Annotated in this window: 46 protein-coding genes, 3 tRNA genes and 6 pseudogenes (1 of these 55 only partly in view); 24 read left to right on the top strand and 31 right to left on the bottom strand. The window is 74.0% G+C overall.

Annotated elements, in window-relative coordinates:
• Together BJF81_RS00785 and BJF81_RS17855 are read left to right on the top strand one after the other, a co-directional pair.
• A protein-coding gene (locus BJF81_RS00785; RefSeq protein ID WP_075956749.1) for a sterol carrier family protein crosses the window boundary here: on the top strand, nt 1-345 show its 3' portion. It extends 57 nt beyond the left edge of the window; 345 of the gene's 402 nt are visible here — the last part of the coding sequence; the start codon falls outside the window, past its left edge; it ends in the stop codon at nt 343-345.
• Between the two features lie 101 nt (nt 346-446).
• The gene (locus BJF81_RS17855; RefSeq protein WP_158068590.1) at nt 447-596 is read left to right on the top strand and encodes a hypothetical protein; all 150 of its coding nucleotides are present in this window, start codon (nt 447-449) and stop codon (nt 594-596) included.
• Nucleotides 597-607: 11 nt separating this feature from the next.
• Here BJF81_RS17855 and BJF81_RS00780 read toward each other — a convergent pair.
• Nucleotides 608-1,968: pseudogene (locus BJF81_RS00780) on the bottom strand (IS3 family transposase).
• A gap of 170 nt (nt 1,969-2,138) precedes the next feature.
• Here BJF81_RS00780 and BJF81_RS00770 point away from each other — a divergent pair.
• Nucleotides 2,139-2,396, top strand: a complete 258-nt coding sequence (locus BJF81_RS00770) for a hypothetical protein (RefSeq protein WP_143780606.1) — start codon at nt 2,139-2,141, stop codon at nt 2,394-2,396.
• On the opposite strand, the gene BJF81_RS17090 is transcribed toward BJF81_RS00770, so the two are convergent.
• Nucleotides 2,347-3,192: a response regulator transcription factor gene (locus tag BJF81_RS17090; protein ID WP_075956745.1), complete on the bottom strand. Its 846-nt coding sequence runs from the start codon at nt 3,190-3,192 to the stop codon at nt 2,347-2,349. The two genes, BJF81_RS00770 and BJF81_RS17090, sit on opposite strands and share 50 nt — an antisense overlap.
• Before the next feature lie 127 nt (nt 3,193-3,319).
• On the opposite strand from BJF81_RS17090, the gene BJF81_RS00760 reads away from it, so the two are divergent.
• Entirely contained in the window at nt 3,320-3,598 is a 279-nt protein-coding gene (locus BJF81_RS00760; RefSeq protein ID WP_075956744.1) for a hypothetical protein, read from the top strand.
• Nucleotides 3,599-3,620: 22 nt separating this feature from the next.
• Here BJF81_RS00760 and BJF81_RS00755 read toward each other — a convergent pair whose 3' ends face one another.
• Nucleotides 3,621-4,283 carry a DsbA family oxidoreductase gene (locus BJF81_RS00755; protein WP_075956743.1) on the bottom strand — a complete coding sequence of 221 codons (663 nt, stop codon included), beginning with the start codon at nt 4,281-4,283 and terminating at the stop codon, nt 3,621-3,623.
• Between the two features lie 62 nt (nt 4,284-4,345).
• Here BJF81_RS00755 and purF point away from each other — a divergent pair.
• Together purF and purM are read left to right on the top strand one after the other, a co-directional pair.
• Nucleotides 4,346-5,922: pseudogene (purF, locus tag BJF81_RS00750) on the top strand (amidophosphoribosyltransferase).
• A gap of 37 nt (nt 5,923-5,959) precedes the next feature.
• Complete coding sequence (purM, locus tag BJF81_RS00745) at nt 5,960-7,066, top strand: phosphoribosylformylglycinamidine cyclo-ligase (protein WP_075956742.1); 1,107 nt, start codon at nt 5,960-5,962, stop codon at nt 7,064-7,066.
• A 7-nt stretch (nt 7,067-7,073) separates the two neighbouring features.
• On the opposite strand, the gene BJF81_RS00740 is transcribed toward purM, so the two are convergent.
• The 4 genes from BJF81_RS00740 to BJF81_RS00725 form a co-directional block, all read right to left on the bottom strand.
• Nucleotides 7,074-7,589 (bottom strand): hypothetical protein, encoded by a 516-nt coding sequence (locus BJF81_RS00740; protein WP_075956741.1) that lies wholly within the window; start codon nt 7,587-7,589, stop codon nt 7,074-7,076.
• Nucleotides 7,590-7,644: 55 nt separating this feature from the next.
• A complete protein-coding gene (locus BJF81_RS00735; protein ID WP_075956740.1) occupies nt 7,645-9,417 on the bottom strand; it encodes an ABC transporter ATP-binding protein in 1,773 nt (590 codons plus the stop codon).
• A 30-nt stretch (nt 9,418-9,447) separates the two neighbouring features.
• Nucleotides 9,448-9,693 carry a DUF3073 domain-containing protein gene (locus BJF81_RS00730; RefSeq protein ID WP_075956739.1) on the bottom strand — a complete coding sequence of 82 codons (246 nt, stop codon included), beginning with the start codon at nt 9,691-9,693 and terminating at the stop codon, nt 9,448-9,450.
• Nucleotides 9,694-9,840: 147 nt separating this feature from the next.
• Entirely contained in the window at nt 9,841-10,410 is a 570-nt protein-coding gene (locus tag BJF81_RS00725; RefSeq protein ID WP_158068589.1) for a copper resistance CopC family protein, read from the bottom strand.
• A gap of 60 nt (nt 10,411-10,470) precedes the next feature.
• Here BJF81_RS00725 and BJF81_RS00720 point away from each other — a divergent pair, with 60 nt between their 5' ends.
• From BJF81_RS00720 to BJF81_RS00700, 5 genes are all read left to right on the top strand, one after another.
• Nucleotides 10,471-11,121, top strand: coding sequence for an IMPACT family protein (locus tag BJF81_RS00720; RefSeq protein WP_075956797.1), 651 nt, complete (start codon nt 10,471-10,473; stop codon nt 11,119-11,121).
• Nucleotides 11,122-11,162: 41 nt separating this feature from the next.
• On the top strand, nt 11,163-11,762 hold the full coding sequence (locus BJF81_RS00715; protein WP_143780603.1) for a hypothetical protein: 600 nt from the start codon (nt 11,163-11,165) through the stop codon (nt 11,760-11,762).
• Complete coding sequence (locus BJF81_RS00710) at nt 11,759-12,418, top strand: hypothetical protein (RefSeq protein WP_075956737.1); 660 nt, start codon at nt 11,759-11,761, stop codon at nt 12,416-12,418. Before BJF81_RS00715 ends, BJF81_RS00710 begins: the two co-directional genes overlap by 4 nt.
• Nucleotides 12,415-13,146 carry an aspartate/glutamate racemase family protein gene (locus BJF81_RS00705; protein ID WP_075956736.1) on the top strand — a complete coding sequence of 244 codons (732 nt, stop codon included), beginning with the start codon at nt 12,415-12,417 and terminating at the stop codon, nt 13,144-13,146. The genes BJF81_RS00710 and BJF81_RS00705 overlap by 4 nt, the downstream gene beginning before the upstream one ends.
• Before the next feature lie 87 nt (nt 13,147-13,233).
• Nucleotides 13,234-13,758, top strand: coding sequence for a gluconokinase (locus BJF81_RS00700; RefSeq protein ID WP_075956796.1), 525 nt, complete (start codon nt 13,234-13,236; stop codon nt 13,756-13,758).
• Between the two features lie 6 nt (nt 13,759-13,764).
• Here BJF81_RS00700 and BJF81_RS00695 read toward each other — a convergent pair whose 3' ends face one another.
• Nucleotides 13,765-14,973 (bottom strand): amidohydrolase family protein, encoded by a 1,209-nt coding sequence (locus tag BJF81_RS00695; RefSeq protein WP_075956735.1) that lies wholly within the window; start codon nt 14,971-14,973, stop codon nt 13,765-13,767.
• A 39-nt stretch (nt 14,974-15,012) separates the two neighbouring features.
• Here BJF81_RS00695 and BJF81_RS00690 point away from each other — a divergent pair, with 39 nt between their 5' ends.
• Both BJF81_RS00690 and BJF81_RS00685 read left to right on the top strand, forming a co-directional pair.
• Complete coding sequence (locus BJF81_RS00690) at nt 15,013-15,594, top strand: TIGR03086 family metal-binding protein (RefSeq protein ID WP_075956734.1); 582 nt, start codon at nt 15,013-15,015, stop codon at nt 15,592-15,594.
• Nucleotides 15,595-15,607: 13 nt separating this feature from the next.
• Complete coding sequence (locus tag BJF81_RS00685; RefSeq protein WP_446740530.1) at nt 15,608-17,344, top strand: alpha-glucosidase; 1,737 nt, start codon at nt 15,608-15,610, stop codon at nt 17,342-17,344.
• Nucleotides 17,345-17,369: 25 nt separating this feature from the next.
• Here the strand turns inward: BJF81_RS00685 and BJF81_RS00680 are convergent, their stop codons facing one another.
• The 8 genes and pseudogenes from BJF81_RS00680 to BJF81_RS00640 form a co-directional block, all read right to left on the bottom strand.
• Nucleotides 17,370-18,326 carry a TIGR03885 family FMN-dependent LLM class oxidoreductase gene (locus BJF81_RS00680; protein WP_075956733.1) on the bottom strand — a complete coding sequence of 319 codons (957 nt, stop codon included), beginning with the start codon at nt 18,324-18,326 and terminating at the stop codon, nt 17,370-17,372.
• Nucleotides 18,327-18,372: 46 nt separating this feature from the next.
• A complete protein-coding gene (locus BJF81_RS21285) occupies nt 18,373-21,495 on the bottom strand; it encodes an alpha-amylase family glycosyl hydrolase (protein WP_083663885.1) in 3,123 nt (1,040 codons plus the stop codon).
• Between the two features lie 42 nt (nt 21,496-21,537).
• Nucleotides 21,538-22,023: an NfeD family protein gene (locus tag BJF81_RS00665; RefSeq protein ID WP_075956732.1), complete on the bottom strand. Its 486-nt coding sequence runs from the start codon at nt 22,021-22,023 to the stop codon at nt 21,538-21,540.
• Nucleotides 22,024-22,053: 30 nt separating this feature from the next.
• Nucleotides 22,054-23,286, bottom strand: coding sequence for a YbfB/YjiJ family MFS transporter (locus BJF81_RS00660; RefSeq protein ID WP_075956731.1), 1,233 nt, complete (start codon nt 23,284-23,286; stop codon nt 22,054-22,056).
• 25 nt (nt 23,287-23,311) lie between these two features.
• Nucleotides 23,312-24,475, bottom strand: a complete 1,164-nt coding sequence (gene metX, locus BJF81_RS00655; RefSeq protein WP_075956730.1) for a homoserine O-acetyltransferase MetX — start codon at nt 24,473-24,475, stop codon at nt 23,312-23,314.
• A 3-nt stretch (nt 24,476-24,478) separates the two neighbouring features.
• Nucleotides 24,479-25,785 (bottom strand): annotated as a pseudogene (locus BJF81_RS00650) (bifunctional o-acetylhomoserine/o-acetylserine sulfhydrylase).
• 436 nt (nt 25,786-26,221) lie between these two features.
• Nucleotides 26,222-28,273, bottom strand: a complete 2,052-nt coding sequence (locus tag BJF81_RS00645) for a beta-propeller domain-containing protein (protein ID WP_143780601.1) — start codon at nt 28,271-28,273, stop codon at nt 26,222-26,224.
• 99 nt (nt 28,274-28,372) lie between these two features.
• Nucleotides 28,373-29,671: a vWA domain-containing protein gene (locus tag BJF81_RS00640; RefSeq protein WP_075956728.1), complete on the bottom strand. Its 1,299-nt coding sequence runs from the start codon at nt 29,669-29,671 to the stop codon at nt 28,373-28,375.
• Nucleotides 29,672-30,040: 369 nt separating this feature from the next.
• Here BJF81_RS00640 and BJF81_RS00635 point away from each other — a divergent pair, with 369 nt between their 5' ends.
• Entirely contained in the window at nt 30,041-31,246 is a 1,206-nt protein-coding gene (locus BJF81_RS00635; RefSeq protein ID WP_075956727.1) for a hypothetical protein, read from the top strand.
• Between the two features lie 21 nt (nt 31,247-31,267).
• Here the strand turns inward: BJF81_RS00635 and murJ are convergent, their stop codons facing one another.
• The 3 genes and pseudogenes from murJ to BJF81_RS00620 form a co-directional block, all read right to left on the bottom strand.
• Entirely contained in the window at nt 31,268-32,662 is a 1,395-nt protein-coding gene (gene murJ / locus BJF81_RS00630; RefSeq protein ID WP_237769940.1) for a murein biosynthesis integral membrane protein MurJ, read from the bottom strand.
• 160 nt (nt 32,663-32,822) lie between these two features.
• Nucleotides 32,823-34,215 (bottom strand): annotated as a pseudogene (lpdA, locus tag BJF81_RS00625) (dihydrolipoyl dehydrogenase).
• Between the two features lie 54 nt (nt 34,216-34,269).
• Nucleotides 34,270-35,085: a PadR family transcriptional regulator gene (locus tag BJF81_RS00620; RefSeq protein WP_075956726.1), complete on the bottom strand. Its 816-nt coding sequence runs from the start codon at nt 35,083-35,085 to the stop codon at nt 34,270-34,272.
• A gap of 324 nt (nt 35,086-35,409) precedes the next feature.
• On the opposite strand from BJF81_RS00620, the gene BJF81_RS00615 reads away from it, so the two are divergent.
• The 4 genes and pseudogenes from BJF81_RS00615 to ilvD all read left to right on the top strand — a co-directional run bounded on the left by BJF81_RS00615 (nt 35,410) and on the right by ilvD (nt 40,515).
• Nucleotides 35,410-37,233, top strand: a complete 1,824-nt coding sequence (locus BJF81_RS00615) for an acetolactate synthase large subunit (protein WP_083663882.1) — start codon at nt 35,410-35,412, stop codon at nt 37,231-37,233.
• The gene (ilvN, locus tag BJF81_RS00610; protein WP_075956725.1) at nt 37,233-37,685 is read left to right on the top strand and encodes an acetolactate synthase small subunit; all 453 of its coding nucleotides are present in this window, start codon (nt 37,233-37,235) and stop codon (nt 37,683-37,685) included. Before BJF81_RS00615 ends, ilvN begins: the two co-directional genes overlap by 1 nt.
• Nucleotides 37,686-37,764: 79 nt before the next feature.
• Nucleotides 37,765-38,796, top strand: coding sequence for a ketol-acid reductoisomerase (gene ilvC / locus BJF81_RS00605; RefSeq protein WP_075956724.1), 1,032 nt, complete (start codon nt 37,765-37,767; stop codon nt 38,794-38,796).
• Between the two features lie 91 nt (nt 38,797-38,887).
• Nucleotides 38,888-40,515, top strand: a pseudogene (gene ilvD, locus BJF81_RS00600) (dihydroxy-acid dehydratase).
• A 10-nt stretch (nt 40,516-40,525) separates the two neighbouring features.
• On the opposite strand, the gene BJF81_RS17850 reads toward ilvD, so the two are convergent.
• Together BJF81_RS17850 and BJF81_RS00595 are read right to left on the bottom strand one after the other, a co-directional pair.
• Nucleotides 40,526-40,690, bottom strand: a complete 165-nt coding sequence (locus tag BJF81_RS17850) for a hypothetical protein (protein WP_158068588.1) — start codon at nt 40,688-40,690, stop codon at nt 40,526-40,528.
• Nucleotides 40,666-41,631, bottom strand: a complete 966-nt coding sequence (locus tag BJF81_RS00595; protein WP_075956723.1) for a ScyD/ScyE family protein — start codon at nt 41,629-41,631, stop codon at nt 40,666-40,668. Before BJF81_RS00595 ends, BJF81_RS17850 begins: the two co-directional genes overlap by 25 nt.
• A gap of 184 nt (nt 41,632-41,815) precedes the next feature.
• Between BJF81_RS00595 and BJF81_RS00590 the strand changes: the two genes are divergently transcribed.
• The 3 genes and pseudogenes from BJF81_RS00590 to BJF81_RS20155 all read left to right on the top strand — a co-directional run bounded on the left by BJF81_RS00590 (nt 41,816) and on the right by BJF81_RS20155 (nt 44,818).
• Nucleotides 41,816-43,723 carry a chorismate-binding protein gene (locus BJF81_RS00590; RefSeq protein ID WP_075956792.1) on the top strand — a complete coding sequence of 636 codons (1,908 nt, stop codon included), beginning with the start codon at nt 41,816-41,818 and terminating at the stop codon, nt 43,721-43,723.
• Nucleotides 43,635-44,093 (top strand): annotated as a pseudogene (locus BJF81_RS20160) (carboxylate-amine ligase); the annotation flags it as partial. The gene BJF81_RS00590 and the pseudogene BJF81_RS20160, both read left to right, overlap by 89 nt.
• A 29-nt stretch (nt 44,094-44,122) precedes the next feature.
• Complete coding sequence (locus BJF81_RS20155) at nt 44,123-44,818, top strand: carboxylate-amine ligase (RefSeq protein WP_083663880.1); 696 nt, start codon at nt 44,123-44,125, stop codon at nt 44,816-44,818.
• On the opposite strand, the gene BJF81_RS00580 is transcribed toward BJF81_RS20155, so the two are convergent.
• From BJF81_RS00580 to BJF81_RS00540, 9 genes are all read right to left on the bottom strand, one after another.
• Nucleotides 44,815-45,357 carry a DUF4442 domain-containing protein gene (locus BJF81_RS00580; protein WP_237769939.1) on the bottom strand — a complete coding sequence of 181 codons (543 nt, stop codon included), beginning with the start codon at nt 45,355-45,357 and terminating at the stop codon, nt 44,815-44,817. The two genes, BJF81_RS20155 and BJF81_RS00580, sit on opposite strands and share 4 nt — an antisense overlap.
• Nucleotides 45,354-46,466, bottom strand: a complete 1,113-nt coding sequence (locus BJF81_RS00575) for an ABC transporter ATP-binding protein (RefSeq protein ID WP_202817389.1) — start codon at nt 46,464-46,466, stop codon at nt 45,354-45,356. The genes BJF81_RS00580 and BJF81_RS00575 overlap by 4 nt, the downstream gene beginning before the upstream one ends.
• A complete protein-coding gene (locus BJF81_RS00570) occupies nt 46,463-48,040 on the bottom strand; it encodes an ABC transporter permease (RefSeq protein WP_075956722.1) in 1,578 nt (525 codons plus the stop codon). Before BJF81_RS00570 ends, BJF81_RS00575 begins: the two co-directional genes overlap by 4 nt.
• Nucleotides 48,041-48,078: 38 nt before the next feature.
• Complete coding sequence (locus BJF81_RS00565) at nt 48,079-49,167, bottom strand: iron ABC transporter substrate-binding protein (RefSeq protein ID WP_075956721.1); 1,089 nt, start codon at nt 49,165-49,167, stop codon at nt 48,079-48,081.
• 204 nt (nt 49,168-49,371) lie between these two features.
• Nucleotides 49,372-49,445 (bottom strand) — tRNA-Phe (locus BJF81_RS00560).
• A gap of 59 nt (nt 49,446-49,504) precedes the next feature.
• A tRNA-Asp gene (locus BJF81_RS00555) sits at nt 49,505-49,578 on the bottom strand.
• Nucleotides 49,579-49,600: 22 nt separating this feature from the next.
• A tRNA-Glu gene (locus BJF81_RS00550) sits at nt 49,601-49,673 on the bottom strand.
• Nucleotides 49,674-49,784: 111 nt separating this feature from the next.
• Complete coding sequence (locus BJF81_RS00545; protein WP_075956720.1) at nt 49,785-50,480, bottom strand: NAD(P)H-binding protein; 696 nt, start codon at nt 50,478-50,480, stop codon at nt 49,785-49,787.
• Between the two features lie 37 nt (nt 50,481-50,517).
• The gene (locus tag BJF81_RS00540; RefSeq protein WP_143780595.1) at nt 50,518-51,573 is read right to left on the bottom strand and encodes a PHP domain-containing protein; all 1,056 of its coding nucleotides are present in this window, start codon (nt 51,571-51,573) and stop codon (nt 50,518-50,520) included.
• 53 nt (nt 51,574-51,626) lie between these two features.
• Here BJF81_RS00540 and BJF81_RS00535 point away from each other — a divergent pair, with 53 nt between their 5' ends.
• Entirely contained in the window at nt 51,627-52,082 is a 456-nt protein-coding gene (locus BJF81_RS00535; RefSeq protein WP_075956718.1) for a GNAT family N-acetyltransferase, read from the top strand.
• 1 nt (nt 52,083) lies between these two features.
• Here the strand turns inward: BJF81_RS00535 and BJF81_RS00530 are convergent, their stop codons facing one another.
• Nucleotides 52,084-53,529, bottom strand: a complete 1,446-nt coding sequence (locus BJF81_RS00530; protein WP_083663879.1) for an NAD(P)/FAD-dependent oxidoreductase — start codon at nt 53,527-53,529, stop codon at nt 52,084-52,086.
• A 103-nt stretch (nt 53,530-53,632) separates the two neighbouring features.
• Between BJF81_RS00530 and BJF81_RS00525 the strand changes: the two genes are divergently transcribed.
• Together BJF81_RS00525 and pabB are read left to right on the top strand one after the other, a co-directional pair.
• On the top strand, nt 53,633-54,607 hold the full coding sequence (locus tag BJF81_RS00525; protein WP_075956717.1) for a pirin family protein: 975 nt from the start codon (nt 53,633-53,635) through the stop codon (nt 54,605-54,607).
• A 9-nt stretch (nt 54,608-54,616) separates the two neighbouring features.
• Complete coding sequence (gene pabB / locus BJF81_RS00520) at nt 54,617-56,728, top strand: aminodeoxychorismate synthase component I (protein ID WP_202817388.1); 2,112 nt, start codon at nt 54,617-54,619, stop codon at nt 56,726-56,728.
• The last annotated feature ends 227 nt before the right edge of the window (nt 56,729-56,955 follow it).

Genomic DNA, 56,955 nt, shown 5'->3' with positions numbered 1-56,955 from the left:
CGCGCGGCCACCCAGGGGGAGGACGACCCGCAGGTATGGCGTGCCGCCACCGCCGCGCTCGGGCGCGCCGTGCTGGGTCCGGCCGTGCGCTGGACCACCGAGGAGCTGGCGCTGCGCGCCCCCGGCCGCTCGGTGGAGGTGCGGGTCCCGCCCTACGCCGCCGTCCAGTGCATCGAGGGCCCGCGGCACACCCGCGGGACCCCGACGAACGTCGTCGAGACCGACGCGGCCACCTGGCTGGCCCTCGCCACCGGCAGGCTGTCCTGGGCGCAGGCCGTCGAGGAGGGGACGGTCAGCGCGTCCGGGCAACGGGCGGACCTGTCGGGCCACCTGCCCCTCGTCTGAGCCGCCCGCGTACGCACCACTGCGTATGGTGCCCGCCGCACCGCTGCCGCCACGCTGGTCCGGGGCGCCCCGCCGGGGCGCACGACGACGAAGGAGCAGCCATGCGGATGGGACAACGGGCCGTCGGGGCCCTGGCGGCCGGGGCCGCCCTGTCGTTGGTCGGGGCCACCGCGGCCTCGGCGCACGAGTGCTACAAGCACGACTGGCAGGAGCAGGCCTACGAGCAGCTCGGAAAGTGTCAAGGCGGGTGAGACAGGTTCCGTCAGGCGGTCTGTATGAGAGCCTCCTGTGAGGGTTGGTTGATCCACGCCGCGGTGGGCAGGTTCGGCGCTTGGGGTCGGCGGTGGCCGAAGCGTTCGGGGCGGGCGGCGTAGGCAGCGTCCAGGGTGGCCTGGCGTTGGGCGCGGACCTGGGTGGCGGTGCCGTAGTGGACGCTGGCGGGGGTGTGCAGCCCGATCCCGGAGTGGCGGTGCTCGTGGTTGTAGTAGGCGAAGAAGGCTTCGGCGAACGCGCCGGCGTCGGCCAGCGACCCGAAGCGCTCGGGGAAGACCGGGGCGTACTTCAGCGTCTTGAACGCCGCCTCGCTGTAGGGGTTGTCGTTGGACACGTGCGGCCTCGAGTGGGAGCGGGCCACGCCCAGGTCCACCAGCAGCTGGGCCACCGGTTTGGAGGTCATCGAGGTGCCCCGGTCGGCGTGGATCGCCTCGGGGACCCCGTGGATGCCCATCGCGTGCTCGAGCAGGTTCTTGGCGATGTCGGCGTCCTCGCGGGCCGCGATGGTCCAGGCCACGACGAACCGGGAGAAGATGTCGAGCACGACGTACAGGTCGTAGTACACGCCCCGCTCCGGCCCTTTGAGCTTGGTGATGTCCCAGGACCACACCTGCCCCGGGGCGGTGGCCACCAGCTCCGGTCGCTGCCGGGGCGGATGGGTGGCCTGCCGGCGCCGTTCCCCGGCCATGTCGTGCTCGCGCAGGATGCGGTGCATCGTCGACCTCGAGCACAGGTAGGTGCCCTCGTCCAGCAGCGTGGCCCAGACCTGGGCGACCGACTTGTCCGCGAACCGTTCGCTGGTCAGCACCGACAGCACGTGGGCCCGCTCGGCCGGTGTCAGCTTGTTCGCCGGTGCCGGCCGGGGTGGCGACGGGCGTGGCGGTGGCGGGTTCTTGGCCCGGTAGTGGCCGGCGCGGGAGCGGCCCAGCAGCGCGCACGCCCTGGCGGTGCCGACGTGCTCGGCCACCTCGTCCACGGCTGGGTTGATCACCGCGGCGACCGCGGCGGCTTGTCCGCGCTCTCGGAGAGCGTCTCCAAGAGCGCGTGTGCTTTTCCCATCAGGTCCAGCGCCGCCTTGGTCCTGGCCAGCTCGGCCTCGGCCTTCTCCGCCCGGACCCGTAGCGCCTGCACCTCCCGCTCGCGCCGGTCCCGCGGCCTGCTGCCCAGCCCGGACAGCGAGCCGGCCTGCGCGGCCTTGCGCCACTCGGCGATGTGGGAGGTGTACAGACCCTCACGGCGCAGGATCGCGCCTCGCTCCTCCCTGCCCGCGGCGTCGTACTCGGCCAGGATCGCCGCCTTGAACTCGGCGGTGAACGAGCGCCGCTTGGGACGGTCAGCACGAGGAGCCATGGCCCCATCATCGGCGCGACGTCAGCAACCGTCATCGTCATCTCAAAGTGTCCATTTCTCGCCCCGTGCGAGGTCAGTAGCAGATCAGCGGTGGTGTCTCACCTCATCCTGACGCACAGGGGCTGGCCGCCAACGGCACCGCCTGGGTGCCGGTCAGCGGGATGGTGCGGATGTTCCTCCTCGCCCCGGACGAGCAGGAGACCTGCGGTCCGGTCGCGGACGCGGTGGTGGCCGACTGGGTGCAGCTGTGGGAGTTCCCGCAGGAGCCGCTCGTCCACAGCAGGGCCACCATCGGGGCCGGGGCCCACGCCAAGGGCAAGAACCCCCCGCCGATCGGCTACCTCACCGACGACCACTTCGGCAGCCTCTTCGGCATGCTCATGCCCGCCCTGGTCGAGGCAGGCTGCACGCTGCCGCCGATGGAGTGAGCGCCCGGTCGCGGACGGAGCCTTCCGGCACCGGGTCCAGGAGGGGCGGTGCCGGGAGCAGCCCCAGCCGCTGCCCGGCGAGGACGGCCGACAGCCGGTCGACCGCGCCGAGCTTGCGGTAGAGGTGCTCCTGGTGCTTGTGCACGGTCCGCGGGGAGATCGCCAGCCGGGAGGCGATCCCCGCGGCCGTGCGGCCCTGGGCCAGCATCAGCAGGACCATCCGCTCTCGGCCGGTGAGCGGAGGAGCCTCGGGCGGCGCGGGGGCGAGGCGGTCCAGCAGACCCAGGTGGGAGTCGGCCCCGACCACCGTCGGCAGCGCGGCGACCAGCCGGTCCACGGCCCGCGCGTCGAGCACGTCGTCGGACACCAGGACCCAGCCCAACCACCCGCCCCTGCGCAGCGGCTCGGGGCCGCGCAGGGTCGGGACCGTGAGCTGGTGGCCGGTGAGGCGCAGCCGCTCGAACTCCTCGTGGGCCCGGTCGTCGAGGTCCCAGCCCGCGGCCTGGGCCTCCCGGAGCAGGGTGGGACGCAGGCTGCCGGTCGCGCGGTGGAAGCGGTTGAGCGGGTGCTCCCGCAGCCGGTCCGGCCCCGGCCAGGCGTCGGGGGGCGGCAGCTCGGTGCGGGCCGAGGCCATGATCTGCCAGTCGCCATCGGCGGTGCCCATGCGCACGCGGACGGCCATCGAGGCTCCGGTCAGCCGCAGCAGCCAGTCGCCGAGAACCTCGGCGGCGGTGGGCACGTCCTGCGTGTCCAGGATCTGCACCGCCAGCTCGGCGGGGGTGGGACCGGCGACCACGCGGAGCTCCCTTGCCCGTGCGACCTGCGGCCACCGGCGGCGGCCGACCTTGGCAGCGATTGTGCCGTCTCCGGCGGCCGCGCGCTCGGCGGAGCGTCCTCCCAGGCACCGGGGTGATACTGGGAGGGTGGCACGCGAGCGAGACGACCTCGAGACCGTCGACCGGCCCGGGCCGGAGCACGTGCCGGTGCGTCGACGGCCGGACCTGGTCCGGTTCCTGACGACCGGGGCCGTGCTGGGCGCGGTCCTGGGCGGCCTGCTGGGCTGGCTGGGGCCCAACGCCGCCGGCCGCACGCAGGTGCAGGAGGTGGTCCTGCTCGCCGCGGTGGGCGCCATCGTCCTGGGCCTGCTCGCGGCGGTGGCCTACCTGGTGGCCGACCGCGCCAGCCTGCGCGGCCAGGACTGACCGGCCTCGCCGACCGCCCTCGTCAGGCCACGTCGGCCAGCCCCCGCCTGATCGCGTCGGCGAAGGCCTCGACCGGCTGGGCCCCCGCCACGCCGTACCGGTCGGCGACGACGACGAACGGGACCCCCGTGGCGCCGTAGGCGCGTGCCCGCGCGATGTCCGCGGCGACCGCGTCGGCATACTCCTCGCCGGCGAGCACCGCGCCCACCCGGTCGGCCGGCAGCCCGGCCCCGACCGCCACCTCCGTCAGCACGTCGTGGTCGCTGACGTCCCGCGCGTCCGCGTGGTAGGCCGCCATCAGCGCCTCGACGAGCCGGGCCTGCAGCGCGGAGCCGCCGATCTCCCGGGCCAGGTGCAGGAGGCGGTGCGCGTCGTGGCTGTTGACGTGGGGCGCCTCCTCCGGGCGGTGCGTCAGCCCCTCCTGGGCGGCCAGGTCGCGGACCTGCCCGACCATCGCCGCCACCTGGGCCGGCCCGGCCGCGTAGCGCCGCCCGAGCGCCTCCACCGTCGTCTCGGCCGGCGGGACCGGGGCGTCCGGGTCGAGCTGGAAGGACCGCCAGACGACCTCGACGCCGTCGGCACCGTCGCCGTCCTCGGCACGGACGACCTCGATGGCCTGCTCGAGCCGGCGTCGGCCGATGGAGCACCAGGGGCAGACGATGTCGGACCAGATGTCGATGCGCACCCGGCCCAGGGTAGGCGGTCGCACGGCATACCCCTCCTGGCCCCTGTGGGATGATCGGGGACGTGGCACGCGCTGACGGACGGCTCTCGCACGACCTGCTGCCCGGGGAGCGCCTGCCCCAGGACGCCTGCGGGGTGTTCGGGGTGTGGGCCCCCGGCGAGGAGGTCGCCAAGCTCGCCTACTTCGGCCTCTACGCCCTCCAGCACCGCGGCCAGGAGGCGGCCGGCATCGCCACCAGCGACGGGCAGCGGCTGGTCGTCTACAAGGACGTCGGGCTGGTCAGCCAGGTCTTCGACGAGTCGGCGCTCGCCTCCCTGCAGGGCCACCTGGCCGTCGGCCACTGCCGCTACTCCACCACCGGCCGCAACTCGTGGGAGAACGCCCAGCCCACCCTGGGCGGCACCGCCGACCACACGGTCGCCCTCACCCACAACGGCAACCTCATCAACACCGCGGCCCTGCGCGACCTGCTCGCCGAGTCGCACGGCGGCGACCTGCGCACCTCCCCCGGGGAGGTCGGGCGCGGCAACACCACGGACACGGCCATCGTCACCGGCCTGCTCACGGCCGACGCCGACCTGCCGCTGGAGGAGGCGGCGATGCGGGTCCTGCCCCAGCTGCGGGGCGCGTTCAGCCTGGTCTTCTGCGACGAGACCACCCTGTATGCCGCCCGCGACCCGCAGGGGGTCCGTCCCCTCGTCCTCGGTCGTCTCGAGCGGGGCTGGGTGGTGGCCTCCGAGACCGCGGCCCTGGACATCGTCGGCGCCTCGGTCGTCCGCGAGGTGGAGCCGGGCGAGCTCGTCGCGGTCGACGAGAACGGCCTGCGCTCGCAGCGCTTCGCCCCCGCCGCCCCCAAGCGGTGCGTCTTCGAGTGGGTCTACCTGGCCCGGCCGGACACCACGATCGCGGGGCGGGAGGTCTACGCGCCCGGGTGGAGATGGGCCGCCGGCTCGCGGGGGAGCACCCCGTCGAGGCCGACCTGGTCATGCCGACCCCGGAGTCGGGCACGCCGGCGGCGATCGGCTACGCCGAGGCCTCCGGTATCCCCTTCGGCCACGGGCTGGTCAAGAACGCCTACGTCGGCCGCACCTTCATCGCCCCCAGCCAGACGATCCGCCAGCTCGGCATCCGGCTCAAGCTCAACCCGCTGCGCGACGTCATCAAGGGCAAGCGGCTCATCGTCGTCGACGACTCGATCGTCCGCGGCAACACCCAGCGGGCCCTCGTGCGGATGCTCCGCGAGGCCGGCGCCGCCGAGGTGCACGTGCGCATCTCCTCCCCGCCGGTGCGCTGGCCGTGCTTCTACGGCATCGACTTCGCCACCCGCGCCGAGCTGATCGCCACCGGCCTGGACACCGACTCGATCCGGGCCTCCATCGGGGCCGACTCGCTGGGCTACATCAGCGAGGACAGCATGGTCGCGGCGACCGAGCAGGACCCGTCCGCCCTGTGCACCGCCTGCTTCAGCGGCAGCTACCCCATCGAGCTGCCCGCCGAGGACCAGCTGGGCAAGGACGTGCTCGAGCTGCAGTTCCCCGTCCGCGAGGGGGCCGACCCGACCGACGTGGGCACGCTCGACGTCGAGGGGGTCGCCCCGTCCGCGGCCCTGGGCGGCTCCGACGCCGTGCGTCGTCCCTGACCCGAGCCGCGCCGTACCGACCCGTCCGGAGGATCCGATGACCGACCAGCCGATCACCTATGCCAGCGCGGGCGTGGACGTCCACGCCGGGGACCGCGCGGTGGAGCTGATGAAGGACTCCGTGCGCCGGGCCCAGCGGCCCGAGGTGCTCGGCGGGCTCGGCGGCTTCGCCGGGATGTTCGACGCCTCGGCGCTCAAGGGGATGCGCCGCCCCGTGCTGGCCACCTCGACCGACGGGGTCGGCACCAAGGTCGCGGTCGCCCAGGCGATGGGCGTGCACGACACCATCGGCCAGGACCTCGTCGGCATGGTCGTCGACGACATCGTCGTCAGCGGGGCCGAGCCGCTGTTCATGACCGACTACGTCGCCTGCGGCAGGGTCGTCCCCGAGCGGATCGCCGCGATCGTCTCCGGCATCGCCCGCGGCTGCGAGCTGGCCGGCGTGGCCCTCGTCGGCGGCGAGACCGCCGAGCACCCCGGGCTGCTGGAGCCGGACGAGTACGACGTCGCCGGCGCCGCCACCGGGGTCGTCGAGCACGACCTCGTCCTGGGGCCGCACCGGGTGGAGCGCGGCGACGTCGTCCTGGCGCTGCCGTCCTCGGGGCTGCACTCCAACGGCTACTCCCTCGTCCGCCGGGTCGTCGCGGCCGCCGGGTGGGGCTGGGACCGGCACGTCGACGAGCTCGGCCGCACGATCGGCGAGGAGGCCCTGGAGCCCACGCGGATCTACACCCGGGCGCTGCTCGAGGTGGTCCGGGCCGACGTAGGGCTGCACGCGCTGTCGCACGTCACCGGCGGCGGGCTGGCCGCCAACCTGGCCCGGGTGCTGCCCAGGGACACCCTGGCCACCGTCGAGCGGGTCTGGTCGCCGCCCCCCGTCTTCCGCCTGGTGCAGGAGCTGGGCCGGGTGCCGCTGGCCGACCTGGAGCAGACGCTCAACATGGGCGTCGGCTTCGTCGCCGTCGTGGCGCCGGAGGGTGTCGCTCGCGCCCAGGAGATCCTGCGGGCGCACGGCACAGAGGCCTGGGTGGTGGGGGCGGTCGGCGATCCCAGCACCGTGTCGATGTACGGGGCGCCGGTCGTGCAGGGTGCCAAGGGCGTCGACGGGGGCGCCGTGATGATGGTGGGGGACTACCCCGCCTGAGCGGGCGTCACCAGCAGCCAGTAGCTGGTCGGTCCCCGGGTGCGACGGTCCCGGTCCACCGGGTGTCGGCGGCGTCGGGCGTCAGGGCGGTGCGCACGCCGCCCTCCTCGTGGTCGAAGAGCACCACGCTGCGGGCCGGGTCGGCCAGGTCCACCTGCACGGCGTTGGCCACCGTGTCGATCGGCACGTCCTCGAACAGCCACGTCGGACCCTCGGCGGAGACGGGGTCGCGCGGGCTGGACTGGTGCCACAGCCGCACCCGTTCGTCGGTGACGTCGGTCGGGACGCACCCGGCCGCCGTGACGTCGGCACCCGTGGCGTCCTCGCCCAACGGCTCCTGGCACACCCGCAGCTGCACCTGCAGGTCCTGGAAGTTCAGCAGCCGGGTGTAGGCCCACGTCGAGAGCACGCCGACGAGACCGAAGAGAAGCAGGACGACCCAGAGCCGGTTGCGCCGCACCTTCCCCTTGACGACGGCGTCGTCGGCCGTCCACCTGGCCTCGTGCCGTGCTCGCTGCGCCATGCCGTCCGGTCCTCCCCGTCGTCGCCGACCTCCCAGGGTATGCCGTGCGCGCGGCTCAGCCCACCCCGTCCGCGAGCACGCCGGTCTGCACCGCCCACAGGTCCGCGTAGGGCCCCGGGCGCGAGACCAGCTCGTCGTGGGTCCCGGCCTCCACGACCCGCCCCGCCTCCAGCACCCAGATCCGGTCGGCGTGCCGCACCGTCGAGAGCCGGTGGGCCACCATGATCGTCGTCCGCCCCTGGCTGACCTCCGCGAGCGAGCGCTGGATCGCCGCCTCGGTCTCGTTGTCCACGGCCGAGGTGGCCTCGTCGAGGACCAGGACGGCCGGGTCCCGCAGGATGGCCCGGGCCAGGGCCAGCCGTTGGCGCTGGCCGCCGGACAGGGTCACGCCCCGCTCACCCACGAGGGTGTCGTAGCCCAGGGGCGTGCCGGTGACGAACTCGTGGGCGGCGGCCTGCTCCGCGGCCCGCCGGACCTCCTCGCGGGAGGCCTCGGGTCGGCCGTAGGCGATGTTGTCGGCGATCGTGCCCTCGAAGAGGAACACGTCCTGGGCGACGTAGCCGATCCGGCCGCGCAGCGACTCCCAGGTCAGCTCGCGCAGGTCGGTGCCGTCGAGCAGCACCTGGCCCGACCGGGGGTCGGCGAAGCGCAGGAGCAGTCGCAGGAGGGTGGACTTGCCCGCGCCGGTCGCGCCGACCACCGCGTGCACCTGCCCGGCCGGCACCTCCATCGAGACCCCGTGCAGGACGTCCGGCCCGTCGGCGTAGCCGGCCCGGACGTCGACCAGCTCCAGCTGCCCGCGCACCCGCGGCAGCGTGCGGTCCCCCTCGACGGTCAGCGGCTCCTCGTCGAGCAGGGCCAGGATCCGGCGGACGGAGGCCATCGCCCGCTGGTAGAGGTCGAGCACCTCGCCGACCGAGGTCAGCGGCCACAGCAGCCGCTGGGTCATGAAGACGAGCACCGAGTAGAGGCCGACCTCCAGGGTGCCGTCGAGGGCCATCCAGCCGCCCATGAGCAGGGTGGTGGTGAACCCGACCAGGATGGCCATGCGGATGAGCGGCACGAACGCCGCCGAGGCCCGGATGGCGTCGGCGTTGGCCAGCCGGTAGGCCTCGGACACCTCGCGCACCCGCGACAGCTCGCGGTCCTCGGCGGTGAACGACTTGATCGTCGCCATCCCGCCGAGGTTGGCCGAGACCAGCCCGCTGATGCGGGAGACGGCGGCCCGGACCACGGCGTAGCGGGGGACCAGGTGCCGCTGGAACCACAGCGACCCGGCCACGATGACCGGGATGGGCAGGAACGCCAGCAGGGTCAGCGTCCAGCTGCTCGCCGCGAAGACGGCCCCGACCAGGACGATGTTGAGGGCCAGCGTCCACAGCTTGTCCACGCCGGCGTCGAGGAAGCGCTCGAGCTGGTTGACGTCGTCGTTGACCACCGCGAGCGTGCCGCCGGTGGGCCGGGACTCGTGCCAGGCCATGTCCAGGCCCTGCACGTGCCCGTACGCCTCCAGCCGCAGGTCGTGCTCCACCTGCTGGGCCAGGTTGCGCCACGTCAGCGCGGCCAGGTAGTCGAAGAGCGACTCCAGGACCCACACGACCGCGTTGACGACCGCGAGCCAGACGAGCTGCTCGCGCCGGTCGGCGACCCCGAGCAGGTCGGCGACGAAGGAGTCGCTGCCGCGCACGACGACGTCGATGGCCGCGCCGATGAGCAGCTCGGGCATGACGTCCATGACCTTGCGCACCGTGGACAGCAGGAACGCCAGCACCACGCGTGCGCGGTACTGGCGGTACCTGGTCCAGAGCTGGGCGAGCGGGTGGGTCACCTCACCACCCGGACGCCCGGACGGGGACGATCACCTCGGGTCGGGGTCTCCCGGGGCCCAGGCGTCGTCCTCGTCGTCGTCGGTGTCGTCGACGTAGGCCGCGTAGGGGTCCTCGTCGTCCTCCTCCTCGGCGTCCACGTGGTCGCTGTCGTCGGGAAACTCACCTCGCGCGCTGCGGAGCTCTCGCTCCAGGGCGGTGAGGTCGGTGCTGGGAGCCGAGTACTTCAGCTTCCGGGCGACCTTGATCTGCTTTGCCTTGGCTCGGCCGCGCCCCATGGCGTGACCCCCTCGTGTCGTGTCGTCCGGAGCGGCACCGCTGGCTGATCAACCTGGTCGCGCAGCCGGTCCGGGAGTGCGAATGTTCGTGGGGCCAAGGTTACATGAGACGGGGCTCACGACCCGCATCGCCCGGACCGGGGCTGCTCAGCCGCGCCGGTTGCGGGTCCAGGTGTGCACGAGGATGGCGCCCAGCCCGACCACCGCCAGGCCCAGGACGACCCAGACCCAGCCGGGCAGCCCGGTGTCCACACCCTGCGCCACGGGCGACCCGGCCTCCTCGTCCTGGGCGGCGTCGTCGGTCGCGTCCTGCTCCTGGGCCGTGCCCTGCTCCTGGGCCGCGCCCTGGTCGGCCCCCTCGCCGACGGTGAAGCCCAGCGTGCCGGAGATCGGGTGGCCGTCGGAGCTGGTGACCCGCCAGGCCACCTGGTAGGTCCCCTCCTCCATCCCGGCGACCTCCTGGACCACGTCCTGACCGTCCACGACCGGCTCGCCCACGAGGTAGTCGCCCCCCGGGCCGCCGGTCACCGCCACCTGCGCGCCGATGACCGCCACCTCGCCGGAGAAGGTGAAGGTCAGCGAGCCGGGGGCCTGCGCCAGCACCGCCCCGTCCTCGGGGTCGGTCCCGACCAGCTGGTCGTGCGCGGAGGCGGCGCCGGGGGCCAGGAGCAGCCCGGTGAGCAGGACGAGGAGGAGGGGACGCAGGAACCTGAGCACCCCTCCACTGTAGGCCGACTCCGACGCCCCGTCGGACGCCGGAGCGCATACCCTGCCCGGATGGGTCCCACCTCCTACCGCACCGTGGCCGCCGCGGCCGAGGCGACGGTCGAGGACCGCCGGTCGGTCTTCACCTGCTGGCTGCGCCGCGCCCAGGACGAGGACCAGGCCCGCGCGGTCGTCGAGGAGGCCCGCCGCACCTTCTGGGACGCCCGCCACCACTGCTCCGCGTTCGTCCTCGGTCCGGACGGGGCGACCGTGCGCAGCAACGACGACGGGGAGCCGGCCGGCACCGCCGGGGCGCCGATGCTCGAGGTGCTCACCGGGTCGGGGCTGACCGAGGTCGTGGCCGTCGTCACCCGGTGGTTCGGCGGGACGCTGCTGGGGGGCGGGGGACTGGTCCGGGCCTACTCGGGAGCGGTCCGCGAGGCCGTCGCGCAGGCGCGGGTGCTCACCCGGGTGCAGGTCGAGGAGGTCGACGTCGTGGTCGGGCACGACCTGGCCGGCCGCCTCGAGCACGACCTGCGCGCGCGGCGCGTGCCGGTCCCCTCGGTCGGGTATGCCGAGCAGGTGCGGCTGCGCGTGCAGGTGCCGGTCGACCGGGCCGACGAGCTGCCCGGCCTGCTCGCCGGGCTCACCGGCGGCGCCGCCGTCGTCGACGAGGACAGCCGGGTCCGCAGCTGGGCGGACGAGGGGCCCGCGACGCCATGACGACCAGCGGCCGGCACGGCCCCGGCTGGTACTTTTCCCGCATGCCCCCGCACCCCCCGATCGTCCCGTTCGTGCCCGTGGTCATCGGGGGCGAGCTGGCGACCTATACCCTCGCCCGGGCCTTCCACGGCGAGCTCGGGGTGCGCACGACGGTGATGACCCGGGGCGTGCCGGCCCCGGTGCGGGGCTCGGCGATCATCGACGACGAGGTCGTGCCCGGGCTCGACGACCTCGACGAGGTGGTGGCCGCGGTGCACCGGGTGGCCGACGCCCACCCCGACCGCCGGGTCATGCTCATGGGGACGATGGACTGGTGGGTCGAGCGGATCGTCTCGCTGCGGGACCGCTTCGACGAGCGGGTCGTGGTGCCCTACCCCGAGCTGCCGCTCATCGAAGCGCTCAGCGACAAGGAGCGCTTCGCCCAGGTGTGCGCCGAGGTCGGGGTCGCCCATCCGCGCACGGTCGTTCTCGACCCCGACGTGCCCGAGTCCGGGGTGCCCGCGCTGCTGGCCGACCTGCGCGCGCCGCTCGTCGTCAAGCCGGCCGACTCGCCCGCCTTCCACGGGCTGCTCTACGCGGGCAAGCAGAAGGTCGCTACGCCGACGGGGTCGCGGAGCTGCTCGCGCTGCGGCGCGTCATGACCGGCGCGGGGTACGCCGGCGCCCTCGTCGTCCAGGAGCGGGTCCCCGGCGGCGACGAGCAGATGCGCGTGCTGACCACCTACTCCGACCGGTCCGGCCGGGTCCGCTGGGGCCGGATGGGGCACGTGCTGCTGGAGGACCACGACCCGGGGATGATCGGCAACCCGCTGGCGGTCGTCCACGGGGCCAGCGCCACCGCGATGGCCGACGCCACCCGGCTGCTGGAGCACGTGGGGTGGACCGGCTGGGCCAACTTCGACATCAAGGTCGACCCGCGCGACGGCCGGGAGCACTTCTTCGAGCTCAACCCCCGCCTGGGCCGCTCGCACGGCTACCTCACCGCGGCCGGCCACCCGGTCGCCACGCCCTGGGTGCGCGAGCACGTCGAGGGGCTGGACCCCTACGACGGCCTGGAGACCGGCCCGGAGACCGACGACTGGCTCTACTCGATCGTGCCCGTCCCGCTGCTGCGCCGCTACGTCACCGACCCGGGGACCCGCGAGCGGCTCGCCCGCATCCGGCGCACCGGGCGGGTCGTGCGGCCGTTCGTCTACGGGCCCGACCGCGGGCGGGACCGGCGCCTGGCCCAGCTGAAGAACGACCTGCTCTACGCGCGCAGCTTCGCCCGGTACTACCGCAGGCCGGTGACCTCGTGACCGCCGACGACCGGCTGCTGCCGCCCACCTGGGACCGGCCGGTGCTCGGGGTCCTCGGCGGGATGGGGCCGGCGGCCACCGTCGCCTTCCTCGACGCGCTCGTGCGGGCCACGCCGGCCGGGCGCGACCAGGACCACATCGACACCGTCGTGCTCGGTCACGCCTCCACCCCCGACCGCACCGCCCGGCTGCTCGACCCCGACCTGCCCGACCCCACGCCATACCTCGTGGGGGACCTGGAGCTGCTGGCGCGGCTCGGCGCCACCTGCGCGGTGGTCGCGTGCAACACCTCGCACGCCTTCCTGCCCGCGGAGCTGCCGCTGCCGCTCCTCTCGCTCGTGCGCGTCGGCGCCGGGGCGGCCGTCGACCGGGCCGGCGCGCAGGGCGCGGCGCGACCTCGCGTGCTGGTGCTGGCCACCGACGGGACCGTGCTGAGCCGGGTCTACCAGGACGCGCTGGCCGGCCTGGGCGCCGAGCCGCTGCTGCCGGACGAGGAGGGCCAGCGGGCGGTCATGGCGATGATCTACCAGGGGGTCAAGGCCGGGGTCCACGTCCCGACCGGGCACTTCCTCGAGCTCGTCGGGCGGCTCCGCGGGGAGGCCGACACGGTCCTCCTGGGCTGCACCGAGCTCTCCGTCCTGGCGGAGCAGGCGGGGGACGCCCTGCCGGGGTATGCCGTCGACGCCCAGGCCGCGCTCGTGGCCCGGGTCGTCGACGAGCTCGGCTGAGCGGACCCGCGCCGGGGCCGGGCCCCGGGCGGACAACTGGCGGCAACCCGCTGCCGTCGGGCCAGACCCTTCGTTACGGTGACCGTCATGACCCCGCTCCTCGAGCCCGTGCCCGACGTCCCCGTCCACGTCGTCGTCATGGGCGTCTCCGGGTGCGGGAAGAGCACCATCGCCCGGGCGCTCCACGAGCGTCTCGGGTGGGAGTTCGCGGAGGGGGACGAGTACCACCCCCGCGCCAACGTGGAGAAGATGGCCAGCGGCCGGCCGCTGATGGACGAGGACCGGTGGCCCTGGCTGCGGACGCTGGCGGACTGGACCCGGGAGCGGGACGAGCGCGGAGAGTCGACGGTCCTGTCCTGCTCGTCGTTGAAGCGCAGCTACCGCGACCTGCTGCGCGACGGGGGAGCGGGGACCTACTTCGTCCACATGCACGGCGACAAGGGGATCCTGCTCGAGCGGATGGAGAGCCGTGAGCACTTCATGCCGCCCACCCTCCTGGAGTCCCAGCTGGACACCCTCGAGCTGCTCGAGCCGGATGAGCGCGGCGTCCTCGTCGACGTCGCCCTGCCGGTGGAGCGGGCCGTGCGGGTGGTCCTGGCCCACCTGCAGTAGGTCCGGTCAGACCAGCTCGAGCGCCTCGGCCACGACCCGGCCGCGGTGCAGGACGGTCCGGTCGGTGCCCCGGTCCATCACGGCGGAGGTCGGCGTCTCCCCGTCGAGGAGCACGAGGTCGGCCCGGTCGCCGACGGCCAGCCCGGGCCGGTCGGACACACCCGTGAGCCGCGGCAGGGCCCGGTCCACGATCGAGGCCCCGCCCCGGGTGGCCACGGCCAGGCAGTGCTCGACGAGCTCGTCCCGGCGGAAGCCGTGCGTGAAGGCCAGCTGCCAGGTGCGGTCGAGCATGTCGGCGTTGCCGTAGGGCGACCAGTAGTCGCGCTGCCCGTCCTCGCCCAGGCCGACCCGGACGCCGTGCTCGGCGAACTGCTCCAGGGGCAGGTTCGCCCGTCCGCCGGGCGCCACGGTCGCCGTCGCGACGTCGGCCTCGGCGAGCCGCTCGACCAGCGCGCGGGTCTGGCTCTCGGTGCCGTCCCACAGCCCGTAGCCGTGGGAGACCAGCACCTGGCCCTGCATCCCCAGCGCCACCGTCCGCTCCAGGATCAGGTCGGCCGAGAAGCGGCCCAGCTCGCCGGGCTCGTGCAGGTGGACGTCGACCGGCAGGCCGTGCCGCTCGGCGAGGCCGAAGACGAGGTCGAGGTGGCGCACCGGGTCCCGGTCGAGGCTGCACGGGTCGATGCCGCCGACGACGTCGGCCCCGGCCCGCAGCGCGTCCTCGAGCACCTGCACCGACCCCTCCTCGCGCAGCAGCCCCGCCTGCGGGAAGGCGACGACCTGCACCTCCACGCGGTCCCGGTGCGTCTCCCGGGCCGCGAGCACGGCCTCGAGCCGCTCGAGCCCGGCGTCGACGTCGACCTGGGCGAAGGACCGCACCCGGGTCGTCCCGCGGGCCACCATCAGCCCGAGCGTGTGCGCCACCCGCTCGACGATCCCGACCTCGGCGTCCCGCCAGTGGCGGCGGTCGTTGAGCATCATCGTCCACACCCCCGGGCCGCCGGTGTGCGGGCGGAACGGCAGCCCGAGGCGGGTGGAGTCCAGGTGTACGTGCACGTCGGCGAAGGCCGGCAGCAGCAGCCGTCCCCGGCCGTCGACCTCCTCCTCCCCGGCCGGTCCCTCCCCCGCGCCCCCGGGCACCACCTCGGCGACCAGCTCGCCCTCGACCCGGACGTCGGACACCTGGCCGCCCCACGGGCGGCAGCGACGGATCCACATGGCCGCCAGCGTAGGACGTGCCCGTGCGACGCTGGGGCCATGGACGGACCGACCAGCCCGCGCGTGCTCCAGGTGCTGCCCTCTGCGGCCGCCGCCGTCACCGACCTCGTCGAGGGGGTGCCCGCCGGGCGGTGGGACGCCCCGACGCCGTGCGAGGGCTGGGACGTGCGGACGCTCGTGAACCACCTCACGGCCGAGCACCTGTGGGCCCCGCGACTGCTCGCCGGGGAGAGCCCGGCCGACGTCGGTGACGCCTACGACGGCGACGTGCTGGGGGAGGACCCGGTCGGGGCGTGGCGCTCGGCGGTCACCTCCTCCCTGCTGGCCTGGGCCTACGTCGAGGACCCGGCGCGGACCGTGGAGGTGTCGGCCGGGGCCCTCCCGGTGACCGAGTACGCCGCCCAGATGCTCGTCGACCTCGTCGTGCACGGCTGGGACCTCGCGGTGGCGACCGGCCAGCCGTACACGCCGGCGGCCGAGGCGGTGGCGGAGGCCCGTGCCTACGAGGAGCCGCGGGTGGCCGCCGGCGGGCTGGAGGGACTCTTCGCGCCGCCGGTGCCGGCCGCCTCGGACGCCCCGCTCGACCGGCTGGTCGCGATGCTGGGGCGCGCACCCGGCTGAGCCACCCCATACCCTGGGGTGCGTGCTGACCCAGGACCTGCCCCGCGACTGGTGGAAGAGCGCCGTCGTCTACCAGATCTACCCCCGCAGCTTCGCCGACAGCGACGGCGACGGCGTGGGCGACCTCAGGGGGATCATCGGCCGGCTCGACCACCTGGCCGACCTGGGGGTGGACGTCGTCTGGCTCTCGCCCGTCTACCGCTCGCCGCAGGACGACAACGGCTACGACATCAGCGACTACCAGGACGTCGACCCGGTGTTCGGCACGCTCGCGGACCTCGACGAGCTGATCGCCGCCGCCCACCAGCGGGGGCTGCGGGTCGTCATGGACCTCGTCGTCAACCACACCAGCGACGAGCACGACTGGTTCCTGGAGAGCCGCTCGTCCACGGACTCGCCGCGACGCGACTGGTACCACTGGGCGCCGCCGCGGCCGGGCCACGTCGGCGGGCAGCCGGGGGCGGAGCCGAGCAACTGGGGGTCCTTCTTCTCCGGCTCCGCGTGGGAGTGGGACGAGGCCTCGGGGGAGTACTACCTGCACCTGTTCAGCCGCAAGCAGCCCGACCTCAACTGGGAGAACCCGCAGGTCCGGCAGGCGGTCCACGCGATGATGCGCTGGTGGCTGGACCGGGGCGTCGACGGCTTCCGGATGGACGTCATCAACCTGATCGACAAGCCCGAGGGCTACCCCGACGGACCGGTGCCGCAGGACGGCCTGTGGGGTGACGCGTTCTCCATGGTGGCCACCCGGCCGAAGGTCCACGAGCACCTGCAGGAGATGCACCGCGAGGTCTTCGCCGACCACCCGCACGCCTTCCTCACCGTCGGCGAGATGCCCGGCGTCACCGTCGACCAGGCGCGGCTGTTCACCGACCCGGCCCGGCGCGAGGTCGACATGGTCTTCCAGTTCGAGCACGTCGACCTCGACGCGGGGCCGGGGGGCAAGTTCGACGTGGCCCCGCTGTCCATGCCCCGGCTGCGGGAGAACCTCATGGCCTGGCAGACCGGGCTCGCCGACGTGGGCTGGAACAGCCTCTACTGGGACAACCACGACCAGCCGCGCGTGGTGTCCCGCTTCGGCGACGACGACGCGGTATGGCGTTCCCGCTCGGCGCGGACGCTGGCGACGGTGCTGCACCTCATGCGGGGGACGCCCTACGTCTACCAGGGCGAGGAGATCGGGATGACCAACGTGGGCTTCACCTCCCCGGAGCAGTTCCGCGACATCGAGTCGGTGAACTACCTGCGGGAGCAGACCGCCACCGGGCGGACGGTCGAGGAGGTGCTGCCGGGGCTGTCGGCCAAGAGCCGCGACAACGCCCGCACCCCGGTGCAGTGGACGGCCGGGACGCACGCGGGCTTCACCACCGGAGAGCCGTGGATCGCGGTGGCGGACAACCACACCGAGATCAACGTGGAGTCCCAGGCGGGCGTGGAGGGGTCGGTGCTGGAGCACTACCGGGACCTGATCCGGCTGCGGCACACCGAGACCGCCGTGGCCCACGGCGACGTGGAGCCGCTGGCGACGGACCACCCGGACCTGTGGGCCTACGCCCGCCGGCACGAGGGCACCGAGCTGCTCGTGCTCGCGGCCTTCACCCGGGAGGAGGTCGTCCTGCCCCCCGAGCTGGTGCAGGGCTGGGCCGACGCCGAGGTGCTGGTGCCGACCTCCCCGGAGGCGGCCCGGTCCGTGCTCGCCGACGGCACGCTGCCCGGGTGGGAGTCGGTCGTCCTGCGTCGGATGCGCTGAGGGCGGCCGGGCCGGCCCCCGGTCCTCAGCGCAGCGCCGGCAGGACCTCCTCGGCGAAGGCGTCGACGAAGGCTGTCTGCTCCTGCCCCACGTGGTGCAGGTAGAGGTCGTCGAACCCCAGCTCGGCGTACTCGGCCAGCCACTCCCGGTGCTGCCCCAGGTCGCTGGAGATGCGCACCCCGTCCCGGACCACGTCCACCCCGACGTGCTCGGAGGCGACGTCGAAGCCCTCGGTGGTGGCGGTGTCCCAGTTCACCGGCTCGGAGAAGACGTTGGAGCGCCACTGCTCGACGGCGATCCGTTCGGCGTCCTCCTGGGTGGGCGCCCAGGAGAGGTGGACCTGCAGGGACGTCCGCCCCCGCCCACCGGCGTCGCGGTAGGCGGCGAGCAGCTCGCGCAGCGTCGCGACCGGCTGGTTGATCGTCACCAGGCCGTCGGCCCACCCGGCGACGCGGGCGGCCGACTCCACCGAGACGGCCGGGCCGACGAGCAGAGGGGCGGGGTCGGCCCGCTCCCACACCCGGGCGCGGTCGACGGTGATCCTCCCCTCGTGCGAGACCTCCTCGCCGGCGAGCAGCCGCCGGATGACGTCCACGCTCTCCTCCAGCCGGAGGACGCGCTCCTCCTTGCGGGGCCACGCCTCGCCGGTGACGTGCTCGTTGACGTTCTCGCCGCTGCCGAGGGCCACCCAGAAGCGCCCGGGGAACATCTGGCCCAGGGTGGCGATCTTCTGGGCGTGCACGGCCGGGTGGTAGCGCTGGCCGGGGGCGGACACGCACCCCAGGGGAAGGTCCGTGGTGGCCAGGGCAGCGCCCAGCCAGGACCAGGCATACCCCGAGTGGCCCTGCCGGGCGCTCCAGGGAAAGAGGTGGTCCGAGCACATGGCCATCTGGAACCCGGCGCGTTCGGCGTGCTGGACGTCGGCCAGCAGCTGACGGGGGCTGATCTGCTCGTGCGAGGCGTGGAAGCCGATCCTGGTCATGCGCGTCCTTCCGGGGGCGGGGTGGGGGAGGGCCGGCGGGGGCCGGTCACGGGATGGACAGCTGGCCCTGCGGCCGCAGCCGCACCCAGCGCACGCCGTAGCCGTCGAGCTGGACCGTCAGCGTCCCGCCCTGCTCGACCTCCAGCGTCTCGTGGGAGAGCAGGTCGGTCAGGTGCGGGTCGGCGATCGGCCCGTCGACGTCCACCTCCACGGTGACCGGCTCGGCGCCCAGGTTGTGCACCGCCAGGACAGCGGAGGCGTCGATGTCGAGGCGGTGCGCCAGCACCTGGGGGCCGGCGTCGTGCTCCAGGACGGTCAGCTCGCCCCAGCCCACCTCGGGGCAGGCCTTGCGGATGTCGATGAGACCACGGATCCAGGACAGCAGCGAGTCCGGGTCGTGCTGCTGGGTGAGCACGTTGACGTGCTCGGGCCCGTAGGGGCCGGGGACCACCCGCTGGACGAGCCGGGAGGGCCTGGCCGTGGAGAACCCCCCGTTCTTCCCAGGGCTCCACTGCATCGGGCTGCGCACCGCCATCCGGCCCTCGGCCTCGAGGTCCTCGCCCATGCCGATCTCCTCCCCGAAGTAGAGGGAGGGGGAGCCGGGCAGGGAGAACATCAGGGAGTAGGCCATCCGGACCCGCCGCGGGTCGCCGCCCATCATCGGCGGCAGCCGACGCTTGAGCCCCCGGTCGTAGACCTGCATGCGCTCCTCGGGGCCGAACGCGGCGAAGACCTCCTGGCGCTCCTCCTCGGTGAGCTTGTCCAGCGTCAGCTCGTCGTGGTTGCGCAGGAAGGTGGCCCACTGGCAGGTGCGGTGGATCGGCGGACGTCCGTGCAGGGCCTCGACGAGCGGGCGGGCGTCCTGCCGGGCCAGTGCCAGGTAGGTGCGCTGCATGGTGATGAAGTCGAACTGCATGTGCATCTCGTCGGCGGCGTCCCCGCCGAAGAAGCGCAGCTGCTCCTCCCTGCTCAGGTTGACCTCGCCCAGCATCATGGCCGAGCCGTTGCGCCGGGAGAGGAAGTCGCGCAGCTGCTTCATGAACCGGTGGGGGTCGACCACGTACTCCGGGGAGCCGGTCGCCTCGGCGGACTGCTCGAAGAAGGGCACGCCGTCCACGCGGAAGCCGTCCAGCCCCAGCTGCAGCCAGAAGCCGACCGTGCGCATGATCTCGTCGACCACCGCCGGGTGGTCCAGGTTGAGGTCGGGCTGGTGCTTGTAGAAGTGGTGCAGGTAGTACTCGCCGGTCCGCTCGTCCAGCTCCCAGATCGAGTCCTCCTCGTCGGGGAAGACGACCTGGTCGGAGGTGTCGCCCGGGTCGTCCGGCCGCCAGACGTAGAAGTCGCGGTAGTAGTTCTTCTCCGGGTCCTTCTCCCTCCGGGAGGCCTTGAACCACGGGTGCTGGTCGCTGGTGTGGTTGATGACCAGGTCGGCGATGACCCGGATCCCGCGGTCGTGCGCGAGCCGGACCAGCTCGACGAACTGGCCGTGGTTGCCCAGCCGCTCGTCGACGCCGTAGTAGTCCATGACGTCGTAGCCGTCGTCCCGGTCCGGGCTGGGGTAGAACGGCATCAGCCACAGGCAGGTGATGCCCAGGTCGGCGAGGTAGTCGATCCGTCGGGCCAGCCCCTGGATGTCACCCACCCCGTCGCCGTCCGCGTCGTAGAACGTCTCCACGTCCATCGAGTAGACGATGGCGTTCTTCCACCACAGGTCGCTGGTGTCGGTGATCCGCATGTCCCCACCCTGGCCTGCCGCGGCCCCGGCCTCAACCGAGGACGGGGCCGCGACCTGCTCGGTCACAGCCCCGTCCGGGGTGGTGCAGCGGCACGGAGCCGCGGTCGGCTCAGTCCTGCTGGCTCTGGTCCCAGGGCTTGCGCTCGCCCTCGGGGCGCTCCCAGGAGTGCGCGCCGGGCTGGTCCCGGTGGGCGCCCTGCTCAGGCTGCTCCGCCCGTGCGGGGTCCGGCTGCCCCGGGACGTCGGGGACGACCTGCTCCTGCTGCGGCAGGGTGCCCAGCTCGGGGGAGTCCTGGTCGGCGCGTTGCTGCTGGGCGGCCCTGGCCTTGCGGGCGCCTCGGCCACGGCGGCCTCGGCCTCCTTGCCGGAACGCTGCTTGGTCGCCCCCTCGGCGTGCCGGGAGGCGTCCTCGGCCTCCGCCCGGGCCCGGCGCAGCGCCTCGCGCGGGTCCTCCAGGGTGGGGGTGTCCAGGTCGTCCAGCCCGGTGTCGCCGGCGTCCGGCCGCAGCTGGGAGGACGGGGCGTCCAGGTAGTTGGAGCCACGCGAGCGCTCGCCCCCGCCGAGCGCGTCGCCGATCCCGGCCAGCGCGGAGGTGAGCTCGCTCGGCACGACCCACATCTTGTTGGACTCGCCCTGGGCGATCTGCGGCAGCATCTGCAGGTACTGGTAGGCCAGCAGCTTGCTGTCGGGGTTGCCCTTGTGGATGGCGTCGAAGACCTGCAGGATCGCGCGGGCCTCACCCTGGGACTCCAGGATCGCCGACTGGGCCGTGCCCTCGGCGCGCAGGATCTGGGCCTGCTTCTCACCCTCGGCGGTGAGGATCTGGGACTGCTTGACGCCCTCGGCGTTGAGGATCGTGGCACGCCGGTCGCGCTCGGCGCGCATCTGCTTCTCCATCGAGTCCTGCACGGAGGCGGGCGGGTCGATGGCCTTGAGCTCGACGCGGTTGACGCGGATGCCCCAGCGGCCGGTGGCCTCGTCGAGGACGCCGCGCAGCTGGCCGTTGATCATGTCGCGGCTGGTCAGGGTCTGCTCCAGGTCGAGGGAGCCGATGACGTTGCGCAGCGTGGTGACGGTCAGCTGCTCGATGCCCTGGATGTAGTTGGCGATCTCGTAGGTCGCCGCCTTGGGGTCGGTGGGCTGGAAGTAGATGACGGTGTCGATCGAGACGACGAGGTTGTCGCTGGTGATGACCGGCTGCGGCGGGAAGCTGACGACCTGCTCGCGCAGGTCCACGACCGAGCGGGGCCGGTCGATGAAGGGGATGAGGAAGTGCAGGCCGGCGTCCAGGGTGCGGTCGTACTTGCCCAGCCGCTCCACGATGACGGCGGTGGCCTGGGGGACGATCCGGATCGCGCGGGCGATCGCCACGATCGTGAACAGCACGAGCAGGGCGACGACCGCCCACACGATGATGCTGACGGGGTCTGGCATGAATGCTCCTTCAAGAGGTCGGGGGAGGGGGTGCTGCTGGCCTCAGTCCTGCGGGGGAGGCTCCAGCGGCTTGTCCTCGGGGGTGGCCGCGGCGACGACCGCGGTGGCGCCGTCGATGCGGACCACGGTCACCACGTCGCCGGGGGCGAAGGTCTGCCCGGCCAGCTCGGCCCGCGCGGTCCAGGTCTCGCCGCGCAGCTTGACCAGGCCGGCCCGGTCGGTCACCGTCTGCTCGACGGTGGCCGGGTGGCCGACGTTGCCCTCGACGCCGATGACGGCGCCCTTGCCCTCCAGCCGCAGGTACTTCAGCGCCATGGGGCGCAGGGCGAGCACGAACAGGGCGGCCGCCCCGACGAAGACGAGCACCTGGACGAGGATGGGCAGCCCCGCGCCGGCGACGACGGCGGCCACGAGGGCACCCAGCGCCAGCATGAGGAAGAGCAGGTCGAGCGTGGTCATCTCCACGACGCCGAACGCCAGCGCCGCACCGAGCCACCACAGCCACTGCGTGTCCCGCAGCCAGTCCATGTGGTCTCCTTTCCCTCCCGGGGTGCCAGTCTAGGGGTCCGACGCGGGGCCGCCCCGGGCGGTTCCCGGCTCGCGCTGGGGAAGGACGAGCAGGGCCCCGGCCACGAGGAGCGCGGCGGACAGGACGAGCCCGGCGCCGAGGCTGTCGAGCCGGTCGGAGAACCAGCCGGTGAGCCAGGGGCCGACCGTCTGCCCGGCGCCGAACGCCGCGGTCGCGAAGGCCAGCCCCGAGGTCCACAGCCCGGCGGGCAGCACCCGGCGCACCCCGACCGTCATCGCCGTCACCACCGACAGGAAGGTGCCGCCCACGACGACGCCGGACACGAAGAACGCCCACGTCTGCGCGACGACGACCGGCAGGACGGTGCCCAGGGCGAGCACGGTCATCAGCACGGTCATCGCCCGGGACCCGCCCAGCCGCCCGATGAGGGGCCCCCAGACGAACCAGCCCGCCGACGCCGCCAGCCCGACGACGACCCAGAACGCGGCCACCGTCGCCAGCCCGACGCCCTGCTCCTGGAGGAACGCGACGACGAACGTCAGGTAGGCGATGTAGCCCAGCCCGAAGAAGGTGTAGCCGCCCGAGAGCCACCCGATCCGCCCCCGGTCCCACCGGCGGTGCTCGGCCGAGGGAGGGGCGGGGTCGGCCGTCGACCGCAGCGCACCGGCCGCGACGACCGTGGCGAGGGCCCCGAGGGCGGCCAGGGCCACCCACCCCAGCTGCCAGCCGACCAGCCCGCCCGCCCCGGGCACGTCCACGGCCGACCCGGGCGCACGGTCCAGGACCCACGGCACGAGCAGCCCGGCCAGGGTCATCCCACCGCCCGCGCCGCCGTAGTAGAGCCCCAGCATCAGCGCCGCCCGGCGTGGCGTGCCCTCGGCACCGGCGGCGGCGACGAGCGCCGCGCCGAGGACGAACGCCCAGGCCCCACCGACCCCGGCGGCCGCGCGGGCGAGCAGCAGCACGCCGTAGGTGCCGGTCAGCGCGGTCAGGAGCAGGGCCGCGGTGCAGACCGCGGACCCCAGCAGGAACGCCCGGCCGGTGCCCAGCGCCCGGGCGGTCGGCGCGGCGACGAGGGCGCCGGCGAGGTAGCCGGCGGCGTTGGCGGTGTTGAGCGCCCCCGCCTGCGACCAGGTCCAGCCCAGCTCGGCCGACATCTCCGGCAGGAGCAGGGCGTAGGCGAACCGGGCCAGGCCGAGGGAGACCAGGGGGCCGGACGACAGCGCCAGCGCCACGAGGAGGCGGTCGGCGCGGCTGGTCACCGCAGCAGTCTGCCAGCCGCGCCCTTCACCACAGGCTCGGTCCGGCCACCAGCGCCGGGGTGGCCGGTCCGGTCGCCGTCGCGGCGGGGCGGCGGGGGCGGTTCTCCTCCGGCACCGGGTCGCCGCGCAGCGCCCGGGAGACGATCGCGAAGACCTGGTCGGTCTCCACGAGGAAGGCGTCGTGCCCGTAGGGGGAGTCGATCGTGGCCAGCTCGCGGCAGGCGGGCGAGCGGGCGACCACGGCCCCGTCGGCGGGCGTGAACAACCGGTCGCTGGAGACGACGGCGACCGTCAGCTCGGCGGTGATCCGGCGCAGCGCGGCGTCCACCCCGCCCCGGTCCCGCCCCACGTCGTGGGAGTTCATCGCCTCGGTCAGCACGAGGTAGGCGTTCGCGTCGAACCGGCGCACGAGCTTGGCGCCGTGGTGCTCCAGGTAGGACTGCACGGCATACCTGCCCCCGCGCAGGGGGTCCTCCCCGGCCTGGCCGTCGCGCCCGAAGCGCAGCGCGAGCTCCTCGGCGGAGCGGTAGGTGGCGTGCGCGATCTGGCGGGCGATCGCCAGCCCCTGCCGCGGCCCGGGACCGGGGTAGTAGTCGCCCCCGTGGAAGGCCGGGTCGAGCCGGACGGCGTGCTGCTGGGGCACCGACCAGGCGATCTGGTCGGCGGTGGCCGCGGCACCGGCGGCGAGCACGACGCACCGTCTGACCCGGCCCGGGAGGGTGACCGCCCACTCGAGCGCGCGCATCCCGCCGACCGAGCCGCCGACGACGAGGGCGAAGCTGCGGATGCCGAGCGCGTCGGCCAGCAGCGCCTCCGCGCGGACCTGGTCGCGGACGGTGATCCGGGGGAAGCAGGACCCGTAGGGCCGGCCGTCGGGAGCCGCCGACGCGGGCCCCGTCGTGCCGCCGCAGCCGCCGAGGACGGCCGGGGCGACGACGAACCACTCGTCGGTGTCGACCGGGCAGCCCGGCCCGACCAGGCCGGGCCACCACCCCTCGGTCGGCTGGTCCGGCCCGCGCGGACCGACGACGTGGCTGTCGCCGGTCAGCGCGTGCAGGACCAGCACGGCGTTGTCCCCGGCCTCGTTGAGCCGGCCCCAGGTCTGGTAGGTCACCCGCACGCCCTCGAGGACCTGGCCGGACTCCAGCGTCAGGTCGCCGACGGGCTGCGTGCGGCGGCCGGGGGCCACGGCTCAGGCCGCCTCGGTGGCGGCGGTGCCGGCGACCCGGGCGGCCGCCTCGAACCCGGTGCCCAGGTCGGCCAGGATGTCCTCGACGCCCTCGATGCCGACCGCGAGCCGGACGAGGCCGGGGGTCACGCCGGCGGCCCGCTGCGCCTCCTCCGACAGCTGGCTGTGGGTGGTGGAGGCGGGGTGGATGACGAGGGAGCGCACGTCGCCGATGTTGGCCACGTGGCTGTGCAGCTGCAGCGCCGAGACGAACGCCCGCCCGGCCTCCGCGCCGCCGGTGATCTCGAAGGCGAGGACCGCCCCGGCGCCCTCGGGCAGGTAACGCTGGGCCAGCTCGTGCGAGGGGTGGTCCGGCAGGCCGGCGTAGTGCACCCGCTCGACCTGCTCGTGCGCGGCCAGCCAGGTGGCGACCTGCCGCGCGTTGGCCACGTGCCGCTCGAGCCGCAGCGACAGCGTCTCCACGCCCTGCCCGATGAGGAAGGCGTTGAAGGGGGCGACCGCCGGGCCCAGGTCGCGGAGCAGCTGGACCCGGGCCTTGAGGATGAACGAGAGGTTGACCCCGAAGATCCCGTCGGCGCCGAGCGTCTCGGCGTAGACGAGCCCGTTGTAGGACGGGTCGGGCTCGGTGAAGCCGGGGAAGCGGTCGCCCTTGCCGTAGTCGAACCGGCCGCGTCGACGATCACCCCGGCGATGGAGGTGCCGTGCCCGCCGAGGTACTTGGTGGCCGAGTGGACGACGACGTCGGCCCCGTGCTCGATCGGCCGGCACAGGTAGGGCGTGGCGATGGTGTTGTCCACGATCAGCGGGACCCCGACCTCGTGGGCGACGTCGGCCACCGCCCGGATGTCGAGCACCTCGCTGCTGGGGTTGGCGATCGTCTCGCCGAAGAACGCCTTGGTCTCCGGGCGCGCCGCGGCCCGCCAGCTCTCCGGGTCGGTCGGGTCGTCGACGAAGCTCACCTCGATGCCCAGCCGGGGCAGGGTGTGCGCGAACAGGTTCTGGGTCCCGCCGTAGAGCTGCGGGCTGGCCACGACGTGGTCGCCGGCGCGGGCCAGGTTGAGGATCGCCAGGGTGATCGCCGAGGAGCCGGAGGCCACGAGCAGCCCGCCCACGCCGCCCTCGAGGTCGGCGATGCGGTTCTCCACGACCTCCTGGGTCGGGTTGGTGATCCGGGTGTAGATGGGGCCGAGCTCGGCGAGGGCGAACCGGTTCGCCGCCTGGTCGGCGTCGTCGAAGACGTAGGAGGTGGTCTGGTAGATCGGCAGGGCCCGGGCGCGGTCGCGGCGTCGGGGGGTCTGGCCGGCGTGGATCTGGCGGGTCTCGAACGACTGGGCGCGGGGGGGTGCTGGTGCTCATGGGGGATCGGTGCCTTCCGGGCGGTGGGGGTGCAGGGTGAGGGAGGGAGTTCACTCTGCTGAGCCCGCCTCGGCAGCGGTGGAGGTATGCCGTGGGGCACCGGGGGCGCGACGGTCGCGCACGGGGGCGCAGGCTGCGAGGGGGAGGCTCAGCAGCTGCGCATTCGGCGACGGTCGGTGGTCATGGGGAGATGTCTAGCAGCGGCGCGTCACCGAAGTCAATTCGTTCCCGTCGTGTTCCGGACTCCCCTGGACGCAGGATCCTCGACGAGAAGTGCTTCTCAAGGGGTTTCGCTTCGGTCCACGCCACTCTGCGGGGCAGGACGGCCGGTGGCGGGGCCGCGGGACGCTGGTTCCTGCCGATCTTCCGGCCCTGCGCCGCAGGCCCCTCTCAGGGCAGGTCGACCGCCCAGCCGCCCTCGAGGGTCCGCAGGTCGAACCGCGACAACCCCTCGTGGTCGAGGGCCCACAGGTCGTCCCCGACGACGATCGTGCGGGAGGGGGCGTCGCCCCCGCGCTCCTCGCCCATGGTCCGGGCCCGTCCGGCCTCCGCCAGGGTCCCGGGGCCGACGTCGAGGGCCAGGACGCCGGCGAAGCTGGGTCCGTCCTGGACGACCTCGCCGTCCTCGGCGGAGACCGTGCCCCAGGTCATCGCCGGCAGGAAGGCCTGCCCGGTGGCGGGCCAGAGGGTGAAGGCCCGGTGGTCCCACTCGACGGGGGAGTAGCTCTCCGGCCAGGTCAGCACCTCGGTGCGCACGGGCGCGTTGACGTCGCGCACGTCGAAGAGCGAGGCCTGCAGGCCCTTCGTCTGCCCGGTCCGCTCGTCGGCGTCCTGCCCGACGCCGAGGAGCCAGCCCTCGCCCACCGGGTGCAGGTAGGCCGAGTAGCCCGGGATCTTCAGCTCGCCGGCCAGGGTCGGCGCGGCGGGGTCGGAGGTGTCCACGAGGTAGAGCGGGTCGGTCTGCCGGAAGGTGACGACCGCGGCCAGGTCGGCGTCCAGGTAGCGCACCGCGTAGATCTGCTCGGTCTCGCCCAGGCCGTCCAGCCGGCCGGTCTCCACCAGCTCCTCGCCCTCCTCGGCGAGGACGACGAGGGAGGAGCTGGAGACCTGGGAGCGGCCGGGCGGGTCGACGGTGGTGGCCACCCGCAGGACGCCGTCCTGCTCGTCGAGGGCCCACTGGTTGAGCAGGTGCCCGTCGACGCTGCCGGAGGCGACGTAGGCGGTGGCGTCCGGGTCGGAGATGTCGAAGGTGTGCAGGTCCGTGCGCGTCGGCCGGTCCTGCGGCCACGGCATGCTCGTGGCCGCCCACTGCCAGGCGTCCCAGGCGCTGGTGCCGACGACGAGCCGGTCGGGGGAGGCGTAGACGGTGCTGCCGCTGGCCACCAGCCCGGCGCCGGAGGTGGGGGTGACCTGCCCGGAGGCCGGGTCGAAGGTCAGCACCGACATCGTCGACAGTCCGGCCGGGTCGCGCGGCCGGGAGATCTGCGAGCACTCCAGGAGCGGTTCGGTGCCCACGACCCGCCCGTCGGCGTCCAGCTCCTGGCGGTGCGGCACCCAGTCCTCGATGGTCGTGGAGCGGATCAGCTCGCGGTTGCGCTCCTCGGCCTCGTCCTCGGCCCGGAGGCTGCCCGAGTCGGGCTGGGTCTGCCGCACCCCCGGAGGGTCGGTGACGAGGACGAGCCGCACGGTGCCGTCGACCATCCGGGCGGCGCGGTAGGACCCCTCGACCCGGACGGTGCCCACCACCTGGGGGTCGGCGGGGTCGGACAGGTCGACGGTCATGACGAGGGTGCGGCTGGGCGGGTAGGCCACGCGCAGCCCGTCGACGGGCTGCGGCGAGGCCCACTCCTCCCCGAGGACCACGAGGGTGGTGCCGTCCAGGAGGAGCTCGCGGGGGGAGGCCTGGTCGCGCCGGCCGGGAAGGGCGATCCGGGCCACGACCTCCTCGGCGGCGAGGTCGACCACCCGCACCTGCCCGCCGGTCGTCGTGACCAGGACGCGGCCGTCGGTCTTGACGACGTCGGCCTCGTCGACACCCTCCTCCTGCACGTTGGTGCTCGAGTGCGCCGGCGCCTGCGCCCCGCCGTCGCCGCCGGCGGCGGCACCGGCGTCGCCCGCGGCGGAGTCCTCCATCGCCACGGAGTCGTCCGCGCCGAAGTGCCACCCGCCGCCCCCCAGTCCGTAGGGGGTGACCAGCTCCAGGGCGTTGGCCTGGTAGTAGGTCAGCAGCTGGGAGCAGTCGTCGAACGGGGCCAGGTAGCCGGCCGGCAGGGCGGTGACCGCGGCCCGGGCGGCCCCCTCGTCCCACGGGGCGGGCGTGGAGGTGCCGGTGGACCCCGGGCGGACCGGGTCCGGCTCGGACGGGGCCGGTGCGCAGGCGGCGAGGGCGACGACGGCGGTGAGCGGCAGGCCCACCCGTCGGAGTGCGGTGGATGCGGGCACGGCAGCCTCCTGCGGTCCGTGGTCGACGGTGACAGGGGTATGACGCGGGGCCGGGGCGGGCGGTTCCGGCCCCGCGTCAAGGGGTGGCTCAGCCGTGCGTCACGGCGTCGGCGGGACCTCGCAGGTCGCCGTCGCGGTGTTGCCGGCGGCGTCCGTGGCCACGATGCGGGCGTCGCCCTTCAGCCGGATCTGCCGGTCGACCTCGCCGCGGAAGGCCCGGTCGGACGGCGTGGCCCCGGGGGCCTGGGTGAGCTTGATCGTCGTGCCGGAGGCGTACGGTCCGAAGGACGCGTCCGACCCGGTGTCCTCCACGGTGACCAGCGGGGCGTCGTCGACGTTGTCGCCGACGGTGAGCCGGTAGAAGCCGTCGGGGTTGTCCGAGGCCGGGATCCGGCCGGCGGGGTTCGGTCCCTGCTCGCAGGCGACGACCGGTGCCGTGACGTCGTTGACGTCGATCGTCACCGTCTGGGTCCAGCCCTCGCCGGCCGGCTGGCCGTCCAGGGTGAAGCGGACCTCGCAGGAGAGGGTGGCACCCTCCTCGGCGTCCGTGGCGACCCTGATCGTCTCGGTGAAGACGGCGTCCTCGCCGCTGGTGACGGTCCTCGTCGCGGGGTCGAGCGTGACCTCGAGCCCCGGGTCGCAGGTGGCGCTCGCCCCGACCTCGACCGGGAGGTTGGTCAGCCCCGCGAGGATGGTCGCGGACAGGTCGCCGGCGCCGACCCCGGAGTAGAGGGCGCCGCCCGTGGCCGTGGTGATGCGGGTGGCCTGGCCGGAGGCGTCGAGCTGGTTCGCGCCGACGCTGACGGCCAGCACCTTGGCGCCGACGTCCGTCAGCGACGTGGTGGCGGCCGTCTCGGTGACGCCCAGGCTGGGGTCGTGCCCCGGCGCGTCGCCGAACCAGACGACGATGCGCGAGGAGTCCTCGCGGAAGGTGACCGCCTCACCGCCGGCGCCGATCTGGTGGAGGGCGTTGAGCTGGTCCTCGGGTCCGTCGCCTCCGTTGCACAGCGTGATCCCGTCGACCGCGCTCGTGGCCGAGCCCGGGTCGTCGGTCAGGTCCGTGTGCAGCAGGAACGGGTTCGGCTCCCCGACGTCGCAGTAGCTGGCGACCGCCCACTGCGCCTCCGGGGCCTGTGCCTCGACGGCCGCGACGATCGCGTTCATGTTGGCCTTGACGTTGCCGATCGCCCCGCCCATGCTGCCGGTCCGGTCGACGAGCAGCACGATGTCGGGCATGGGGGCGATCTCCGGTGTCGTGACCGTCTTGGTCACGGTGACCGACGAGCCCGGGTCGAGGGCGTCGTCGTAGCTGACGGGGTCGACGCCCGCGTGGGCGACGGCCGGGACGAGGGCGACCGCGGCCGCGACGGCGACCGTGGTGCGCAGAGCATGAACCATGGGAGGAGCTCCCTTCGAGCAGGGGTCGCGCAGCAGCGTGATCGACCCCGGACGGTCCTGACCGCCTGGCCTGCGGCGCGTGTCGTCGGCACGGTCCGGTCAGGGAGATGGTGGTCGGCGCTGGAGCCCGCTCCGCGGGCGCCAGGTCGTCGGTCCCCGAGACCGCCCGGTCGCGCCGGACGGCGAACAGTCCGCCCGGTCTCCGCTCCGGCGATGGAGGGGACTGCGTCGTGCGCGCGGGCGGCAGCCCTGCCACCGTAGCGGGGGGAGGACCGCGGCCGCTACCCCTTCCTCAGGGCCGTCCGTGCCGCGGCGACACCGGGGCGGATGGGCAGGATCGTGGCCCGGCCGGTTGTTAGGTTGGGCGGCATGTCCCCCTCGCCAGGATCAGTGCTGGTCCTGGCGCACGTGCGGGACCGGGCGGCGGTCACGGTCGCCCGGGCGCTGCGTCGCCACGGCTGGCGCGTGGGGGCGGGCACCCCCCGGGCCTCGGGGGGATTTGTGGGGGCCTCCCGGGCGGTGTCGGCCACGCACGTCGTCCCCCGTGTCCGGGGGACGCTGGAGGAGTTCGTCCGGGTGGTGACCGCGGTGGTGGAGGCCGGGGGCTACGACCTCGTCGTCGGGGCCGGCGACGACTGGATGGCGGCCCTGTCCCACGTGGCCGACCGGCTGCCCGTCCCGGTCGCCGCACCTCCTCCCGAGGTGGTCGAGCGGGCGCTGGACAAGCGGGGGCTGACGGAGGACGCCCACGCCGTCGGGCTGGACGCGCCCCGCACCTGGCTGCCGGGGGAGGACGCCGACCTGGCCGGTGTCCCGCTGCCAGTGGTGGTCAAGTCACGCACCCACTGGCGTCCGGGGACGACCCGGCGCCACCGGGTCGAGGCCGAGGTGTGCGGCGACCTCGACGCCCTGGCCGGCCAGCTCGCCCGGATCCGCGCGCACGGGGACGACCCGGTCCTGCAGGTGCCGGTCCGGGGGCGGCTCGGCGCACTCGTCGGGGTGATGCACCAGGGGCGGCTCCTGGGGCGCGTGCAGCAGGTCGCACCCCGGCTGTGGCCGACGCCGCACGGTGCCTCGGCCCGCGCGGTCACGGTGCCGGTGGACCCCGAGCTCGCCCGGCTCAGCGAGGAGCTGCTGCGCCGGATCGGCTGGGTCGGGCTCGTGGAGCTGCAGTTCCTCACCGGGAAGGACGGGACGCCCCGGCTGATCGACCTCAACGGTCGCCCGTTCGGGTCGGTGGCGCTCGCGGAGGGGGCCCGCCCCGGGCTGCTGGACGCCTGGGTCCGAGGAGCGCTGGACCGGCCGGTGCCACCGCTGCCGGACGGCCGGGTGGGGGTCCGCTACCAGTGGCTGGTCGGCGACCTGCGGCGGGCCCGCACCGAGCGCCGCGGCGGGCTGGTCCGGGACGTGGGCGACAGCCTGCGCTGGTCCGTCGGGGCCCGGCACAGCCTGGTCCGGCTCGACGATCCCGGCCCGGTCGCCCACCTGCTGACCGCGCGGCTCCGGCCCGACGACCCGGACCCGGAGACGACGGCGCCCGCCGACGTGGTCGAGGTCGACGCGCTCGCGTCCTGAGGACCCAGGGGCCCCGTCCCGTCAACGGCGACGCATGAGCAGGGTCGCGACCTCGCCGGCCACCCGCCGCTCGGGGAAGCGGGCGAGGTGCAGGACGGCCTGCTGGCCGCCGAGGGCGGCGAGTCCGACGACCGGGACGACGAGCAGGTCCGGCGACCCCGTGAGCACCTCCGCCGCGGCCGCGGCGGCCAGCCCCGCGGCCAGGCCGGTGACGAGGGCCCGCACCACCTGGCCGCGGGCCCGGGCCACGTCGAGCAGCCGGTGGCGGTCGGCGACGTACCAGCTGGTGAGGACGGCCGCGAGCAGCATCGAGACCGAGGTGGCCAGGACGATGCCCCGCACGCCGAGGACGGGGGCCAGCGCGAGGTCGCCGACGACGTTGACCACCATGGCCACGACGCCGATCGCCACCGGCCCCCGGGTGTCGCCGACCGCGTAGGAGGCGCTGACCACGACGTGGCGCCAGCCGACGGCCAGCAGCGCGGGCAGGAACCACACCACCGCCGTGGCGGTCATGGCCACGGCCTCCTCGTCGAAGGAGCCCCGGCCGAAGGCCAGCGCGACGACCCGGTCCGGGACCACCGCGAGGGCGGCGACCACCGGAACGAGGATGGTCAGCGTCACGCCGGTGCCCCGGTGGAGGAGGGCGCGCAGCTCGCGGGGTCGGCCCGCGGCCGCGCCCATCGCCGGGTAGAGGGGGGCCATGAGGGCGGCGACGACGAGCGTCTCCGGCAGGTTCGTCAGCCGCCAGCCGAGGAAGATCGCCGAGACCGCGCCCTCCTGCACGGTCGAGGCCACGGCCCGGTCGACGATCGTGCTGACGTTGACCACGGCCTGGCCGAGCATCAGGGCGGGCACCATGGCGGCGATCTCGCGCCAGCCGGGGGACCGCAGGTCGATCCGCGTGGCCAGCCGCCACCGTTGCCGCCAGGCGGGCCACAGCTGCAGCAGCATGCGCAGCAGCGACCCGACGACGAACCCCCAGGCCAGCGCCGCGACGCCGTAGCGGGGGCCCAGCAGCCCGGCGGCGGCGATCATCACGAGGTTGAACGGGATGCCCTGCAGGGCCACCCAGCGGAAGACCCCGTGCCCGTGGGCCAGGCCCGCGAGCAGGTCGGTCGCGGCGATGAGCACGGTCGCGAGCAGCACGACCCGGACCAGCAGGACGAGCGTGCCGTCGTCGGTCCGGGCCAGTCCGGGGGCCAGGACCACCGAGATCGGGGCCGCCGCCAGACCGAGGACGACCCCGACGACGCCCAGCCCGACGGTGCCCACCACCGTGGCCGTCCACCAGCCGGGATGGCCCCGGCACTCGTCCCCCTCGGCGTCCACCTCCCGGGCCACGACGGGGGTGACCGCCCGGGTCAGGGAGGTGCCGAGGACACCGAGCAGGATGCTGGACAGGCCGAGGGCCACGAACCAGGCGTCCAGCTGCGGGCCCGCCCCGTAGACGGCGGCGAGGACGGCGTCCCGGACCAGACCCAGGACGTCGAGACGGCGGTCAGGACGGCGACGAGCAGGGCGGCACGCCCCACGCCGGAGCGTGCGGCCATCCCGACCGGCCCTCCCGCCCGCGTCAGAAGTTGATCATGTGGCCGGCGATGCCGTGCATGGCCTCCTTGACGGCCTCACCCAGGGTCGGGTGCGCGAAGACGACGCGGGAGACCTCGTCGGCGGTCAGGTCCCACGTCTGCGCGACGTTGACGGCCGGGAGCAGCTCGGTGACGTCCGGGCCGATCATGTGCGTGCCGAGGATCTCGTTGTGCTCGCGTCGGCGACGACCTTGACGAAGCCGACCGCGTCGCCCAGGCCCATCGCCTTGCCGTTGGCGGTGAACGGGAAGCTCGCGGTCCGCACCTCGTGCCCGGCGTCCTTGGCCTGCTGCTCGGTCAGGCCCATCGAGGCGACCTGCGGGTGGCAGTAGGTGGCGCGGGGGATCATCCGGTAGTCCAGCGGCATGGTCTCGGCACCGGCGATGACCTCGGCGGCGACGATGCCCATCGCCTCGGCCACGTGCGCCAGCATGAGCTTGGCGGTGACGTCGCCGATGGCGTAGACGCCGTCGACGTTGGTGCGCATGTAGTCGTCGATCGCGATGGCGCCGCGGTCGGTCAGCTCGACGCCGGTGGACTCCAGGCCGAAGCCCTCGGTGCGGGGAGCGAAGCCGATGGCCGACAGGAGCCGGTCCGCCTCGAGCGTCTCCTCCTTGCCGTCCTTGCTCACCTTCACCTTCACGCCGGAGCCGGTGTCCTCGACCGCCTCGACCTTGGTCCCGGTGAGGACCTTGACGCCCAGCTTCTTGTAGTGCTTGGCCAGCTCCTTGGAGATGTCGGCGTCCTCGGCCGGGACCATCCGGTCCAGGAACTCCACGATCGTGACGTCGACCCCGAAGTTCTTCATGACGTAGGCGAACTCCACGCCGATGGCGCCGGAGCCGGCGATGATGATCGAGCCGGGCAGCTCCTCGTCGAGGATCTGCTCCTCGTAGGTGACGACGTTCTTGCTCACCTCGACGCCCGGCAGCATCCGGGTGACCGAGCCGGTGGCGATGATGAGGTCGTCGAACTCCAGCTGCTGGGTCTGCCCGTCGTTGAGCGCGACGTCCATGCTCTTGGGGCCGGTGAGCGTGCCCCAGCCGTCGATCTCGGTGATCTTGTTCTTCTTCATGAGGAAGTGGACACCCTTGACGATGCCCGCCGAGACCTGCCGGCTGCGCTTGAAGGTCGGGCCGTAGGACATCGTGGCGTCGCCCTCGATGCCGTACTTCTTCTTGTCGTGCTGCAGCGTGTGGGCCAGCTCGGCGTTCTTCAGCAGCGCCTTGGACGGGATGCACCCGACGTTGAGGCAGACCCCGCCCCAGTACTTCTTCTCGACGACGGCCACCTTCTTGCCCAGCTGGCTCGCGCGGATCGCCGCGACATACCCACCGGGACCGCGCCCAGGACAACAACGTCAAAGTGATCGGCCATGGGGTCAGTATGCCGTTCCCGCCGGCCGGCCGCGCGAGGGGCGCCCCCGCAGGCTCAGTCCTCGATGATCTCGCCGTCCACGTGATCGGTCTCCTCGTCGACGCCGCCCGACCAGTCGTCGGCGTCGTCGTCGAGGTCGTCCTCACGGGCGACCTCGGCCTCGGCCAGCATCCGGTAGAGCTCGCGCCGGGTCCGGTCCAGCTGCCCGGCCGCTCGCTCGGTCAGCCCGTCGTCGCCCGACTGGCCCACGGCCTGCGCGGCCACGGCCAGCCCGCCGACGGCCTTCCACAGCCGGGTGCCGCTGCCCCGGCCCGCCTCCCGCCGACCGCCGCGACGACCCCCGGTCCGGGCGCCCTCCCCGTGACCGCTGCCCGCCCACGGGTCGGCCGGTTCGTGCCCGGCGGCGAAGCCGGGGTCGGGCCCGTCCTCGGCGGCCTGCCTCCCGGCGTCGGTGAGGGTGTAGGCCTTGCGGCCGTCGTGCTCGACCTGCTCGATGAGTCCCTCGTCCTCCAGCTGCGCCAGCGCCGGGTAGATCGCCCCCGAGCTGGGCTGCCACTCGCCGAACGTCCGCTCGGAGATCTCCTGCATGAGCTGGTAGCCGTTCATCGGGCCGCCGGCGAGCAGGTGCAGGACGGCGTTGCGCACGTCGCCCCGGCGGGCCCGACGCCCGCGGCCCTGCTGGCCGCCGCGGCGGTGCTGGTGCCGGTCGCCGAACCCGGTGCCGCCCAGGTCCACGCCGGGCCAGCCGCCCGTGCCGAACGGTCCCTGCGGACCGAAGATGCCCCCCGGGCCCATCGGTCCCCGCGGACCGAACGGGCCCTCGGGGCCGAAGAACTGCTCGGGGTCGAAGCCCCCACGTCGCGGTGTCATGCCTCCATCGTCGACCCGCGGTGTCGACATGTCAACGTCATATCGATAGCGACGGGAACCGGTCGCCCGCGCCGACGACAGCGCGACTGCATACCTGTGCGCTCGGTCACATATCCATCCAGAGGGTTGACGTCGGGGCAGCGATGGGTCAGAGTTGCGCCCATGCAGCACTTCGCTCTCGTACTTATTAGCCAGGGACGCGCCACGGCCTGAACCCAGACCGCGCCGCGTCCTCCCCTCGTCAGCCCTCCGGGCCGAGGGGTTTTTGTTGCCCGACCACCCTCCGACCCTCCCCAGCACCCCTCGTAGTCAGGACACAGGACGATGACCGCCACCCCCGTGAGCAGCGACAGCATCACCGACGGCGCGACCGTGACCGCCCCCGGCAGCACCGGCGGGCGGTCGGCGGACGGCACCCCCCGCACCGGCGCGGAGCAGCTCGTCGACACCCTCCGGCGGGTCGGGGTGGAGCACATCTTCGGACTTCCCGGCGGGGCGGTGCTGCCCCTCTACGACGCCCTCTACGAGGCCGAGGGCATCCGGCACATCCTCGTCCGCCACGAGCAGGGCGCCGGCCACGCCGCGCAAGGGTATGCAGCCGCGACCGGGAAGGTGGGCGTGTGCCTGGCCACGAGCGGGCCGGGGGCGACCAACCTGGTCACCCCGCTGGCCGACGCCAACATGGACTCGGTGCCGATCGTGGCCATCACCGGCAACGTCGCCAGCACCGCGATCGGCTCGGACGCCTTCCAGGAGGCCGACATCCGCTCGATCTCGATGCCGGTGACCAAGCACTCCTTCTTCGTCACCCGGCCCGACGAGATCGCCGCGACGATCGCCTCGGCCTTCCACCTGGCGGCCAGCGGCCGGCCCGGCCCGGTCCTGGTCGACATCACCAAGGACGCCCTGACCGCCCACGCCACCGACGAGCTGCGCCAGCTGCCGATGCCCGGCTACCGGCCCGCCTCGGTCCCGGCGCCGCAGGAGGTGCGCGACGCCGTCGAGCTGATGCTCACCGCGCGGCGCCCGGTCCTCTACGTCGGCGGCGGCTGCATCCGGGCGGAGGCGCACGAGCAGGTGCGCGCCCTGGCCGAGCTGACCGGGATGCCGGTGGTCACCACGCTCATGGCCCGCGGCGCCTTCCCCGACAGCCACCCCCAGCACATGGGGATGCCCGGGATGCACGGGACGGTCTCCGCCGTCGCCGCCCTGCAGAAGTCCGACCTCATCGTCAGCCTGGGCGCCCGGTTCGACGACCGGGTCACCGGAGCCAAGGACTCCTTCGCCCCCGGCGCGAAGATCGTGCACGCCGACATCGACCCGGCCGAGATCGGCAAGAACTTCCCCACCGAGGTCGGCCTGCTGGGTGACGCGCGCTCGACCATCCAGCTGCTCATCACCGAGTGGACCCGCCGCACCGCCGAGGGCGCCACCTACGACTACGCGGCGTGGAACGCCCGCTGCCGCGGGTGGAAGAGCCGCTACCCGCTGGGCTACGACGAGCCCAGCGACGGCGCCCTGGCGCCCCAGTACGTCATCGAGCGGCTCGGCGTCCTCGCCGGCCCGGACGCGATCTTCGCCTCCGGCGTCGGGCAGCACCAGATGTGGGCCAGCCAGTTCATCGGCTACGAGCAGCCGCGCCGCTGGCTCAACTCCGGCGGGCTGGGGACGATGGGGTATGCCGTGCCCGCCGCGATGGGCGCCAAGGTCGCCATGCCCGGCAGCACGGTGTGGGCGATCGACGGCGACGGCTGCTTCCAGATGACCAACCAGGAGCTGGCCACCTGCGCGGTCGAAGGCATCCCGATCAAGGTCGCCATCATCAACAACGCGGCCCTGGGGATGGTCAAGCAGTGGCAGGCGCTGTTCTACTCCGAGCGGTTCAGCGCCTCCCAGCTGCCGTCGGCGCAGATCCCGGACTTCACCACCCTGGCCCAGGCCTACGGCTGCGTGGGGCTGCGCTGCGACACCCGCGAGGACGTCGACCGCACGATCGAGCAGGCCATGGCCGTCGACGACCAGCCGGTCGTCGTCGACTTCCGGGTCAGCAAGGACTCGATGGTCTGGCCGATGGTCCCCGCCGGCACGAGCAACGACGCCATCCAGCACGCCCGCGACCTGACCCCCGACTTCGGCGAGGACGAGTGATGACCCTGCTCCACGACTACCCGCTCCCCGACCGCGACGTCCCCACGGCCCCCGAGGCCCACCGACCCCCCACCTCCACCCTCCCCCGCCGCTCCGGCACCACCACGAAAGGCACTCCCATGCGACCCGACCGCAACCGCCACGCCCTGTCCGTCCTGGTCGAGAACAACCCCGGCGTCCTCGCCCGGGTCTCGGTCCTGTTCGCCCGTCGCAACTTCAACATCGACCACCTGGTCGTCGGCCCGACCGAGGACAACAAGGTCTCCCGGATGACCATCGTGGTCAACGTCAACGCCGAGCAGCTGCACAAGGTCACCAGCCAGCTCGACAAGCTGGTCGAGGTCATCCACATCCAGGAGCTGGACGACGCCGACGCCATCCGCACCCAGCTGTGGGAGATCAACGACAACGGTCCGCGCCCGGTCGGCGCGATGGCGGCCGCCGCCTTCTGAGCCGACCCCGCCGCATACCCTCAGCCAGACCCCGCACCCCGCAGCACCACCCCCCACCACCACAGGAGAGAACACGCCGATGGCCACCATGTACTACGACGACGACGCCGACCTGTCCATCATCCAGGGCCGGAAGGTCGCCGTGCTCGGCTACGGCAGCCAGGGGCACGCGCACGCGCTGTCGCTGCGGGACTCCGGCGTCGACGTCCGGGTCGGGCTCGCCGAGGGCAGCTCGAGCCGGGCCAAGGCGCAGGCCGAGGGCCTGTCGGTGATGACGCCGGCGGAGGCCTGCGCCGAGGCCGACGTCATCATGGTGCTCGTCCCCGACCACGTGCAGCGCCACCTCTACGCCGAGGCGGTCGAGCCGCACCTGTCCGACGGCAAGGCGTTGTTCTTCAGCCACGGCTTCAACATCCGGTTCGGCTACATCAAGCCCCCGGCCGGCGTGGACGTGTGCATGGTGGCGCCGAAGGGCCCGGGGCACCTGGTCCGCCGGGAGTACGTCGACGGGCGCGGCGTGCCGGTGCTCGTGGCGGTGGAGCAGGACGCGACCGGCGGCGCCAAGGCGCTGGCGCTGTCCTACGCCTCGGCGATCGGCGGCCTGCGTGCCGGCGGCATCGAGACGACCTTCACCGAGGAGACCGAGACCGACCTCTTCGGCGAGCAGTCGGTGCTCTGCGGCGGGATGAGCCAGCTGGTGATGTACGGCTTCGAGACGCTCACCGAGGCCGGCTACCAGCCGGAGGTGGCCTACTTCGAGTGCCTGCACGAGCTCAAGCTCATCGTCGACCTCATGTACGAGGGCGGCATCGCCAAGCAGCGCTGGTCGATCTCGGACACCGCGGAGTACGGCGACTACGTCTCCGGGCCGCGCGTCATCGACAGCCGCGTGAAGGAGAACATGAAGGCCGTCCTCGAGGACATCCGCAACGGGTCGTTCGCGGACCGGTTCATCAAGGACCAGGACGCCGGCGCGCCGGAGTTCAAGGCGCTGCGCGAGAAGGGCGCCCAGCACCCGATCGAGGCCACCGGCAAGGAGCTGCGCGGGATGATGGCCTGGGTCAAGTCGCACGACAGCGACTACGTCGAGGGGTCGGCCGCGCGTGACTGAGCCGTCCAGCACGACCGGCACGCCGGGGGTCGACCCCAAGCCCCGCTCCCGGGACGTCACCGACGGCCTGGAGAAGACCGCCGCGCGCGGCATGCTCCGGGCCGTCGGCATGGGCGACGACGACTGGGTCAAGCCCCAGGTCGGCGTGGCCAGCAGCTGGAACGAGATCACGCCGTGCAACCTGTCCCTGGACCGGCTCGCCAAGGCGGTCAAGGACGGGGTGCACGCCGCCGGCGGCTACCCGCTGGAGTTCGGCACGATCTCGGTCTCCGACGGCATCTCGATGGGGCACGAGGGGATGCACTACTCCCTCGTGTCCCGGGAGATCATCGCCGACTCGGTCGAGACGGTGATGTCGGCCGAGCGGCTCGACGGGTCGGTCCTGCTCGCCGGCTGCGACAAGTCCCTGCCGGGGATGCTCATGGCCGCCGCGCGTCTCGACCTGGCCTCGGTGTTCGTCTACGCCGGGTCGATCCTGCCCGGGCGGGCCCGGCTCTCGGACGGCTCGGAGCGGGAGGTGACGATCATCGACGCCTTCGAGGCGGTCGGGGCGTGCGCCGCCGGGCTGATGTCGCGCGAGGACGTCGACGCCATCGAGCGGGCGATCTGCCCCGGGGAGGGCGCCTGCGGCGGCTTCTACACGGCCAACACGATGGCGGCGGCCGCGGAGGCCCTCGGCATGTCGCTGCCCGGGTCGGCGGCGCCGCCGGCCACGGACCGGCGCCGGGACGGGTTCGCCCGCCGGTCCGGGGAGGCCGTGGTGAACATGCTGCGCACCGGGCTGACGGCGCGGCAGATCCTCACCCGGGAGGCGTTCGAGAACGCGATCGCGGTGACGATGGCCTTCGGCGGCTCGACGAACGCGGTGCTGCACCTGCTGGCCATCGCCAGCGAGGCCGAGGTGCCGCTCACCCTGGACGACTTCCGCCGGATCGGGGCCAAGGTCCCGCACCTGGCGGACGTCAAGCCGTTCGGCCAGCACGTCATGGTCGACATCGACCGGATCGGCGGCATCCCGGTCGTCATGCAGGCCCTGCTCGACGCGGGCCTGCTGCACGGCGACGCGATGACGGTGACCGGGAGGACCGTGGCCGAGAACCTGCGCGAGCTCGGCGCCCCGCCGCTGGACGGGACGGTCCTGCGGACGATGGACAACCCGATCCACGCCACCGGCGGGCTGACGATCCTGCAGGGGTCGCTGGCCCCCGGAGGAGCGGTCGTGAAGTCGGCCGGCTTCGACTCCGACGTCTTCCGCGGCACCGCCCGCGTCTTCGACGGGGAACGGGCCGCGATGGACGCCCTCGAGGCCGGCACCATCTCGGCCGGCGACGTCGTGGTCATCCGCTACGAGGGGCCCAAGGGCGGTCCGGGGATGCGCGAGATGCTCGCGATCACCGGGGCCATCAAGGGCGCCGGGCTCGGCAAGGACGTCCTGCTCGTCACCGACGGCCGCTTCTCCGGCGGCACGACCGGCCTGTGCGTGGGCCACATCGCCCCGGAGGCCACCGACGGCGGCCCGGTCGCGCTGGTGCAGGACGGCGACCCGATCGTCCTCGACGTGGCGCAGGGCCGGCTCGACCTGGAGGTCGAGCGGCCGAGCTGGAGCGGCGCCGGGCGGCCTGGACCCCGCCGGAGCCGCCCGAGCGGGCCCGCCGCGGCGTGCTGGCCAAGTACGTCCAGCTCGTCGGGTCCGCCTCCCAGGGGGCGGTCACCCACTGACCGCACCGGCTCACGGCAGGCGCAGGCGCACCACCGACCCCGACTCGGCGAAGGTCCCGGTCGTCGCGTAGAGCATGGAGCCGTGCACCTCGACGTCCGCCGGGCTGTGCGCGGCGAAGAGCGCCTGCGCGCTCGCGCTGCCGCCGGGGATCATCGACACCTGTCCGCCGAACATCTCGGCGACCACGATGTCCTGGTCCCGCAGGGCCAGCCCGGTGGCGCCGTGCAGGCCACCGGCGACCCAGGAGGTCGCGCCCGAGGACGGTCGACCCGGTAGACCGAGCTGAGTGGCGTGCTCTCGCCCAGCCAGCCCTGCAACGTGGAGACGTAGAGCATGCCGTCCTCGCCGACCTCGACGTCGGTGGGGACGGGTTCAGGGGTGAAGCGCTGGTCGACCAGACAGTCCGGCAGGTCCATCTCAGCCATCCCCTCGATCATGGCGTGGATCCCGGCGTCGACGGTGACCGGCGTGGACGGGATCACCGCGACGGTGCTGATGGCACCCGTTCGGCCGTCCACCCGCAGGACGGCGTTCGCGGCAGCGTCCGCGACGTAGACGTCGCCCTGGCGGACCGAGGTCTGGTAGCCGTGCGACTCGATGATCCCGGAGTACCCGAACAGCATCGGCAGGCCTGGGTTCTCGGACTCTAAGGCCGCCAGCTCCTCGGCGCAGCCGGCGTCGAGGTCGGTGAAGCCGTAGGTCGCCCCACCGTCGGGGTTGTGCATCGCCTCGTGGGCGAAGAGGTCGTCGCTGACCCGGGTCACGTCACCGCGCGGACCGATGCGGTAGACGTGGCTCGACCAGCCGGCGTAGTCGGTCCCGACGTAGTAGACGCTCCCGCCCCCGAGGCTCACGCCCACGACCTCGCCGGCCGGGTTGTCGTCGGCGACCAGGTCGGTCCGTCCCTTCCGGTCGATCGACGTCAGCAGCCCGGCGAAGGTCTGCGTGACGTAGACCCCGGGCGAGTTGTCGTGGACGGCCAGCGTGAGCGGCCCCGCGAGGCCCTCGGCGACGGTCTCCGGCTCGGCCCCGGGGCCGGCGTGGGCGGGGGCGGCGACCAGGGCCGTCGCCAGCGTGCCGCAGCACACGAGGGTGGTGATGGACGGACGGGACATGGCGATCTCCCTGCAGACCTGGGTCCTCGGTGGTGCCGTGACCCCCCGCACCGCCACCGACCAGGACCGTGCGTGGACCCGTCCCGGAGCCCTCACCCTAGGCGCGGCCCGACCTCGTGTCGTCATCCTGGGGAGTGAGGGCGGGCACCCGGGGACGGCCCCGCCGGGTGCGAGACTGTGCCCCATGCCCGCACGTGTCCTCGACCAGATCCTCGCCGACCCCGCCGGCCAGTCCTGGGCGGTCCTGCGGCGCGAGGGCCAGCAGGGGGCCGAGGTGATCGTCGGCGACGTCGTCGACCTCTCCCGTCTGGCCGACCTGCCCCGGCCGCGTGAGGGCGAGCCCGTGCTTGCGCTCGTGCCCTACCGGCAGATCACCGAGCGCGGCTTCGCCGCCCACGACGACGGCACCCCGCTGCGCGTGCTGCGCCCGGCCGGCCCCACGGCATACCAGCACCTGCCCGTGGACGAGCTCGTCGCCGCGCTGCCCACGGTCCCCGTCGAGGTGACCGACGAGCGCTTCAGCGTCTCCGACGACGACTACGCCCGGATCGTCGAGCGGGTCATCACCGAGGAGATCGGCACCGGCGAGGGCGCCAACTTCGTCATCCGCCGGGACGTGCTGTGCCGCACCGGGACCGACCCCGCGCTGGCGGCGCTGACCTGGCTGCGGACGCTGCTGACCGACGAGCGGGGCGCCTACTGGACGTTCGCGGTGCACACCCCCGGCCACACCCTCGTCGGCGCCACCCCCGAGCGGCACGTCAGCGTCAAGGACGGCCGGGTGTGGATGAACCCCATCTCGGGCACCTTCCGCCACCCGCGCGGCGCCGACCCCGACGGCAGCGTGGTGACGGCCGCCTTCACCGACTTCGTCCAGGACACCAAGGAGACCGAGGAGCTCTTCATGGTGGTCGACGAGGAGATGAAGATGATGGCCCAGATCTGCTCCGACGGCGGCCGGATCACCGGCCCGCTGCTCAAGCAGATGGCCCACCTGACGCACACCGAGTACCTCCTCGACGGGTCCAGCGAGGCCGACGTGCGGGACGTGCTGCGCGCCACCATGTTCGCGCCGACGGTGACCGGCTCGCCGATGGAGAACGCCTGCAGCGTGATCCGCCGGCACGAGCCCGGCGGCCGCGGCTACTACTCCGGGGTGCTGGCCCTCGTGGACCTCGACGAGGAGGGCGGGGAGCGGCTGGACGCCCCGATCCTCATCCGCACCGCCCACGTCGACGACGAGGGTGCGATCACCGTCAGCGCCGGCGCCACCCTCGTGCGGCACTCCGACCCGCGCTCAGAGGTCGAGGAGACCAGCGCCAAGGCGCGCGGCATGCTCGCCGCGCTCGGGCTGCGGGAGCGCCGGGGCGAGGGGTATGCCGTGCAGCTCGCCTCCCTGCCCGGCGTCGCCGAGGCCCTGGCCGCGCGCAACGAGACCCTCTCGCCGTTCTGGCTCTCGCCGCAGGAGGTGCGCCCGGACCCCGACCTCGCGGGCCGGCGGGTGCTCGTCGTCGACGCCGAGGACACCTGGACCCAGATGCTGGCCCACATGGTCCGCCACGTCGGGATGGTCGCCACCGTCCGACGGTGGGAGGACGTGCAGGTGGCGGACGTGCTGGACCCGGAGGTGGACCTGCTGCTGCTCGGTCCCGGGCCGGGCGACCCCACGCGGCGGCGCGACCCGCGCATCGCCCGCCTGCGCGCGTTGGCCCTGGCCCGGCTCGAGGCCGACCGGCCGCTGCTGGCCGTGTGCCTGTCCCACCAGGTGCTGTGCGACCTGGCCGGCCTGGAGATCTCGGCGCTGGACCGGCCCAACCAGGGGGTGCAGCTGCCCGTCGACCTGTGGGGGCGGCGGCGGCTGATCGGCTTCTACAACACCTTCGTCGCCCGACCCTCGGCAGCGGCTCCGGTGCTGGCCGGGCGGGAGCTGGAGACGGCCCTGCACGAGGACGGCAAGGGCGTCGTGGCGCTGCGCGGCCGGGGGGTCGCCACGATCCAGGGCCATGCCGAGTCGGTGCTCTCCCGCGACGGGCTGGTCACCCTGCACGGGCTGCTTCGGCACGCGGTGGGGGCGCCTGCGGGGGGAGACTAGGCGGATGCGGACCGTCGGCGTGGAGGAGGAGCTGCTCCTGGTCGACGTGCGCACCGGGAAGCTCGTGCCCGTCGCCGGGGAGATCCTGCGGGAGAGCGACGACCAGATCACCGGGGAGTTCCTCGAGCAGATGGTCGAGACGCGGACCCGGCCCCAGGAGGGTGCCGAGGACCTGCTCGCCGACCTGCTCGGCTCCCGGGCGGAGGTCGCCGCCCGGGCGGGCGACCGGGGGGCGGTCCCTGCCGGGCTGAGCACCTCACCCCTGCCGACGCGCGGGGTCGTCCGGCCGGTCGAGCGCTACGGGCGGATCCTCGAGGCCTACGGCGCCCTGGCCCGTCAGCACCTGACCTGCGCCTGCCACGTCCACGTCGAGGTGCCGACGAGGACGAGGGGGCGGTCGTGCTCGACGGGGTCCGGGAGTGGCTGCCGGCCCTGCTGGCCCTGTCCGCCGGGTCGCCGTTCGCCGGCGGGGAGGAGACCGGCTACGCCAGCTACCGCTGGCAGCTCATGGCCCGCTGGCCCTCCGGGGGGCCGCCGCCGATCGTCGGCACGGCCGAGGGCTACCGGGCCCTCGTCGACGGACTGCTGGACACCGGGGTGATCCTCGACCGGGGCAGTCTCTACCTGGACGCCCGGCTGTCCCACCACCAGTCGACGGTGGAGGTCCGCGTCGCCGACGTCTGCCCGGACGTGCGGGTGACCGTGCTGCTCGCCGTCCTGGTCCGGGCCCTCGTGGAGACCGTGGCCGCGCACGGGAGCACCGTGGACGGTGCCGCGGTGCGGGACCGTCCGCTGGCCGGGACGACGACCCTGCGGGCCGCGACCTGGCAGGCCTCGCGGGCCGGGCTCACCGGCCACCTGGTGCACCCGGCCACCGGCCGGCTCGCGCCGGCGGGCCGGGTGATGGGCGACCTGGTCACCTTCGTGCGTCCCGCGCTGGTGGAGACCGGGGACCTGGCCCTGGTGGAGGAGGGGATGGGCCGGGTCCTCCGGCAGGGGGGCGAGGCCACGCGGCAGCGGGAGGTCCTGCGCCGGACCGGGCACCTGGCCGCCGTCGTGGCCGACGTGGCCCGGCTCACGGTCGAGGGGGCCTAGCCCCTGGCGCGCCGGACGTAGACCTGCTTGCGGACCCGCGCGACGAGGGTCCCGTCGTCCGCGACGACGTCGTTGTCGAACCAGCGCAGCACCCGGTCGCCGTCGTCCGCCCGCACCTGCAGCTCGTCGAGCACCTCCTGCGTCAGGTGGAAGGTGGTGCCCACCGGCCCACGGCCCGGGGCGAGGAACTCGACCTCGGCCGCCCGGTCCCACACGACGTAGCCCCGGCCGAGGTTGCGCATGACCATGAGCATCCAGAATGGATCGCACATCGCGAAGATGGACCCGCCGAACTGGGTGCCGACGTAGTTGCTGGTCAGCGGCGTGTGCCGCAGCCGGACGGCGACCTCGCGAAAGTCCTCGGCGATGTGCTGCACGTGGATCCCGGAGAAGAGGAAGGGCGGCCAGGCGTTCATCCCGACGCGCAGCACCCGGGGGTCCCGGGCCAGCGCCTTGACCGGGCCGACCCGCTGGGCGGACCGCGAGCCAGCCCGTGGGGCGGCCCGTGGGGCGGCCCGTGGGGCGGCCGGGCCGCTCACGTCTCCGCCCCGGGCACCGCCCGGCAGGGCCCCTCCACCCAGGCGTCGACGGTGTCCCCCACGGCCGGGGGGAAGGCCCCGGTGCGCGCCTGGGCGGTGAGCCCGCCGGCGAGCTCGAGGGTCACGAGGGCGTCGTGCCCGTGGAAGTCGACCGTCGTGACCCGGGCGCGGACGGACCCCTCCGGCGCCGGTCGGGCGGGGTCGTCGGCGGGGGCCAGCTGGACCTGCTCGGGACGGACCACGACCCGGGTGGCCCCGGGCACGCCGGGCAGCACCTCGACCCGGCCCAGCGGGGTGCGGACCTCGGTGGCGGTCTCGTCGACGAGGTCGACCAGGTCGGCCTCACCGACGAAGGAGGCGACCCAGGCGTCGACCGGGGTGCCGTAGACCTCCTCCGGCGTGCCGACCTGACGGACCCGGCCGTCGCGCATGACCGCGACCCGGTCGGCCATGGACAGCGCCTCGGCCTGGTCGTGGGTCACGAGGATGGCGGTGGCGCCGTCCTCGTGCAGGGCGCGGCGCACGTCGCGGCGCAGGTCGACCCGCAGCGAGGCGTCGAGGGCGCTGAACGGCTCGTCGAGCAGCACGAGCGGCGGCCGCGGCGCCAGGGCCCGGGCCAGGGCGACGCGCTGCTGCTGACCGCCCGAGAGCTCGTGCGGCATGCGGGCCCCCAGCCCGCCGAGGCCGACCAGCTCGAGGCACTCGGCGATCCGGGCGGACCGGTTGCGGTCGCGGCGGGACAGGCCGAAGCCGACGTTCTCGGCCACCGACAGGTGCGGGAAGAGCGCCCCCTCCTGGGGGACGACGGCGACCTGGCGACGGTGGGGAGGCAGGTGGATCCCCGGCAGGGCGACCGCCCGGCCGTCGAGGGCGATCCGCCCGCTGTCGATCCGCTCGAAGCCGGCCATGCAGCGCAGCAGCGTCGTCTTGCCGCAGCCCGACGGGCCGAGGACGGCGAGGAACTCGCCGGAGTCCAGCTGCAGGGAGACCTCGTCCAGGGCCGTGACGTCGCCGAACCGCTTGCTCACGCCCACGATCTCGACGGCGTGCGCGGCCGCGCGGGCCTGCGTCGGGGTGCGGGTGGTGGACGTCGTCATGGTCAGGTTCATGGTTGCATGTCTCTCACGAGATCGACCTCGGGCTCCTCGAGCTCGGCCACCTCGACGGCCGGCCCGTCGGCCGCGGCCGCCGGCAGGATGCCGCTGCGCCGGGTGATCAGCCAGGTCGGGATCGCCGCCAGCGCCACGAGGACGAGGGCGTAGGGGGCGGCCTCGGCGTAGCGGCCGATCGCCGTGGCGCTCCACAGCCTGGTCGCCAGGGTCTCGGTGCCGGTGGGTCGCAGCAGCAGGGTCGCCGGCAGCTCCTTCATCGCGGTGAGGAACACCAGCGCCGCGCCCGCGCCGATCCCCGGCAGGGTCAGCGGCAGGGTGACCCGGCGGAACACCGCCGCCGGGCTGGTGCCCAGCGCCTGGGCGGCCTCCTCCAGCGAGGGCGGCGCCTGGCCCGCGGCCGAGGCGACGGCGCTGACGCCCAGCGGCAGGAAGAGGGTGGCGTAGGCCAGTGCCAGCAGCCAGGTCGTCTGGTAGAACGGCAGCGCCACGGTGACGCCGAAGAACACCAGCGACAGGCCGACGACGACGCCCGGCAGGGAGTGGGCCAGGTATGCCGCCCGCTCCAGGGCCGCGGACAGGCGCCCCGGGTGCCGGGCGGCGAGGATGCCCACGGGCAGGGCCAGGGCCATGGTCAGCAGCGCCCCGGCCCCGGCGGCGGTCAAGGACCCGACCGCGGCCTCCCCGAGCCGCTCCCACGCCTGCGAGCCCGAGGTCCCGTCGCCGATCCACCGGACCAGGGACAGGGCGGGCACGCCCAGGGCGGCGAGGACCACGGCGACCAGACCTGCCAGGGCGGGCCAGCGCCATACCCCCAGGTGGAGGGCGCGGGCCGGGCGCACGACCCGCGGGGAGGAGAACCGCGCCCCCGCCCGGCGGGTGCGGCCCTCGCCCCACAGGATGACCAGGGTGATGAGCACGAGGAGGGTGGCGAGGGTCAGCGCCATCGTCCGGTTGAAGCCGGCGTTGAACGCGGTGAAGATCGCCCGGGTGAAGGTGTCCACCCGCAGGATGGACACGGCCCCGAAGTCGGCCAGCACGTAGAGGGAGGCCAGCAGTGCGCCGCCGGCGATCGCGGGGCGCACCTGCGGCAGGGTGACCGTGGTCAGGGTGCTCCAGGGGCCGCGGCCCAGCGACCGGGCGACCTCCTCCTGGCCGGGGTCCACGCGCACGAGCGCCGCGGCGACGGGCAGGTAGACGTAGGGGTAGGTGTAGAGGGTCAGCACCACGGCGGCGGCGGTGAATCCCTCGAACCGGGTGCCGGGGTCGGCGGACCACAGGTCGGCCACCGAGACCCAGGTGAAGGCCGCGACGTAGCTGGGCACCGCGAGGGGCAGGGCCAGCAGGACGGCGAGGAGCCGTCGGCCGGGGACGTCGGAGCGGGTGACCAGCCACGCACCGGCCACCCCGATGGCCAGGCAGGCGAGGGTGACCACGGCGGCGAGCAGCAGGGAGGTGCTCGCCAACGTGGCGGTGCGGGGGGTGACGACCGTGTCCCACCAGGACGACGGGCCCCCCTGGGCCGTCCGCAGCAGCAGGTAGCCCAGGGGGATGAGCGCCACCGCCGTGGCCACGAGGGCCCCGGCGGTGAGCGCTGGGTGCGGTCGTCGGGTCAGAGCAAGCCTGCCTCGGAGATCATCTCGATCGTCGTCTGGAGGTCGTCGAGGTCGTTGAGGTCGATGTCCGGCACGTCCAGGCTGTCCAGCGGGGGCAGCGAGGCGTCGGGCTCGACGCCCTCGACCATGGGGTACTCGTGGGTGTTCTCCACGAAGTAGGTCTGCCCCGCCTCGGAGAGCAGGTAGTCCACGAGCGCCTGGGCCTCGCCGTCCGGCTGCTCGTCGACCAGGCCGATGCCGGAGATGTTGACGAGGGCACCGGTGTCGCCGTCGGGGAAGAAGTGCAGCGCGGCGGAGAGCTCCTCGGCCGGCACGCCCTGCTCCTCGGCGAGCTCGTAGAGGTAGTAGTGGTTGACCAGGCCGGTGTCGATCGCGCCGGAGTCGACGTCGGCGACGATGATGCCGTTCTTCTCCCGGACCTGCGGGTCGTTGGCGGCCATGTCGGTGAGCCACTGCCGGGCGGTGTCGTCGCCCTCCTGGACCCGCATCGCGGTGACGAAGGACTGGAAGCTGGCGTTGGTCGGGGCGATGCCCACGCGGCCGGCCCACTCGTCCTCGGTCAGCTCCTGCACCGAGCTGGGCAGCTCGTCCTCGGCGACGGCGTCCTTGTTGTAGACCAGCACCCGGGCCCGGCCGGTGAGGCCGACCCAGTCGCCGTCCTGGGAGCGGTAGGTCTCCGGCACCAGGTCGAGGGTCTCCTGCGGCAGCTCGAGCAGACGCCCCTCCTTGGCGACGGCCCCCAGGGCGCCGGCGTCCTGGGCGAGGAAGGCCTCGGCCGGGGAGTTGTCGCCCTCCTCCAGGATCTGGGCGGCCATCGCGGCGGTGTCGGCGTAGCGGACCTCGACCTCGATCCCGGTCTCGTCCGTGAAGGCGTCGAGGACGGGCTGGACCAGGTCCTCGTTGCGGCCGCTGTAGAGGGTGACCGTCCCGTCACCCTCGGCGGGGGCGCTCGCGGCGGCGTCCTCGGTCGTGCCGTCGGTGCCGTCGGACCCGGCGGGCTCCTCGGCGTCGGAGCCGCAGGCGGTGAGGCCGAGCGCGGCGAGGGCGGCGAGGGTGGCGACGGTGCGCGGTGCGCGGAGGGTCATCGGGTCTCCCGAGGTGTGATGCGACAGGGTCTGCTTGCGCAACATCGTTGAGGCAAGGCAACCCTTACTTCACCACAGGGGCGGGCGGGGATGCAATTGGGGAAGGCCCACGTGCGCTAAATCTCACCATGCCGGGGCGTCGTCACCGGCCCCGGACGCGCGAAAGCCGCGGGGGTCTCAGGGGCGCCCCGCGGCTTGTCGCCGTGGCCAGGGGCGGGGTCGAACCGCCGACCTTCCGATTTTCAGTCGGACGCTCGTACCAACTGAGCTACCTGGCCCGAGTAGTGCACCGGCGTGACCCCCGGTCCTTGGACCAGGAGCCACGCCGCACTCTCTGCGACCCCGACGGGACTCGAACCCGCGACCTCCGCCGTGACAGGGCGGCGCGCTAACCAACTGCGCCACGGGGCCTCGTAACAGGACGAGACCTGTGCATCCCCAACGGGATTCGAACCCGTGTTACCGCCGTGAAAGGGCGGGGTCCTAGGCCACTAGACGATGGGGACCCGTCCTGCCCGGTCCCTCGCTCAGAAGCCCTGCTCGGTTCCGTTGAGGACAGTGAGAGAGCATACGGGATGCCGGGCCGGACGCCAAAATGCGGTGCGGCCAGGGTCCCGTCAGGCGTCCGGCCGGCCGTCGAGGACCGTGTCCAGGGCCGCGTCCACGGGGACGTCGCCACCGTTGAACACCAGCGTGGTGCCCGCCAGCCGGGGCCGCTCGACGACCGCGGCGAGGACGGCGGCCACGTCGGCCCGGGGCACCTCGCCACCCTCGAACCCCTCGGCGGGCCGCCCGGAGCCGTCGGCCGTGACGAGCTCGACCGCCCCCGTGCCGGGGTCGTCGGTCAGGCGGCTCGGGCCGAGGATCGTCCATCCCAGGGAGCTCTCGCGCAGGTGCATGTCGGCGGCCGCCTTGGCGTCGGCGTAGGTGGCGAACGGGTTGTCCTGCGGCACACCGTGGTCGGGGCGGGAACCGGCGTAGGACACCATGACGTAGCGCTCGACGCCGGCCGCCTGGGCGGCGTCCATCGAGCGGATCGCCGCGTCCCGGTCGACGGCCAGCGTGCGCTCGGGGTTGCCGCCGCCGGCCCCGGCGGACCAGACGACGAGGTCGTGCCCGTCGAGGAGGCGGGTGAGACCGCCGACGTCGAGCTGCTCCACGTCGGCGACGACCGGCTCCATGCCGGCCTCGCGGACGTCGGTCTCGTGGTCGGGGTTGCGGACGATCCCGCTGACGGTGTGGCCGGCCTGCTGGAGCAGGGGTCCGGCGAGGCGGGCGATGTGGCCATGGGCTCCGACGAGTGCGATACGCATGTCAGGGCCAACAGGCGGACCCCGGGGCGGCATTCCGTCAGGGGCGGGCCCAGTCCACCAGACGGTCCACCGGCCAGGTGTTGACCACGCGCTCGACCGGCACGCCCAGGCGCTGCGCCCGTTCGCACCCGTAGGCCAGGAAGTCGAGCTGGCCGGGGGCGTGCGCGTCGGTGCTGACCGCGAACAGGCAGCCCAGCTCCAGCGCCAGCGTGATCAGCTCGTCGGGCGGGTCCTTCCGTTCGGGCCGGGAGTTGATCTCCACCGCGGTCCCGGACTCGACGCACGCGGTGAACACGGCCTCGGCGTCGAACTCGCTCGGCGGCCGGGTGCGCCCGCCGCTGCGCCCCTCCCCGCCCCGGTCGCCGGCCCGCGGCATCACCCGCCGCCCGGTGCAGTGCCCGAGCACGCTCGTCAGCGGGTCACGGACGGCGGCGACCATCCGGCGGGTCATCGCCGCCCGCTCCATCCGCAGCTTGGAGTGCACGGAGGCGACCCGGACGTCGAGCCGGGCCAGCAGGTCGCGGTCCTGGTCGAGCTCCCCGTCGTCGAGGATGTCCACCTCGATGCCCTTGAGGAGGGTGAACGAGGCGCCCGTGTGCGCGTTGACCGCGTCGACGACCTCGAGCTGGCGCCGCAGGCGGGCCGCGGACAGGCCGTTGGCCACCGTCAGCCGGGGGGAGTGGTCGGTCAGCGCGAGATACTCGTGCCCCGCCTCCATCGCCGAGGCCACCATCTCCTCGACCGGGGAGCCGCCGTCGGACCACGACGAGTGCGTGTGCAGGTCGCCCCGCAGCCGGGCCCGCAGCGCCTCGCCGCCCTCGACCAGCGGGCCGCCGTGCGTGCGCTCCAGCTCGGCGAGCTTGTCGGGCACCGCCCCGGTGACGGCCTGCTCGACCACGGCCGACGTGGAGGCCCCGACCCCGGGCAGCTCGCGGAGCGTGCCCTCCCGGACCCGGCGGCGCACCTCGTCCTCGCCGAGCGGCAGGATCGCCGCGGCCGCAGTTCGGTAGGCCTCGACCCGGTAGGTGGACTCGCGGTGCCGCTCCAGCAGGTAGGCGATCCGGCGCAGGGCGTCGACGGGCTCGATCGGCATGGCAGCCACGGTAGGCCGCGCCCGCCCCTGGCGCGACGGCATACCCTCCCTGCATGGCTCCCGACGTGCGCGCCGCCCGCCTGCGCGACCTCGACCCGACCACCCTGCACGACCTGCTCCGTCTGCGGGTGGACGTCTTCGTCGTCGAGCAGGAGTGCGCCTACCCCGAGCTGGACGGCCGTGACGCGGACGCCACGACCGAGCACCTGTGGGTGGAGGTCGGGGGCACCCCGGTGGCGACCCTGCGGCTGCTCACCGACGAGGGCGGCACCCGCCGGATCGGGCGCGTCGCCACCGTGCGGGGACACCGGGGGCAGGGGTATGCCGACGCGCTCGTCCGGGCGGCGCTGCGCCGGTCCGGGCAGGCCCAGGTGGTCCTCGACGCGCAGACCTACCTGGAGGGGTGGTACGCCCGGTTCGGGTTCGTGCGGTCCGGCCCCGACTTCGTCGAGGACGGGATCCCGCACCTGCCCATGGTCCTGCGGCCGGGCGGGGCGGGGCAGGGCTGACCTAGGAGCTCTGCCCGCCCGGCTCCTCGTCGACGGACGTCTCGTCGGACGGGTGGCGGGTCAGCGTCCGGCGCTCCACCGGCTCCTTGCGCAGGGACGTGCGCAGGAAGTCCTCGCCGAGGTACTCCATCGCCAGCCGGGCCAGCACCTGCTGCTCGGTGACGGTGCGCTCGGAGCGGTCCCGGCCGACGAAGCTCACGGCCCAGTGCATGAGCGTGGTGACCTGGGACTTGAAGCCGATGATGTAGAAGAGGTGCACCGCCAGCCAGGCCACCCACGCGGGCACGCCGGTCAGCTCGATCCGGCCGCGCTTCATCACCGCGCGGAAGCGGGAGATCGTGGCCATCGAGCCCTTGTCGAAGTACTCGAACGGCTGGCCCGTCTCCTCCCCGCGCAGGCGGCGCAGGACCTGGTCGGCCGCGTGCCGGCCCATCTGGATCGCGCCCTGGGCCACGCCGGGGACGTCCTCGAGGGCCACCATGTCGCCGACCGCGTAGACCTCGGGGTGGCCCGGGAGGGTGAGGTCGGGGTTGACGGCGATGCGCCCGGCCCGGTCGAGCTCGGCGCCGGACTGCTCGGCCAGCGTCCTCGTCAACGGGTTGGCCTGCACGCCGGCGGCCCAGACCTTGGTGGTCGCCTCGATCCGCTCGGTCGAGCCGTCCGGGGTGCGCACCTCCAGCCCGCCGGCGTCGACGTCCACCACCATGGTGTTGAGCCGGACCTCGATGCCGACCTTCTCCAGGTCCCGCTTGGTGCGGGTGGCCAGCCCCGGGCCGAAGCTGCTGAGGACCGCGTCCGCCGCGTCGAGCAGGATGATCCGGGCCGAGCCGGGCTCGATGTGGCGGAACTCCTTGGTCAGGGTCCGGCGGGAGAGCTCGGCCAGCTGGCCGGCCATCTCCACGCCCGTCGGCCCGGCGCCGACGACGACGAAGGTCAGCAGCCGGCGGACCGCGTCGTGCCGGCCGGCGGCGGCGGCCACCTCGGCCATCTCGAACGCGCCGTAGATGCGGCCGCGCAGCTCCAGGGCGTCGTCGATGGTCTTCATGCCGGGGGCGAACTCGGCGAAGCTGTCGTTGCCGAACCACGACTGGTTGGCCCCGGCGGCGACGATGAGGCTGTCGTAGGGGTAGACGGTCTCCTGGCCCACGGTGCCGGCGGTCACGGTGCGTGCCTCGAGGTCGATGCCGGTGACGTCGCCCAGCATGACCTGCACGTTGTCCTGGCTGGCGAGCACGTCCCGGGTCGTGGGCGCGATCACGCCCTCGGACAGGATCCCGGTGGCCACCTGGTAGAGCAGCGGCTGGAAGAGGTGGTGGCTGGTGCGGGCGACCATCGTCACGGCCACCTCCGGTTCGTCGAGGGCCTTGGTGGCGAACAGGCCGCCGAAGCCGGAGCCGACGACGACGACGCGGTGGGTCGAGGCGGGCGTGGGCGTGGGCGCAGTCATGGGGTGGACAGCGCCCTGGCGACCCGGATTCTTCCCTCCGGCGGCCACCTACGACGGGATGACGTGGGTCACGTGGGTGGCGGCCCCCTGCCACACTGGGGGGATGAGCACCCTGGAGAAGGACCCTCCGGAGCGGGTCTGCGGCGAGGAGGCGCACGACCGGGCCGAGCTGGTCCCGCCCCGGGAGGTGCCGCTCGGCGGTCCCCGGGCGATGCGGGTGCGGCGCACCCTGCCCGCCCGCGGACGCACGATGGTGGGGGCGTGGTGCTTCGTGGACCACTACGGGCCGGACGACGTCGCCGACACGGGCGGCATGGTCGTGCCGCCCCACCCGCACACCGCACTGCAGACGGTGTCCTGGCTGTTCCAGGGCGAGATCGAGCACCGGGACAGCACCGGCGTCCACGCGATGGTGGTCCCGGGGGAGCTGAACCTCATGACCGCCGGCCACGGGGTGTGCCACAGCGAGGTGTCGACGTCCTCGACGACGGTGCTGCACGGCGTGCAGCTGTGGACCGCGCTGCCGGCCGAGCACGCCGACGTCGAGGCGTCCTTCGTCCACCACGTCCCCGGGCCGGTCGAGGTGGACGGGGCGGTGGCCAGCGTCTTCCTCGGGAAGCTGGGCCTGGCGGGCACGCGGGCGGTCAGCCCCGTGACGACATACTCCCCGCTGCTGGGGGCCGAGATCGTGCTGCACCCGCACGCGTCCCTGGTGCTGGACCTGGACCCGACCTTCGAGCACGGGGTGCTGCTGGACCGCGGCGAGGTGCGGGTCGCCGGCGAGGACGTGCCGACCGCGCACCTGCTCCACCTGCCCCCCGGCCGGGACACCCTCGAGCTGGCCTCCGGGGCCGATGGCGCCCGGGTGGTGCTGCTGGGCGGCACGCCGTTCGGCGAGGAGATCGTCATGTGGTGGAACTTCGTCGGCCGCAACCACGACGACGTCGTCGAGGCGCGCGAGCAGTGGCAGGCCGAGCTCGGCCATGCCGAGGACGGCAGGTTCGGCGCGGTCGACTACCCGGGGGACTCCCTGCCCGCGCCGGCGCTGCCCCACGTCCGGCTCCGACCGCGGGGCTGAGCCGGGCGCGTGGACCGGCCCGTCCTGCTCGTCGACAACGTCGACAGCTTCACCTACAACGTCGCCGACCTGCTCCACCGGGTGCTCGGGCGGCCGCCCGTGGTGTGGGGCCACGACCACCCGGCCACGGCCGAGGACCTGGGGGACTTCGCGGCGGTCGTCGTGGGTCCCGGGCCGGGGCGGCCCCAGGTCGCGACCGACATGGGCCTGTCGGACCTGGCGCTGCGGCAGCGGGAGGTGCCCGTGCTGGGCGTGTGCCTGGGCCACCAGGGGATGGCGCACCGCGCAGGGGACGTCGTGCGGCAGATGGCGGTGCCGCGGCACGGCATCGTCAGCGAGGTCACCCACGACGGGACGGGGCTGTTCGCGGGCGTGCCCGACCCTGTGCGGGTGGTGCGCTACCACTCCCTCGACGTGGCCGAGCCCGTGTCCTCCGGCCTGCGGGTCACCGCGCGGGCCCTGGACGACGGGTCGGTCATGGCGCTCGCCGACCCCTCCGCCCCGCAGTGGGGCGTGCAGTTCCACCCCGAGTCGGTCCTGTCCGAGCACGGCGGGCTGATCCTGGCCAACTTCCTGCGGCTGGCGGGCGTTCCGCTCGGGCCCGCCGGGCAGGACGCCGGCACCGTGGCCGTGGGGGACGCGCTGGCGCCGCACCCCGACCCGGGCGGGGGGCGGCGCGTGCGGGTCGAGGTATGCCGCGTGCCCGGCCCGGTGGACCCCTGGCGCCTCCGGGAAGGGCTCGTCGGAGAGGCGCCGACGTCGGTCTGGCTGGACGCCTCGGACGGCAGCGGATGGTCGGTCGTCGTCGACGGCGAGGGGCCGTTGGCGCACGAGCTGGTCCACCGGGTGGGGGAGGGGGAGCTCCTCCTGGACCGGGTCGACACCGAGCTCTCCCGGTGGGAGCTGGTCGGGCCCGTGCCGGACGTGCCCTTCGGGTGGCGGCCGGGCTACGTCGGCTACCTGGGCTACGAGCTCAAGGCGGAGACCGGTGGTGCGTCCGCGCACCGGTCGCCGTGGCCGGACGCCTGGCTGCTGTTCGCCGACCGGGGGGTCGTGCTCGACCACGCGTCGGGCGACGTGTGGGCGGTGTGGCTCGAGGACGATGCTCACGGGTCGGGGTCGCCGGCGCGGCAGCAGCGGGACTGGGTGGGGCAGGTGCGACGGGTGGTGGAGCGGTCCCGGCCGGTGGCGGGCCCTGGTTCCGACGTGCGACGAGGACCGGGAGGCCCGGGGGAGGCCGCTCCAGGGACGGGGACGGTGCCGGCCGCACCCCGGGAGGACGCGGCGGCATACCTGGACCTGATCCGTCGCTGCCAGGAGGAGATCGCGCGGGGGGAGTCCTACGAGATCTGCCTGACGACGACCTGGTCGGCGCCGGACGCTGGGGTGGGCGAGGCCGAGCTGTACCGCGCGATGAGGAGCGTCAGCCCGGTGCCCCACGGCGTGTGGCTGCGCTCGCCGCACGTGAGCGTGCTCGGATGCTCCCCGGAGCGGTTCGTCTCCGTGGACGCCGACGGAGGCGTCGAGGCCCGGCCGATCAAGGGGACCCGCCCGCGCGCGGCCGACCCGGTCGAGGACGCGGCGCTGGCCGCAGACCTCGTGACGGCGGAGAAGGACCGTGCGGAGAACCTCATGATCGTGGACCTGCTGCGCAACGACCTGCACCGGGTCTGCCGTCCGGGGAGCGTGCACGCGCCGGAGATCTTCACCGTGGAGAGCTATGCGACGGTGCACCAGCTCGTCTCGACCGTGCGGGGACGGCTGGTCGACGGGATGGGGCCGACGGACGTGCTGCGTGCCTGCTTCCCCGGCGGCTCGATGACCGGGGCGCCCAAGGTGCGCACGATGGAGATCATCGACCGGCTGGAGGGGGCCGCCCGGGGGGTGTACTCGGGCGCGGTCGGCTGGATCGGCCTCGACGGCTCCATGGACACCTCGATCGTCATCCGGACGGCCACCTGGCACGACGGCGACGTGACCTTCGGCGTCGGCGGGGCGATCACGGCCCTGTCCGACCCGCAGGAGGAGCTGGAGGAGACGGTGACCAAGGCAAGGTCAGTCCTGGCGGCGCTGGCCCTGGCGCGAACCGGCGACGCGTCGTCCTCCTCCCTCTCCTCCTGAGGAGGGCTGGACCTGCCGGCCCCCGGGGGCACGAGACCGCGGGGAGCCGGACCCTCAGGCGCTGCGTGGGAGGGGGTCGTCCTGGTCGTCGGCCTGGTCGTGGTCGCTGTCGTCGGTGGGGTGGGTGGGGGGTGGTGGTGCGGTGGTGGGTGGTCGGCCGTGGAAGGTGTCCAGGAGCGGTGGTGGGTCCTGGTAGGACTGTGGTGGTGGGTCGGCGTGGCGGGGGT

This window comes from Ornithinimicrobium sp. CNJ-824 (assembly GCF_001942405.1).
Lineage (GTDB): Bacteria > Actinomycetota > Actinomycetes > Actinomycetales > Dermatophilaceae > Ornithinicoccus > Ornithinicoccus kibberensis.
Note: the sequence above shows the minus strand (reverse complement) of the source record. Positions and strands in the feature narration are given on the sequence as shown.

Coding starts and splice junctions, on each gene's coding strand:
- BJF81_RS00565 (WP_075956721.1), bottom strand. CDS start 49,167: ATGACCCTCCGCGCACCGCGCACCGTCGCCACCCTCGCCGCCCTCGCC.
- BJF81_RS00695 (WP_075956735.1), bottom strand. CDS start 14,973: ATGTGGATCCGTCGCTGCCGCCCGTGGGGCGGCCAGGTGTCCGACGTC.
- purM (WP_075956742.1), top strand. CDS start 5,960: ATGACCGACCAGCCGATCACCTATGCCAGCGCGGGCGTGGACGTCCAC.
- ilvN (WP_075956725.1), top strand. CDS start 37,233: ATGACCCTGCTCCACGACTACCCGCTCCCCGACCGCGACGTCCCCACG.
- BJF81_RS00535 (WP_075956718.1), top strand. CDS start 51,627: ATGGCTCCCGACGTGCGCGCCGCCCGCCTGCGCGACCTCGACCCGACC.
- BJF81_RS00540 (WP_143780595.1), bottom strand. CDS start 51,573: ATGCCGATCGAGCCCGTCGACGCCCTGCGCCGGATCGCCTACCTGCTG.
- BJF81_RS00715 (WP_143780603.1), top strand. CDS start 11,163: ATGCCCCCGCACCCCCCGATCGTCCCGTTCGTGCCCGTGGTCATCGGG.
- BJF81_RS00740 (WP_075956741.1), bottom strand. CDS start 7,589: ATGGCGCAGCGAGCACGGCACGAGGCCAGGTGGACGGCCGACGACGCC.
- BJF81_RS00590 (WP_075956792.1), top strand. CDS start 41,816: ATGCCCGCACGTGTCCTCGACCAGATCCTCGCCGACCCCGCCGGCCAG.
- BJF81_RS00575 (WP_202817389.1), bottom strand. CDS start 46,466: ATGAACCTGACCATGACGACGTCCACCACCCGCACCCCGACGCAGGCC.
- BJF81_RS17855 (WP_158068590.1), top strand. CDS start 447: ATGCGGATGGGACAACGGGCCGTCGGGGCCCTGGCGGCCGGGGCCGCC.
- BJF81_RS21285 (WP_083663885.1), bottom strand. CDS start 21,495: ATGCCAGACCCCGTCAGCATCATCGTGTGGGCGGTCGTCGCCCTGCTC.
- BJF81_RS00530 (WP_083663879.1), bottom strand. CDS start 53,529: ATGACTGCGCCCACGCCCACGCCCGCCTCGACCCACCGCGTCGTCGTC.
- BJF81_RS00620 (WP_075956726.1), bottom strand. CDS start 35,085: ATGACACCGCGACGTGGGGGCTTCGACCCCGAGCAGTTCTTCGGCCCC.
- BJF81_RS00710 (WP_075956737.1), top strand. CDS start 11,759: ATGACCGGCGCGGGGTACGCCGGCGCCCTCGTCGTCCAGGAGCGGGTC.
- BJF81_RS00730 (WP_075956739.1), bottom strand. CDS start 9,693: ATGGGGCGCGGCCGAGCCAAGGCAAAGCAGATCAAGGTCGCCCGGAAG.
- BJF81_RS00545 (WP_075956720.1), bottom strand. CDS start 50,480: ATGCGTATCGCACTCGTCGGAGCCCATGGCCACATCGCCCGCCTCGCC.
- BJF81_RS00770 (WP_143780606.1), top strand. CDS start 2,139: ATGTTCCTCCTCGCCCCGGACGAGCAGGAGACCTGCGGTCCGGTCGCG.
- BJF81_RS00635 (WP_075956727.1), top strand. CDS start 30,041: ATGTCCCCCTCGCCAGGATCAGTGCTGGTCCTGGCGCACGTGCGGGAC.
- BJF81_RS00595 (WP_075956723.1), bottom strand. CDS start 41,631: ATGTCCCGTCCGTCCATCACCACCCTCGTGTGCTGCGGCACGCTGGCG.
- BJF81_RS17850 (WP_158068588.1), bottom strand. CDS start 40,690: ATGTTCGGCGGACAGGTGTCGATGATCCCCGGCGGCAGCGCGAGCGCG.
- BJF81_RS00690 (WP_075956734.1), top strand. CDS start 15,013: ATGGACGGACCGACCAGCCCGCGCGTGCTCCAGGTGCTGCCCTCTGCG.
- BJF81_RS00665 (WP_075956732.1), bottom strand. CDS start 22,023: ATGGACTGGCTGCGGGACACGCAGTGGCTGTGGTGGCTCGGTGCGGCG.
- BJF81_RS00700 (WP_075956796.1), top strand. CDS start 13,234: ATGACCCCGCTCCTCGAGCCCGTGCCCGACGTCCCCGTCCACGTCGTC.
- BJF81_RS00720 (WP_075956797.1), top strand. CDS start 10,471: ATGGGTCCCACCTCCTACCGCACCGTGGCCGCCGCGGCCGAGGCGACG.
- BJF81_RS00615 (WP_083663882.1), top strand. CDS start 35,410: ATGACCGCCACCCCCGTGAGCAGCGACAGCATCACCGACGGCGCGACC.
- BJF81_RS00525 (WP_075956717.1), top strand. CDS start 53,633: ATGAGCACCCTGGAGAAGGACCCTCCGGAGCGGGTCTGCGGCGAGGAG.
- ilvC (WP_075956724.1), top strand. CDS start 37,765: ATGGCCACCATGTACTACGACGACGACGCCGACCTGTCCATCATCCAG.
- BJF81_RS00640 (WP_075956728.1), bottom strand. CDS start 29,671: ATGGTTCATGCTCTGCGCACCACGGTCGCCGTCGCGGCCGCGGTCGCC.
- BJF81_RS00680 (WP_075956733.1), bottom strand. CDS start 18,326: ATGACCAGGATCGGCTTCCACGCCTCGCACGAGCAGATCAGCCCCCGT.